The sequence below is a fragment of the Pseudomonas sp. NY5710 genome (assembly GCF_013305665.1).
In the GTDB taxonomy this organism is placed as follows: domain Bacteria; phylum Pseudomonadota; class Gammaproteobacteria; order Pseudomonadales; family Pseudomonadaceae; genus Aquipseudomonas; species Aquipseudomonas juntendi.
This window is the reverse complement of sequence record NZ_CP045554.1, coordinates 5,460,085-5,514,859: the sequence shown is the minus strand read 5'-3', so window position 1 is coordinate 5,514,859 and position 54,775 is coordinate 5,460,085. Positions and strand designations below refer to the sequence as shown.

57 protein-coding genes and 7 pseudogenes (2 of these 64 running past the window's edge) are annotated in these 54,775 nt (G+C 59.1%); 29 read left to right on the top strand and 35 right to left on the bottom strand.

What is annotated here, in order from left to right; all coding sequences use genetic code 11:
- Positions 1-398: the 5' portion of a sulfite oxidase-like oxidoreductase gene (locus GEV39_RS25405; protein ID WP_002118288.1), read on the bottom strand. 250 nt of this gene lie to the left of the window's left edge; the window shows 398 of its 648 coding nt (coding positions 1-398); its start codon is at positions 396-398; its stop codon lies beyond the left edge, outside the window.
- Between the two features lie 422 nt (positions 399-820).
- Here GEV39_RS25405 and GEV39_RS25400 point away from each other — a divergent pair, with 422 nt between their 5' ends.
- Complete coding sequence (locus GEV39_RS25400) at positions 821-1,291, top strand: TlpA family protein disulfide reductase (RefSeq protein ID WP_003464979.1); 471 nt, start codon at positions 821-823, stop codon at positions 1,289-1,291.
- 325 nt (positions 1,292-1,616) lie between these two features.
- On the opposite strand, the gene GEV39_RS25395 is transcribed toward GEV39_RS25400, so the two are convergent.
- The 3 genes from GEV39_RS25395 to GEV39_RS25385 all read right to left on the bottom strand — a co-directional run bounded on the left by GEV39_RS25395 (position 1,617) and on the right by GEV39_RS25385 (position 3,486).
- Entirely contained in the window at positions 1,617-1,910 is a 294-nt protein-coding gene (locus GEV39_RS25395; protein WP_010591688.1) for a DUF1330 domain-containing protein, read from the bottom strand.
- Between the two features lie 58 nt (positions 1,911-1,968).
- Positions 1,969-2,400: a GlcG/HbpS family heme-binding protein gene (locus tag GEV39_RS25390; RefSeq protein ID WP_173891623.1), complete on the bottom strand. Its 432-nt coding sequence runs from the start codon at positions 2,398-2,400 to the stop codon at positions 1,969-1,971.
- Between the two features lie 72 nt (positions 2,401-2,472).
- On the bottom strand, positions 2,473-3,486 hold the full coding sequence (locus tag GEV39_RS25385; RefSeq protein ID WP_002118279.1) for a zinc-binding alcohol dehydrogenase family protein: 1,014 nt from the start codon (positions 3,484-3,486) through the stop codon (positions 2,473-2,475).
- 75 nt (positions 3,487-3,561) lie between these two features.
- On the opposite strand from GEV39_RS25385, the gene GEV39_RS25380 reads away from it, so the two are divergent.
- A complete protein-coding gene (locus GEV39_RS25380) occupies positions 3,562-3,729 on the top strand; it encodes a hypothetical protein (RefSeq protein WP_016487060.1) in 168 nt (55 codons plus the stop codon).
- A gap of 204 nt (positions 3,730-3,933) precedes the next feature.
- Here the strand turns inward: GEV39_RS25380 and GEV39_RS25375 are convergent, their stop codons facing one another.
- The 7 genes from GEV39_RS25375 to istA form a co-directional block, all read right to left on the bottom strand.
- The gene (locus tag GEV39_RS25375; protein ID WP_003464971.1) at positions 3,934-4,902 is read right to left on the bottom strand and encodes a magnesium and cobalt transport protein CorA; all 969 of its coding nucleotides are present in this window, start codon (positions 4,900-4,902) and stop codon (positions 3,934-3,936) included.
- The gene (locus GEV39_RS25370; protein ID WP_003464969.1) at positions 4,899-5,603 is read right to left on the bottom strand and encodes a glutathione S-transferase N-terminal domain-containing protein; all 705 of its coding nucleotides are present in this window, start codon (positions 5,601-5,603) and stop codon (positions 4,899-4,901) included. The genes GEV39_RS25375 and GEV39_RS25370 overlap by 4 nt, the downstream gene beginning before the upstream one ends.
- Positions 5,604-5,743: 140 nt before the next feature.
- Complete coding sequence (gene msrA / locus GEV39_RS25365; protein WP_003464967.1) at positions 5,744-6,283, bottom strand: peptide-methionine (S)-S-oxide reductase MsrA; 540 nt, start codon at positions 6,281-6,283, stop codon at positions 5,744-5,746.
- 1 nt (position 6,284) lies between these two features.
- Positions 6,285-6,728, bottom strand: a complete 444-nt coding sequence (gene msrB / locus GEV39_RS25360) for a peptide-methionine (R)-S-oxide reductase MsrB (protein WP_003464965.1) — start codon at positions 6,726-6,728, stop codon at positions 6,285-6,287.
- A 282-nt stretch (positions 6,729-7,010) separates the two neighbouring features.
- Positions 7,011-8,132, bottom strand: coding sequence for an ISAs1-like element ISPa60 family transposase (locus GEV39_RS25355; RefSeq protein ID WP_076611919.1), 1,122 nt, complete (start codon positions 8,130-8,132; stop codon positions 7,011-7,013).
- A gap of 354 nt (positions 8,133-8,486) precedes the next feature.
- Positions 8,487-9,290 carry an IS21-like element ISPst3 family helper ATPase IstB gene (gene istB / locus GEV39_RS25350; protein WP_071890699.1) on the bottom strand — a complete coding sequence of 268 codons (804 nt, stop codon included), beginning with the start codon at positions 9,288-9,290 and terminating at the stop codon, positions 8,487-8,489.
- On the bottom strand, positions 9,283-10,782 hold the full coding sequence (gene istA / locus GEV39_RS25345; protein WP_110992713.1) for an IS21-like element ISPst3 family transposase: 1,500 nt from the start codon (positions 10,780-10,782) through the stop codon (positions 9,283-9,285). Before istA ends, istB begins: the two co-directional genes overlap by 8 nt.
- Positions 10,783-10,899: 117 nt before the next feature.
- Here istA and GEV39_RS25340 point away from each other — a divergent pair.
- Positions 10,900-11,796, top strand: a pseudogene (locus GEV39_RS25340) (DEAD/DEAH box helicase); the annotation flags it as partial.
- A 363-nt stretch (positions 11,797-12,159) separates the two neighbouring features.
- On the opposite strand, the gene GEV39_RS25335 reads toward GEV39_RS25340, so the two are convergent.
- Both GEV39_RS25335 and GEV39_RS25330 read right to left on the bottom strand, forming a co-directional pair.
- On the bottom strand, positions 12,160-13,089 hold the full coding sequence (locus GEV39_RS25335) for a carbon-nitrogen hydrolase family protein (protein WP_003464945.1): 930 nt from the start codon (positions 13,087-13,089) through the stop codon (positions 12,160-12,162).
- Positions 13,090-13,115: 26 nt separating this feature from the next.
- Positions 13,116-14,438, bottom strand: a complete 1,323-nt coding sequence (locus GEV39_RS25330) for an MFS transporter (protein ID WP_049273832.1) — start codon at positions 14,436-14,438, stop codon at positions 13,116-13,118.
- A gap of 80 nt (positions 14,439-14,518) precedes the next feature.
- Here GEV39_RS25330 and GEV39_RS25325 point away from each other — a divergent pair, with 80 nt between their 5' ends.
- Together GEV39_RS25325 and GEV39_RS25320 are read left to right on the top strand one after the other, a co-directional pair.
- Positions 14,519-15,445, top strand: coding sequence for a LysR family transcriptional regulator (locus tag GEV39_RS25325; RefSeq protein ID WP_003464940.1), 927 nt, complete (start codon positions 14,519-14,521; stop codon positions 15,443-15,445).
- A gap of 290 nt (positions 15,446-15,735) precedes the next feature.
- A complete protein-coding gene (locus GEV39_RS25320; protein ID WP_003464938.1) occupies positions 15,736-16,938 on the top strand; it encodes an ISL3 family transposase in 1,203 nt (400 codons plus the stop codon).
- Positions 16,939-16,940: 2 nt separating this feature from the next.
- Here GEV39_RS25320 and GEV39_RS25315 read toward each other — a convergent pair whose 3' ends face one another.
- The 8 genes and pseudogenes from GEV39_RS25315 to GEV39_RS25280 all read right to left on the bottom strand — a co-directional run bounded on the left by GEV39_RS25315 (position 16,941) and on the right by GEV39_RS25280 (position 22,204).
- Entirely contained in the window at positions 16,941-17,414 is a 474-nt protein-coding gene (locus GEV39_RS25315) for an extracellular solute-binding protein (RefSeq protein ID WP_049273834.1), read from the bottom strand.
- 280 nt (positions 17,415-17,694) lie between these two features.
- Positions 17,695-17,919, bottom strand: coding sequence for a DUF2798 domain-containing protein (locus tag GEV39_RS25310; protein WP_003465037.1), 225 nt, complete (start codon positions 17,917-17,919; stop codon positions 17,695-17,697).
- Positions 17,920-17,973: 54 nt separating this feature from the next.
- Positions 17,974-18,675: a cysteine hydrolase family protein gene (locus GEV39_RS25305; RefSeq protein ID WP_003465039.1), complete on the bottom strand. Its 702-nt coding sequence runs from the start codon at positions 18,673-18,675 to the stop codon at positions 17,974-17,976.
- A 90-nt stretch (positions 18,676-18,765) separates the two neighbouring features.
- Positions 18,766-19,356 (bottom strand): TetR/AcrR family transcriptional regulator, encoded by a 591-nt coding sequence (locus tag GEV39_RS25300; protein WP_003465041.1) that lies wholly within the window; start codon positions 19,354-19,356, stop codon positions 18,766-18,768.
- A gap of 81 nt (positions 19,357-19,437) precedes the next feature.
- Entirely contained in the window at positions 19,438-20,115 is a 678-nt protein-coding gene (locus GEV39_RS25295; RefSeq protein ID WP_016487046.1) for a GntR family transcriptional regulator, read from the bottom strand.
- A 69-nt stretch (positions 20,116-20,184) separates the two neighbouring features.
- Positions 20,185-20,382: pseudogene (locus GEV39_RS25290) on the bottom strand (SDR family oxidoreductase); the annotation flags it as partial.
- A 91-nt stretch (positions 20,383-20,473) separates the two neighbouring features.
- Positions 20,474-20,632 (bottom strand): annotated as a pseudogene (locus GEV39_RS25285) (MerR family transcriptional regulator); the annotation flags it as partial.
- 369 nt (positions 20,633-21,001) lie between these two features.
- Positions 21,002-22,204 (bottom strand): ISL3 family transposase, encoded by a 1,203-nt coding sequence (locus GEV39_RS25280; protein ID WP_003464938.1) that lies wholly within the window; start codon positions 22,202-22,204, stop codon positions 21,002-21,004.
- 99 nt (positions 22,205-22,303) lie between these two features.
- On the opposite strand from GEV39_RS25280, the pseudogene GEV39_RS25275 reads away from it, so the two are divergent.
- The 4 genes and pseudogenes from GEV39_RS25275 to GEV39_RS25260 all read left to right on the top strand — a co-directional run.
- Positions 22,304-22,540, top strand: a pseudogene (locus GEV39_RS25275) (IS3 family transposase); the annotation flags it as partial.
- Positions 22,541-22,694: 154 nt separating this feature from the next.
- Positions 22,695-23,171 carry a DM13 domain-containing protein gene (locus GEV39_RS25270; RefSeq protein WP_011711661.1) on the top strand — a complete coding sequence of 159 codons (477 nt, stop codon included), beginning with the start codon at positions 22,695-22,697 and terminating at the stop codon, positions 23,169-23,171.
- A gap of 400 nt (positions 23,172-23,571) precedes the next feature.
- Complete coding sequence (locus GEV39_RS25265; protein WP_052959448.1) at positions 23,572-23,943, top strand: hypothetical protein; 372 nt, start codon at positions 23,572-23,574, stop codon at positions 23,941-23,943.
- A gap of 41 nt (positions 23,944-23,984) precedes the next feature.
- On the top strand, positions 23,985-24,245 hold the full coding sequence (locus GEV39_RS25260) for a hypothetical protein (protein ID WP_047296649.1): 261 nt from the start codon (positions 23,985-23,987) through the stop codon (positions 24,243-24,245).
- Here the strand turns inward: GEV39_RS25260 and GEV39_RS25255 are convergent.
- The 4 genes and pseudogenes from GEV39_RS25255 to argC all read right to left on the bottom strand — a co-directional run bounded on the left by GEV39_RS25255 (position 24,234) and on the right by argC (position 27,826).
- Entirely contained in the window at positions 24,234-25,262 is a 1,029-nt protein-coding gene (locus GEV39_RS25255; RefSeq protein ID WP_003465026.1) for an IS30 family transposase, read from the bottom strand. The two genes, GEV39_RS25260 and GEV39_RS25255, sit on opposite strands and share 12 nt — an antisense overlap.
- A 24-nt stretch (positions 25,263-25,286) precedes the next feature.
- Entirely contained in the window at positions 25,287-25,913 is a 627-nt protein-coding gene (locus GEV39_RS25250; RefSeq protein ID WP_003465024.1) for a DNA methyltransferase, read from the bottom strand.
- A gap of 414 nt (positions 25,914-26,327) precedes the next feature.
- Positions 26,328-26,483, bottom strand: a pseudogene (locus GEV39_RS26315) (OmpA family protein); the annotation flags it as partial.
- 413 nt (positions 26,484-26,896) lie between these two features.
- Positions 26,897-27,826, bottom strand: coding sequence for an N-acetyl-gamma-glutamyl-phosphate reductase (gene argC, locus GEV39_RS25245; RefSeq protein WP_049275860.1), 930 nt, complete (start codon positions 27,824-27,826; stop codon positions 26,897-26,899).
- 114 nt (positions 27,827-27,940) lie between these two features.
- On the opposite strand from argC, the gene GEV39_RS25240 reads away from it, so the two are divergent.
- A complete protein-coding gene (locus GEV39_RS25240; RefSeq protein WP_172688356.1) occupies positions 27,941-28,825 on the top strand; it encodes a LysR family transcriptional regulator in 885 nt (294 codons plus the stop codon).
- A 183-nt stretch (positions 28,826-29,008) separates the two neighbouring features.
- On the opposite strand, the gene GEV39_RS25960 is transcribed toward GEV39_RS25240, so the two are convergent.
- The 4 genes and pseudogenes from GEV39_RS25960 to GEV39_RS25225 form a co-directional block, all read right to left on the bottom strand.
- Positions 29,009-29,272, bottom strand: a complete 264-nt coding sequence (locus tag GEV39_RS25960; protein ID WP_003830781.1) for a uracil-DNA glycosylase family protein — start codon at positions 29,270-29,272, stop codon at positions 29,009-29,011.
- Between the two features lie 61 nt (positions 29,273-29,333).
- Positions 29,334-29,609 (bottom strand): annotated as a pseudogene (locus GEV39_RS26695) (uracil-DNA glycosylase family protein); the annotation flags it as partial.
- 73 nt (positions 29,610-29,682) lie between these two features.
- A pseudogene (locus GEV39_RS25230) lies at positions 29,683-30,231 on the bottom strand (cytochrome P460 family protein).
- Positions 30,232-30,258: 27 nt separating this feature from the next.
- Positions 30,259-30,834, bottom strand: coding sequence for a carboxymuconolactone decarboxylase family protein (locus GEV39_RS25225; protein WP_003464997.1), 576 nt, complete (start codon positions 30,832-30,834; stop codon positions 30,259-30,261).
- Positions 30,835-30,909: 75 nt separating this feature from the next.
- Between GEV39_RS25225 and GEV39_RS25220 the strand changes: the two genes are divergently transcribed.
- From GEV39_RS25220 to GEV39_RS25210, 3 genes are all read left to right on the top strand, one after another.
- Entirely contained in the window at positions 30,910-31,752 is an 843-nt protein-coding gene (locus GEV39_RS25220) for a helix-turn-helix transcriptional regulator (RefSeq protein ID WP_049275859.1), read from the top strand.
- A 465-nt stretch (positions 31,753-32,217) separates the two neighbouring features.
- Positions 32,218-32,778, top strand: coding sequence for a recombinase family protein (locus tag GEV39_RS25215; RefSeq protein WP_010921730.1), 561 nt, complete (start codon positions 32,218-32,220; stop codon positions 32,776-32,778).
- 3 nt (positions 32,779-32,781) lie between these two features.
- The gene (locus GEV39_RS25210) at positions 32,782-35,748 is read left to right on the top strand and encodes a Tn3-like element TnAs1 family transposase (protein WP_173891622.1); all 2,967 of its coding nucleotides are present in this window, start codon (positions 32,782-32,784) and stop codon (positions 35,746-35,748) included.
- Positions 35,749-35,873: 125 nt separating this feature from the next.
- Here the strand turns inward: GEV39_RS25210 and GEV39_RS25205 are convergent, their stop codons facing one another.
- Together GEV39_RS25205 and GEV39_RS26305 are read right to left on the bottom strand one after the other, a co-directional pair.
- Complete coding sequence (locus GEV39_RS25205; protein ID WP_047595902.1) at positions 35,874-36,779, bottom strand: cation diffusion facilitator family transporter; 906 nt, start codon at positions 36,777-36,779, stop codon at positions 35,874-35,876.
- A 55-nt stretch (positions 36,780-36,834) separates the two neighbouring features.
- A complete protein-coding gene (locus GEV39_RS26305) occupies positions 36,835-37,035 on the bottom strand; it encodes a zinc ribbon domain-containing protein (protein ID WP_224459391.1) in 201 nt (66 codons plus the stop codon).
- On the opposite strand from GEV39_RS26305, the gene GEV39_RS26300 reads away from it, so the two are divergent.
- Positions 36,973-37,164 (top strand): hypothetical protein, encoded by a 192-nt coding sequence (locus tag GEV39_RS26300; protein ID WP_044047183.1) that lies wholly within the window; start codon positions 36,973-36,975, stop codon positions 37,162-37,164. The two genes, GEV39_RS26305 and GEV39_RS26300, sit on opposite strands and share 63 nt — an antisense overlap.
- Before the next feature lie 507 nt (positions 37,165-37,671).
- Complete coding sequence (locus GEV39_RS25195; protein ID WP_044047182.1) at positions 37,672-39,369, top strand: phosphoethanolamine transferase; 1,698 nt, start codon at positions 37,672-37,674, stop codon at positions 39,367-39,369.
- A 209-nt stretch (positions 39,370-39,578) separates the two neighbouring features.
- Here GEV39_RS25195 and GEV39_RS25190 read toward each other — a convergent pair whose 3' ends face one another.
- Positions 39,579-40,121, bottom strand: coding sequence for a flavin-containing monooxygenase (locus tag GEV39_RS25190; protein WP_013974864.1), 543 nt, complete (start codon positions 40,119-40,121; stop codon positions 39,579-39,581).
- Positions 40,122-40,163: 42 nt separating this feature from the next.
- Complete coding sequence (locus GEV39_RS25185) at positions 40,164-40,502, bottom strand: ArsR/SmtB family transcription factor (protein ID WP_013974863.1); 339 nt, start codon at positions 40,500-40,502, stop codon at positions 40,164-40,166.
- Positions 40,503-40,617: 115 nt separating this feature from the next.
- On the opposite strand from GEV39_RS25185, the gene GEV39_RS25180 reads away from it, so the two are divergent.
- The 8 genes from GEV39_RS25180 to arsJ are packed head-to-tail and all read left to right on the top strand — an operon-like array spanning position 40,618 to position 46,481.
- Positions 40,618-41,031 (top strand): arsenate reductase ArsC, encoded by a 414-nt coding sequence (locus tag GEV39_RS25180; RefSeq protein WP_044047181.1) that lies wholly within the window; start codon positions 40,618-40,620, stop codon positions 41,029-41,031.
- Between the two features lie 8 nt (positions 41,032-41,039).
- Positions 41,040-41,396 carry a metalloregulator ArsR/SmtB family transcription factor gene (locus GEV39_RS25175; RefSeq protein WP_044047180.1) on the top strand — a complete coding sequence of 119 codons (357 nt, stop codon included), beginning with the start codon at positions 41,040-41,042 and terminating at the stop codon, positions 41,394-41,396.
- 19 nt (positions 41,397-41,415) lie between these two features.
- Complete coding sequence (locus GEV39_RS25170) at positions 41,416-41,886, top strand: arsenate reductase ArsC (RefSeq protein WP_044047179.1); 471 nt, start codon at positions 41,416-41,418, stop codon at positions 41,884-41,886.
- An 18-nt stretch (positions 41,887-41,904) separates the two neighbouring features.
- Positions 41,905-42,966 (top strand): ACR3 family arsenite efflux transporter, encoded by a 1,062-nt coding sequence (gene arsB, locus GEV39_RS25165; protein ID WP_054912979.1) that lies wholly within the window; start codon positions 41,905-41,907, stop codon positions 42,964-42,966.
- A 3-nt stretch (positions 42,967-42,969) separates the two neighbouring features.
- Positions 42,970-43,686 (top strand): arsenical resistance protein ArsH, encoded by a 717-nt coding sequence (arsH, locus tag GEV39_RS25160; RefSeq protein WP_013974858.1) that lies wholly within the window; start codon positions 42,970-42,972, stop codon positions 43,684-43,686.
- Between the two features lie 12 nt (positions 43,687-43,698).
- Complete coding sequence (locus GEV39_RS25155) at positions 43,699-44,202, top strand: cyclin-dependent kinase inhibitor 3 family protein (protein ID WP_013974857.1); 504 nt, start codon at positions 43,699-43,701, stop codon at positions 44,200-44,202.
- A 32-nt stretch (positions 44,203-44,234) separates the two neighbouring features.
- A complete protein-coding gene (locus GEV39_RS25150; protein WP_013974856.1) occupies positions 44,235-45,239 on the top strand; it encodes an ArsJ-associated glyceraldehyde-3-phosphate dehydrogenase in 1,005 nt (334 codons plus the stop codon).
- A 9-nt stretch (positions 45,240-45,248) separates the two neighbouring features.
- Positions 45,249-46,481: an organoarsenical effux MFS transporter ArsJ gene (gene arsJ, locus GEV39_RS25145; protein ID WP_044047293.1), complete on the top strand. Its 1,233-nt coding sequence runs from the start codon at positions 45,249-45,251 to the stop codon at positions 46,479-46,481.
- Between the two features lie 575 nt (positions 46,482-47,056).
- On the opposite strand, the gene GEV39_RS25140 is transcribed toward arsJ, so the two are convergent.
- Together GEV39_RS25140 and GEV39_RS25135 are read right to left on the bottom strand one after the other, a co-directional pair.
- Positions 47,057-48,226, bottom strand: coding sequence for an MFS transporter (locus GEV39_RS25140; RefSeq protein ID WP_173891621.1), 1,170 nt, complete (start codon positions 48,224-48,226; stop codon positions 47,057-47,059).
- Entirely contained in the window at positions 48,219-49,031 is an 813-nt protein-coding gene (locus GEV39_RS25135; protein WP_173891620.1) for an alpha/beta fold hydrolase, read from the bottom strand. The genes GEV39_RS25140 and GEV39_RS25135 overlap by 8 nt, the downstream gene beginning before the upstream one ends.
- 125 nt (positions 49,032-49,156) lie before the next feature.
- On the opposite strand from GEV39_RS25135, the gene GEV39_RS25130 reads away from it, so the two are divergent.
- The 6 genes from GEV39_RS25130 to GEV39_RS25105 all read left to right on the top strand — a co-directional run.
- Entirely contained in the window at positions 49,157-49,663 is a 507-nt protein-coding gene (locus tag GEV39_RS25130) for a MarR family winged helix-turn-helix transcriptional regulator (protein ID WP_173891619.1), read from the top strand.
- A 25-nt stretch (positions 49,664-49,688) separates the two neighbouring features.
- Complete coding sequence (locus tag GEV39_RS25125) at positions 49,689-50,627, top strand: LysR family transcriptional regulator (protein ID WP_173891618.1); 939 nt, start codon at positions 49,689-49,691, stop codon at positions 50,625-50,627.
- 130 nt (positions 50,628-50,757) lie between these two features.
- Complete coding sequence (locus tag GEV39_RS25120) at positions 50,758-51,690, top strand: TauD/TfdA family dioxygenase (protein ID WP_173891617.1); 933 nt, start codon at positions 50,758-50,760, stop codon at positions 51,688-51,690.
- On the top strand, positions 51,687-53,168 hold the full coding sequence (locus tag GEV39_RS25115) for an AMP-binding protein (protein WP_173891616.1): 1,482 nt from the start codon (positions 51,687-51,689) through the stop codon (positions 53,166-53,168). The genes GEV39_RS25120 and GEV39_RS25115 overlap by 4 nt, the downstream gene beginning before the upstream one ends.
- 11 nt (positions 53,169-53,179) lie before the next feature.
- On the top strand, positions 53,180-53,791 hold the full coding sequence (locus tag GEV39_RS25110) for a thermostable hemolysin (RefSeq protein WP_173891615.1): 612 nt from the start codon (positions 53,180-53,182) through the stop codon (positions 53,789-53,791).
- Positions 53,792-53,838: 47 nt separating this feature from the next.
- A protein-coding gene (locus GEV39_RS25105) for a multidrug effflux MFS transporter (RefSeq protein WP_173891614.1) crosses the window boundary here: on the top strand, positions 53,839-54,775 show its 5' portion. Its footprint extends 254 nt past the window's final position; only the first 937 of its 1,191 coding nucleotides appear in the window; its start codon is at positions 53,839-53,841; the stop codon falls past the right edge of the window.

Below are 54,775 nucleotides of genomic sequence, written 5' to 3'. Positions count from 1 at the left end.
GAATAATTATCGTAGCAGTGCGCCAAGACGAAATCGGTAGGCCGATCAAGCTCTGCATCTGCAAGGATGTCTTCAATGAGTACACCCTCCCAAACGGTATCCAGTTTGGACCAAGAGGTGACGCAGTGAATATCCTTTGTCACCTGGGTCTTTGGTAGAGTGTTGAATTCGCCCCAATTCCACGTTTTGACGGGCTTCGGACCAATTTTGACTGTGAATTTCCAGTCGGAGGGCTCTACCCTCGGCGTAGGGCCGGCCGACAGAACAGGGAAATCCTCCACCAGATGCTGACCTGGCGGAATCCGATCGGACTGGTCGCCTGAACCGCGACCGGTGAAACCTCTGGTGACCATAGTGACCCCTCTTGCTCGATACGGCAGACCGAAGCCGGCCTTCATTTCAGTACTCTGCGTAAAGCATTTGCCCGCACATCCGCCGAATAAGCCAATCGACTAAAAATCAGATACAGATGCTCTATCATCGTAAAAAATCGCGTATCGAACATAGCGTCAGGCCAGCATGATTCCCAATACCCAATGGCTATAGGGTAGATAACCCCAAGGCTGCGTACGCTGATCTGCGGTATGCGGAGCGGAAGTTGCAGGTTCGCTCTCAAACGGATGGGCAGCGTGCAAAGCTCAAGGCTCACCAGCGCATGGTTGCCCAGTTCGCGCTCGCCGGCAGCTTGAGTATATTAAGGACGAAATGTCGATCTGATCTATTCTGGCTTCAGGAAATAGGGAAAATAAGGTCGGACGTTCGCGCACCGTCGCGACGCGCGATCATCCACTAAGCTTCTGTATCGGGGTTGGAGGATCAGATGAACGAGATCGAACGACAAGCGCCTGAGCTGCGGGTGCAAAAATGGATTGGCAAAGATGGGGAAAGTATCGCGCCGTTCAAACTGTCAGATATCGGGCCCGGCCCGAAAATCTTGTTTGCCTTCCAGCATTGGTGCCAAGGTTGCCATTTGCATGGGTTTCCGACGCTACAAAAGTTGCATGCAGCGTTGAGCTCAAAAGACGTGGGGTTCGCAGTGATCCAGACCGTCTTCGAAGGAACGCATGAGAATACCTTCGAGAAGTTGCGCGTGAACCAGCTCAAGTATGAGCTTCCTATCGTTTTCGGTCACGACGAGCAACCGACCGGCTCGCCGTTTCCAACCTTCATGGAAGACTACCGCACACGAGGAACTCCGTGGTTTACGGTTATCGACGCTGGCGGTAGCATTGTTTTCTCGGACTTCCATCTCGACGCGGAGCGACTAGTGAAGCAACTTGAGCAAGGTTAATCGTTGGAAGGTGGGCAATCATCCTGATTGCCACCCATCCCCTGATGCCCACTACAGGCGTTGCGCGCTGTAACTCTGTTGATCAGCGTGCGAAAACCCGGATCCGGATAGGAGGAGCGTCAACGATTGAATCAATCCGTTGGGAGAGGGCGGCTCCGCTCCGTCAGCTCGGCAATAGATAACCCATTCTCGCCGAGCAACTCTCTGATCCGATCGACGATATGAGCCCCTAGCGCCGCTGTCTTGGTCCCCCCCACAGATTCCCAAGATGCGAGTTCACACGCCGATACCTCGTGGTCAGCGCCGAAGTGCTTCTGTCGGTATGTCACCGCCGCCCTTCAATGATAAAGGCGCGGTAACGGGAACCGGCAAAGCGTTGAGCAGCGATGGTTTGGTAGGCGGGACTGTCATACCAGTCGCGAGCGGCCTGCATCGTCGGGAAACGCAAGATTACGGCCCCTTCGATGGGCGGCCCCTCCAAATGCTGGATCGCGCCATAAGCGGCGAGAAAGGTAACGTCGTGACCATCGAACGATGGTCCGACGCCTGCAGAATAGGTTGCGAGTGCATGTGGGTCGCTGGTTTCTTCCCGCGTAAAGACGACGAACGCTTCCATCATTAGGCCTCTCAAAGGTTGGATCTGTTGGCCATTACCACCGGTGATGGCCTCACAGTCGTCAGGCTGGCAACTGGAACCCGATTTTCATGAGTGCCTCGACGCACGCATCCTGATCCTGCTGATAGTTGCCTCCGGAGATGCCTATGCCGCCGATCAACTTCCCATCCTCCAGAATCGGATAACCGCCGCCGACAGCGACCATCCGAGGGAGATAGGCTAGCGGCGCCACTTTTGGATCGTTGGTCACATAGTCGTTCCAGACATGGGTCGGGAACCCAAACGAGGCGGAACTCCAGGCCTTGTCGATGGCAACATCGACGGTAAGGAACGGCGCATCGTCGGTGCGCTCGAACGCGCGCAGGTTACCGGTGGCGTCGACGACGGCGACGGCAGCCGGGATGCCGATGGCACGGGCCGCAGCGAGCGCCGCGTCGATGAGGGCGACTGCGGTTTCGCGGTTGATCGAGGCGGTGGCAATAGATTTGGTCATGGGATTCTCATCGCTGGGGCATAACCCGTTCGGCTTTTTGAGGTTGGACAAGATGTTTGGCGATCGCGGTCGTTAGAAGCCTTCGAGGACGATCTTGCCTTTAGCCGCGCCACTTTCGATCAGTGCATGCACCGTCTTCAGATTGGCGGCATTGATCGGCGACAGTCGCCGGGTCAGCGTCGTGCGGATTTTGCCGTCGTCAACCAGCGCTGCCATCGCATCCAGAATCTCGCCCTGCTCATTCATGTCGGGCGTGCCGTAGATCGACCGCGTGAACATCAGCTCGTGGTGGATCGACACCGCCTTGCGCTTGAAAACCATGATATCGAATGCCTTGGGATCGTCGATCAGTCCGAACCGTCCTTGTGGGGCGATCAGTTCGGCGATGTCGGCGACATGTTGCTCGGTATGTGTGGTCGAAAAGACGAAAGCGGGAGCACCGATGCCGAGTTCGGCGATCTGTGGCGCGAGCGGACGAGAATGGTCGATGACGTGGTGAGCTCCAAGCCCTCTTACCCACTCTTGGGTTTCCGGTCGAGAGGCTGTGGCGATGACGGTGAGGTCCGTGCGCTGTCGCGCGATCTGGACGGCGATCGACCCAACCCCGCCCGCGCCACCGATGATGAGGATCGCCTCCGCCGCACCGGGTACGGGCTTCGCCACGTCCAGGCGGTCGAACATCGCCTCCCAGGCCGTCAACGTCGTCAGCGGCAGCGCCGCCGCTTCCGCCCAGGAGAGCGACGCAGGTTTGTGACCGACAATCCGGGCGTCGACGAGATGGAACTCCGCATTGGTACCGGGCCGTGTGATCGATCCGGCATAATAGACCTCGTCGCCTAACTCGAACTGCGTGACGTCGGGGCCGACCTCGCGCACAATCCCGGCGGCATCCCATCCCAGCACCTTCCAATCGCCATCTGCCGGCGGCGTGCTGTTGCGGACCTTGTAGTCGACCGGGTTGACCGAGACGGCCTTCACCTCAACCAGGATATCGTATCCTGCAGCGACAGGCCGAGGCAGATTGATGTCGACCAGCGCGGCATCCGCGGCGATGGGTCCCGGAACCTTGTAACCAATGGCTTTCATAAATGTCTCCAGCTTGCTTGATCGGATGACGCGAATGCTCGTTAGTCAACTTCTTCTACATTGAGGTCCCGACTCTTGAACTGGGTCGCGGTAGCAGATTTCATCGAACACGTCGATCAACAGGCCCTTATGCTCGGTCGCCGGATCGGTGATCGCGTAGAGGGTGGAGGCGTTATCGCCATCATCACCGCTTCCGAGGCGAAACGCCGCGTCGACGCAGATGCCGCACGGACCGATGGTTGATCCTGGCTCGAGATCGACGAGATTGCTGTCCTTGACGCGCTATTCGCGGTCTTAGCCCTTGGCGATGAAGGACTGAACTGCTTGTAGAGCGTCGGTCAGCTGCTATGTCATGGACGCACCTTCATCTTGAGTTGGATTGGACAAGCTTCCGTATAAGGCCCGCTGTAACCGTCAGATGACGGCGAAGAAAACGATGGGCAGTATTCACAGCCACTTAGCCTTCTTGAAGCGCACAAATAGGAAAACGCACGATATCGCTATCACTCCGAGCACGACAAAGTATCCGTAGGCCGTGTCCAGCTCCGGCATGTGCTTAAAGTTCATGCCGTATATTCCAGCGATCGCCGTCGGGACTGCCAGTATTGCCGCCCAAGCCGCCAGCTGGCGGGTGATCACCCCCGTCCTTTGCGCTTCAAGAAGGCTGCTGGCCTCAAAGACCGTGGACAGGACAAGCAGGAGGCCGTCGACCATGGACTGCACGCGGTGGACATGGTCCGCGACGTCGTGGAAATATGGTGTCATTTCGGCGCTGATGCAGGGAAAGTGGCCGCGAACGAGCTTTCGCACCAGCTCGGCCATAGCCCCGAGCGTGCGCTGGAACCGCGTGAGTTCGGACCTTAGTTCGAAGATTCGCGCCACCTCTTCTGGCCCGAGGAAATCGTGCAGCGACCGTCGCTCCATCGCCAGGACGTCGTCCTCGATCATTTCGAAGATGGGCAGATACTGGTCGACCACGCGATGCAAGATCGCGTGCAGCACATAGTCGACACCCTTGCCGAACTGCGTCGGCGATGCCTCGAGTTGCTCCCGAAGTTTGCCCAGCGCTCCGGCATTGCCGTGCCGCACGGTGATAAGGTGATTGTGACCGGTGAAGATCGCCATCTTGCCGTAGCTGATCCGGTCGCCGACCAGCTCGGCGGTCTGCGCGACGACGTACAACTCATCGTTGTAGACCTCGAGCTTGGGCGGGCACAGCGGGTGCATCGCGTTGTCGATCGCCAACGGATGAAGATTATATGTCCTTTGGATCGCGAGTAGTTCCTCGGGGGTGGGTTCGCTAAGCGCGATCCAGCAGAAGCCCGAGCGACTCTCGCCCAACTTGACGTGCTCATCGAGCGCGATTTCGCGAACTCGCTTGCCTTCGTTGTAATAATAGGCGGCGATGATGCTCATGCTGGCCTCGCGGGAATGTGGAGGCCACGCTGGACGGCCGGTCGAGCCAGCCCGCGTCCAAGCCATGCGCGGACGTTCGAAAAGCTGCTGAGGCCAAGGATGTCACCCGCAGCGTAGAATTCCACCAGCGCATTCACCCAGCCGAGCGTCGCGATGTCCGCGATCGAATAGTCGTCGACGATCCAGTCGCGGCCTTCCAGCCGGCGATCCAGAATCCCCAGCAGACGCGTGGATTCGTCGATAAAGCGCTGTTGCGGCCGCTTGTCCTCATAGTCCTTGCCGCCAAATCGCAGGAAGAAGCCGAGCTGACCGAACATCGGCCCGATGGCCGACATCTGAAAGAACACCCACGCTAGGGTCTCGTAACGCTGGCCTGGTTCGGTGGAGATGAACTGACCCGTCTTGTCGGCCAGATAGAGGAGGATCGCACCGGATTCCCATAAGGCGATGGGTCTACCGTCAGGGCCAGCCGGATCGATGATCGCCGGTATGCGTCCGTTCGGGTTCAGCGACACGAACGCCGGATCCTTCGACTCGTTGTTCGAGATGTCGATCAGGTGGGGCTCGTACGCCAGGCCAGTCTCCTCAAGCATGATCGAGACCTTGACGCCATTGGGCGTAGGGGCTGCGTAGAGTTGCAGGCGATCGGGATGAGATGCCGGCCAGCGCTGCGTGATCGGAAAGGACGAGAGGTCTGGCATAAATCTGCGATCCTGGTGTTGCGATGGCGACTGACTGGAACGAGCCGTCACTCTGAAGTAGGGTTCGATGACCGCGTCGCTGAACGACGCGGTCACGAAGATTGCGGACCGGATCGGCGCAGTGGCAACGGCAGTGAAGCCTATTCCGCCGCGGTCCCGGCCGCTGGCTGTACGTCGTCAACCTTTTGGCGCTTCGGAAGCACCCAGCCGGGACGGACGAAGTGGCAGGTGTAGCCGCCCGGGCGCTTCTCCAGATAATCCTGGTGATCGGGCTCGGCCTCCCAGAACTCGCCGACCGGCTGGACCTCGGTCACCACTTTGCCATCCCACAGCCCCGAGGCATCCACATCGGCGATCGTATCCTCGGCGACGCGCTTCTGCTCCTCGTCGACATAATAGATGCCCGACCGGTAGGAGAGCCCACGATCATTGCCCTGGCGGTTCAGCGTCGTCGGATCGTGGATCTGGAAGAAGAATTCCAGGATGTTCCGGTAGCTCGTCACTGTCGGGTCGAAGACAATCTCGATCCCCTCGGCATGCGTGCCGTGATTACGATACGTGGCGTTCGGAATATCGCCGCCCGTGTAACCCACACGGGTCGAGATGATGCCGGGCCGCTTGCGGATCAGATCCTGCATGCCCCAGAAACATCCTCCTGCGAGAACAGCGCGCTGATGCATGTTAAGCCTCCTCTACTTGATCGAGATATTCACCGTATCCCTCGGACTCCATCTCGTCGCGCGGGATGAAGCGAAGGGACGCTGAGTTGATGCAGTACCGCAGACCGCCGCGGTCGGAAGGACCATCGGGGAACACATGGCCGAGATGACTGTCTGCGTGTACTGACCTGACCTCCGTCCGGACCATGCCGTGTGCGCTGTCCCGCACCTCGTTCACGTTTGCCGAAACGATCGGCTTGGTGAAGCTGGGCCAGCCAGTACCCGAATCGAACTTGTCCGTCGAAGCGAACAGTGGCTCTCCCGACACTATGTCGACGTAGATGCCAGGCTCCTTGTTGTCGTTGTACTCGCCCGTGAAGGGCCTTTCGGTGCCCGCCTCCTGGGTAATTCGGTGTTGCTCGGGAGTCAGGTGGTCGATTGCTGTCTGTGACTTTTCAAACTTCATTACAGTCTCCAATACTTATCTAGAGGGCCAGGCACGCTACCGCTAATTTTTTATGTCTCCTGATTTGCTCCTACAATGGTAGTGGGATGGCAAACGAGGTTTTACTAAGTGTTGGAAAATTAGAGATTTAAATTTCGCGTCTATTAGTTCTAGCGCAACTGAGTGGTTAAGCAAGTACGTAATCAGTAAATATTAAAAAAATAACACAAAAGCACGATTATATAATACAGTGTCAGTGTTTTATGATAATCAACAACGCCTGTCAAGGCAATCGCATGAAGCTCACCTGAGACCTAATAGTTCAGCCCGATAATCATCAGAGGTTGCAGCAATCAGCCTTCGTGCCTTGATGCCACCCTTGCGCTTGACCGGATCCAACCGGATCAAATTCAATGTAAGTTGCTTGAGAACGGCCATGTTGTGGGCAGCATGCCCGGTTCGGATCCGCATCTGATCGTCACCAAAAATGACATCCATGCACCAGTGGACGCGGTTCTCCACGCCCCAGTGCGCCCTGATGGCATGTGCGATGCGCTCTGCATCCGGAGCAAGACTGCTGATGTAGTAACGGCGCTCCAGGCTGGTCTGGTTGCCCACAGTCCGCTCGGACTCCAGCATCACGAAAGTGCGCAGTCCTGGCCAGCGTTCTGGCTGTGGCAGGCACTGGAGTTGGTCGAAAACATGGCTGCGACGAACCTCCAGCCGGCCATGGTCCTTCTCGACATGCTCGAAGTGCGCATGGGGTACCCGGGCAGGATCGCCGTCCAAAAAGGTGTCAGCGAAGTCATCGATCGCTTCGGCCAGCTTCGGCTGGTTTCCCTTGATGGCCAGCAGATAGTGCGCCCCGCGATCGAGAATGGCCTGTGCAATGTCCGGCTGGGTACCCATGGCATCGATCGTCACGGTGCAGCCCTCAAGCGCCAGTGTGGCCAGCAGCTCAGGAATGGCGGTCTTCTCGTTGGACTTCTGGGAGGTCGCCCTCTGCCCGAGAATCAGCCCTGAATCAGCCGCAAAAGCGCTGACCAGGTGCAACGGGGCCGTGTTTTTCTTGCCGGAGCGGCGACTGGTCTTGCCGTCTAGGGCAACCACTTGCGGAGAAAGGGCCGGTAGGATCGCCGCAACCCAACAGCGGAAGGCCTGCTCGAACTCCTCTGGATCGATCAGGCTGAATAGCCGTCCAAAGGTGTCGTGTGAGGGAATGCCGTGGGGTAGTTTCAGAATACGGCGGAACCAGTCCAGCCGCTGCTCAGCCCAGAGTTCGATTTCGATGAAGGTGTCAGCGCCGGCAAGCACGCCGCAGATAGCCACGACCAGTGTTTCGACCAGGTCGTGACGAATCTTGCCCTGCTGACGGGGATCATTGATGGCGACCAGAACATCGGAGATTGGTATGTGATGCGACATTGCAGGGCATCCTGAGTAGAGAGGCGCTCAGGATGCCCGCTGGGAAAGGACTCATTCAAATCGGCAGGCGTTCATGCGATTGCCCTGCAACGCCTGTTTAGATGCTGGTAGATGCGAATTTTTTGGCGTACAGTCAAAATTTTCTGATGGTTGCTTAGTGTGTTGGCGCTGATGGAAAATTGACCCACCCTGCCGATTGAAATTTGACCCAGGGCGGATTGCTGATTTTGTTACCAGCAACTGTGGATAAGTCTACCAGCGCAGCTGCTGTTGCCCCCACTCCTTCGCTAGCCCAGTTCAGTTGTTTAAGACCTGCCACACGCAGCCATGTAGCAGGCCGTCGTCGCCATGAAATCAGAACGGCTCATCGTCCTCCGGTTCCTGGCCGCCCTTACGCTTTCGCTCCCGTGATTTGATCTTGGCCTGGGCCGCCAAGCTACTGTGTTGCAGGCGATAGGACTCGTTACCGGTTTCGACGATGTGGCAGTGGTGGGTCAGCCGATCCAGCAGGGCGGTGGTCATCTTGGCGTCGCCGAACACGCTCGACCATTCGGCGAAGCTCAGGTTGGTGGTGATCACCACGCTGGTGTGTTCGTACAGCTTGGATAGCAGGTGAAACAGCAACGCACCGCCGGCCTGGCTGAAGGGCAGATAACCCAGTTCGTCGAGGATGACCAGATCCATGCGCAGCAGAGCTTGGGCGATCCGCCCGGCTTTGCCGTCGTGCTTTTCGCGCTCCAGCAGATTGACCAGATCGACCGTGGAGTAGAAGCGCACGCGCTTGCCGTGCCGGGTGATGCCGGACACGGCCAGCGCAGTGGCCAGGTGGGTTTTACCGGTGCCAGGCCCACCGATCAGCACCACGTTCTGCGCGGTGTCGGTAAAGGCCAGACTGGCCAGTTCGCTGATCAAACGAGCGTCTGCGCTGGAGGCGCTGAAGTCGAAGCCGGCCAGATCGCGGTGCATCGGCAGCTTGGCCATGTTCATCTGGTGGCTCACCGAGCGCATGGCGCGATCTGTGTGCTCTTGTTCCAGCAGGTGTTCGAGCAGCCACTTGGACGAGGCTGTGTTCGACTCACCCTGTGCAGTTAACTCCGCCAAGGCCGTGGCCATGCCGTGCAGGCGCAGCTCCTTGAGTTCCGCCATCAAATCACGCATGACCGACCTCCTCGGCCTGGCCACGCAGGCGGTCGTAGCGCGCCGTGTTAGCGACGGGGGCTTCCTTGAGCGACAAGTGGGTTTCGACGCTGGGTGGTGGTTCGGATGCTGTCAGCCGTGCCACGACATTGAGGATGTGTTCGGCGCTCAGGCTGCCGCTCTCCAGTACCAGCTCAACGGCTACCAGCACGGCATCGAGTCCGGCGACCGGTACGGCAGCCAGGACTTGCGCCATGATCCGGTCACCGCCGGCATGACGCCCCAGACCGTGCTTAAGCTGACGCAGCGGCGCCGGCAGATCAGCAAAGGGCGCGCCGTTGCGCAGCGCACCGGGCTTGCGTTCGATCAGCGGGAGGTAGTGCTGCCAGTCATAGCTGACCTGGTCGCGATCCAGCAAGCGGACATGGCTGGCGATCAGCGCGTCGTCAGCCACCACCTCGATTCGCGTCGGATACAAACGGCTGCTGACCCACTTACCCGCGTACTCACACGGCACCGAGTAGCGGTTGCGCCCGACGCTGACCAGGCAGGTGCTGGAGACCCGCGCAGGCCGCTCGACGTAACCGTCGAATGGCGCTGGCACAGGCATCAGTTCAGCGCGCTCCAACTCCAGCACTTCGGCCACACTCAGCCCGCTGTATTGAGGGTGCGTCAGCTCGTTCCAAAGCGCGCGGCAGCGCTGGCCCAGCCAGGCATTGAGTTCCTCGAAGGAGTGAAACTGGCAGTCCTGGGCGTCTAGCCAGATACGCCTGCGGCTGTCTTGCACGTTCTTTTCAACGATGCCCTTTTCCCAACCAGCGGCGACGTTGCAGAAGTCCGGATCGAACAGGTAATGCGCGCACATCACCGCAAAGCGTGCATTCACCGCCCGGCCTTTGCCCTTATTGACCTTGTCGACGGCCGTCTTCATGTTGTCGTAGATGCCCCGGCGCGGCACGCCGCCCAAGGCGCCGAACGAGCGTGTATGGGCGTCAAATAACATCTCATGGCCCTGGCTCGGATACGCCACAAGCCAGAACGCACGGCTGGCACACAGCTTCAGATGTGCCACCTGCATACGCCGGTAAATGCCGCCGACCAGCAAGCCTTCCTCGCTCCAGTCAAACTGAAACGCCTCGCCAAGAGCAAAGGTCAGCGGCACAAAGGCCTGCGACGCCTTGCCCTGTCCCCCTCGCCAGGCACGGATAAACGCGGTGAGCTGGCTGTAGCCACCGTCATAACCTTCGGCTTTGATTTGCGCCAACAGCGCCTTGGCACTGCGCCGCTGTTGCTTGGGGCGCAGCGAATCGGCTTTTAGCGCCTGCTCTAGCGTGGCGTGAAAAGGGCTGAGTTTGTTAAAGATCGCGCGGCGTTGGTACACCGGCTGCTTGGCCTCAGGTGCTCTGACCCACTTGCGAATCGTGTTGCGCGCCAGCCCGGTGCGCTTGGCTATCTCATGCAGCGACAGCTTGTCGCGGAAATACATCCGCCGAATTTTGCCCATCATTTCCATACTGATCACCCTGTGTTCTCCTGCTCAAAAATTGAGCAGAAGCAGTTGAACACCTGGGTCAGTTTTCAGTCGGCAGAACAGCCTCTACTGGGTCAGTTTTCGGTCAGCGGCAACACCCTGGCCCGCTACTCGTCCCCCGAGGGACACCTGATCTGCGACTACCGCTATGGCCTGAGGGAGGCCATTGCCGACGGGGTGTGCCGCGCGCCCCGCATCGTCCTTCTCGATAACCAGAAGGTGAAGCTAACTGAAGAACTGGAGACCGAGAGCACCGTCAGGCTGTTCCCCAGCATCGCCAAGCTGCTTGGTGAATCCCCCGTCACCTTCGAAGAGCTGTTGCGCCATGACGAGGTGATCGACCAACTGCTCGGCCTGGGATGCGCCAAGCTGGATGAGCTTCGCCAGATCAAGCCGGATGCAGCCGGCCTGGTGGTCGCCACCGATATTGAGCACGCCCAGCAGATTGTCCAGGCTCTGGAAGCCAGCGGGGAAGGTTGCCGCGTAGTGACCAACCGGACTCCGAATGCCCAACAGGTGATCAATGCGTTCAGGCACAGTGATTGCCGCTGGATCGTCGCTGTTGGGATGATCAGCGAGGGTACGGATATCCCCCGCCTGCAGGTGTGCTGCTACCTCAGCCGCATCCGTACTGAGCTGCACTACCGGCAAGTCCTGGGGCGCGTGCTGCGGCGGATGGGCGAGTCCGATGATCAGGCTTGGCTGTTCATGCTGGCGGAGCCAACATTGCGGCGCTTTGCGGAGCGCATTGCGGATGATCTGCCGGATGACCTGGCAGTGCTGAGCCGGGTGAAGATGCCCGCTGCCTCTTCTGGTTCGATGGCTGGTGGGATGGGGGCTACCTGCGATATCGATGGCTGCGGTGGAGGCGAGGCCGGGCAAAGTCTTGGTGCAGGTTTGGCGGGTGCCTACTCGCTGGGGGATTTTGCTGCTGAGCCGAGCTATCAGGTCAGTTTTTCTCAGCACTATCGGCAGTTGTTGTTGGCTTGCCTCTGATGGTCGGTAAGCAGTTAGCCCCAACTAGGGTGAGGCTGCCCGAAGTCTGACCGAGCCAACACAGGCCAGTCACCAGCCTTTCACCAATTCCGCGCCGAGCGGCCCAATGCGCTCTCGGGGCGTTCAGCTATTCGCGAAAGGCATCTCTTGGCCGATAGCTGGTCCGCTTTGTGCCACAAGCGGACGTTAAGTCGGTGAGTTATCTGTCTTGGCAAATCGGTTTGGGCCTAAGCCCTCGCTACACAGGAAATGGCGGCAACAACCTGGCCAGCAATAAAAAGCCGCCTTGCGGCGGCTCTATCCCTAAAGCAGTCATGCCCAAACTGGACGGTCAAAGGGAGGATTTCACTAAACAGGCTCTACTTATCGCTCCAGGGTTACCGGGGCCTGCGGGGCAATGTTCACCTTGAGTTCAAAGATGTCCGGCCGGGCATAATGGCCGACGACATCAAAGTCCAAGTTGGCTTGGCTAAGCAGATCCATATTGAGGTCTGCATAGATTTCTGTCTCGCAGTCGAACACCGGCCCTGCCAGTACTTCTCCGAGCGGACTTACAACCATGCTGCCCCCTCGCATCACGTAATCGTCCTCGTTGAACTCCAGGCCGAATGCATCGCGGTGCTGTTGTGGGTATTCACCAAGACGGATTGCCTGGCAGGCTGACAACACATAAACACGCCCTTCAAGAGCAATGTGCACCATGGAGCTGGCCCAGGACGGACGGTCATCTGCTGTCGGGGCGCAGTAGATCTGAACACCCTGGGCATACATGGCCTGGCGTAGTGCTGGCATGTAGTTCTCCCAGCAAATCACGCTCCCCAGGACGCCAAAATCAGTTTCTACAGGCTCGATTGTCGAGCCATCACCGAAGCCCCAAATTAGTCGTTCCTGGCCGGTGGGCATCAGCTTGCGGTGGTAACCGGCAATACCCCGGCCTGGGGCGATGGTGACCGCGGTGCAGTAAAGGGTGCGACCGAAGCGCTCGATTACACCAATCACAGTGGTAACCCCTGTGTGCTCGACACTTTCAGCAAGCAATGCCAGTTCCGGCCCATCCAGCGTCACAGCCCCATCGACATAGCGTTGGTACAGCTCACGCCCGCTGATGCTGCGATTACCCACTACGCTACCGAAAGCTATCCCCTTGGGATATCCGCCAATGAACGCTTCAGGGAATACGGCCAGCCTTGCACCTTGATCTGCTACGCGCCGCAGAATTGTGGAAGCCTTTTCAACGCTGGCTGCAGGATCATAAGGAACAGAGGCGGCCTGGATGACTGCAATTTTGGTCATGAAAAACTCCTGAGGGCAGTAAGAACCTAGAAACGTGTGATGTCGTTGTCGCGGGTTTCCGGCAAGGTCTTCCACAGCACGATGAGGCATGCCAGCGAGACGGCTGCTAGATAGGCGGCAGGGATGTTCGCGTCGCCAGCCTGGCTAATCAGGGCGGCGGCAATGAAGGGGCCTGGGCCTGCGAGTGTCGCCAGGGCCAGGTTGTGACCGAGCGCTGCTCCCGTGGAGCGGATGGACGCTGGAAAGACTTCAACCAGCAGCACCACATCCATCACCGCAGTTACAGCCACAAGTAGTCCCAGAACGATCAATCCTGCGAGGATTGCCACTGGGTTGCCGGTGTTGAGCAGCAGGAAGATTGGATAGGCCAGTACAGAGAGTGCGGCAGCAGCACTGAGCAGCAGCTTGCGTCGCCCGATGCTGTCGCTGAGCCGGCCGATCAGTGGATTGGCAATGACATAGACAACCAGCGCGATGCTGCACAGCCATAGTGCATTGCTTCGTGGTAGCCCAACGGTAGTGACCAGGTGGTTATTGGCGTAGGTGATGAAGTAGTAGAGCGAGACGCCGAACAGCGCTGAGAAGGCGAAAGTAGTGATGAAGGCGCGACGGTGTACAGACTTGCTCGGTGCTTCGAACTGTTGTGAATCGCGTTGACGTACCAGCTCTTCATACACGGGGGTATCACCCAGCTTCCGGCGGATGAAGATGGCGATACCGGTCATCACGATGGAGGCAACGAATGGGATCCGCCAGCCCCAGGACGCCAGTTGCTGGTCATCGAGTGTTGAGGTGAGGCTCGCGGCGGTGAACGTACCAAACAAGAAGGCCAAGCCAGCCGTTCCAGTGATAACGCTGGCTGCCGTCGCGCGGCGGTTGGACGGAGCACTCTCTACGATGTAGATACCTGCGCTAGACCATTCGCCCCCTACCATCATGCCTTGCACGAAACGCATGACGATCAGCAAGACAGGTGCAGCGATACCGATTGCCTCATAGGTGGGCAAAAGTCCGATGATCGTGGTGCACACACCCATACCGAAGACAGTGATGATAAGCACCGCGCGGCGACCGAGGCGGTCACCGATGGGCCCCAGAATCAATGCTCCAAATGGTCGCGATACGAAGCCTACGGCGAACACTGCCAGCGACGACAGCAGCGATACACCTGGGGCGCTAGAGGGGAAGAACAACATACCGATCACGGCAGCGAAGTAGCCGTAGATGGCGAAGTCGAACCACTCCATGAAGTTGCCGATACCCACCGCGATTGCACGCTTGCGAATGTCTGACTGCTCACCCTTGGTATGGATACTGCTTGGATTTACTTTTTTATTAATTGCGTCCACGGTGCTCCCCAGCTTTTCTTAGGTGTGTATGGGCAGCAGACTATGAATCCTCTCGGCCGCAGAGCAAACGATTAGAAAATATGAGCCGGATTAGTGTACGTAATATCTCGAGAATTGATCTGAACCTGCTGCTGACGTTCCACTGCCTGATGACCGAGCGCAGTGCCACCCGAGCCTCGGCCATGCTGCATGTGACCCAGGGGGCAGTTAGCTCGGCGTTGCGTCGTTTGCGTGAGCATTTCGGAGATGAGCTCTTTATCCGCACCGCTTCCGGAATGCAGCCAACCCGTAGGGCGATGGAGCTGGCGCCGAAGATCGCCGAGGCCCTTACGTCTATCTCAGGCGTGCTTGGGGCAGAGCCGGATTTCTCCGCACACGACTCGAGCTACATTTTCAACATCGGTCTGTCCGATGATATTGAGGCCTATCTCGCTCCGCGGATCGTTAACGCCGCAGCGGATCAGGGGCTGGGAGTGAGCTTTTCGTTCCATCAGAGCAACAGCTCACTGTGGAAACAGTCGCTACAAGATCCGGACATGGATCTAGTGATTTGCAGCGAGCCGAAAGACTTCAGCAGCGGGTATTCATCCAAGGTGCTGTTTTCCTCGTCATACTCCTGCTTGTACCTGCCTGGCGCAGACAACGCAGGCACACCTATCGGCCTGGAGGAGTACTTCGAGGCAAGCCATGTGCGAGTTTCCTATGACGGCCGCCGCGGCTTTATCGACGACATGTTCGAAGCGGCGGGCTATTCGAGGCGTGTTATAGCCTCATTCACCCACTTCAGTGGCGCGCTCACCACGTTGATCAGCAGCGGCGCGATAGCCACAATTCCCACGTTCGCCGCCGAGAGCTATTCGGCCATGACTCGGCTAAGTATTTGTCCGGCGCCGATTCCGGTTCCATCATTTCGATGCTTCATGGTTTGGGACATTGCCAAGAACAGTAAGCCTCAGCACGAATGGCTGCGGCTATTCATCGGGCAGCTGACACAGAAGCTTGCTTAGACTTGGTCGCAGGTAGCCAGGAGTTACGGGAAAAAGGGGGCGGATTTATTGGAATCATCGACCGCTTCTGACCGATTTGTGCCGGTCGTCAAGGACCGCTTCGGATCACTCTCAACCGGATCGCGGGCCAGCTGATTTGCTAAAAACCCGCGCCAAACTCAACGAAGGATTTCGCATGATCCGTTTTTTTTGGTTCTTCGCGGAGTCTGGGGGAAGAGCGAGTTGACAGTCAGGGAAGCAGGTAAATTGGCAGTCGCCAAACACACCCTTCACCTGTCCCTGCTGTCGCCGTGCATCCTATTGATCTTGCCGCTTTCTGGCCAGGCTACGACGCCGTTACCTGTCGCCCATCTACCGATAACACCCTCCTCATTGAGCTTGAACCTCAAGCCGGCTCTCTTCCTAAGTGCGGGCGTTGTGGCCAGTTCAGCCCGTTGATTCACGATCGCCGGATTCGTCTGGTGCGTGATCGTGATCTGTTCGATCAGCGCGTCCTGCTTCAACTACCAGTGCGCCGAGTCGATTGCCTGAGTTGTGGGCGGGTGACCGAGCGGATCGACTGGTTGGAGCCAGCATCTCGGCTGACCCAGCGGTTACGGATATGGCTCGAAAGCTTGCTGCGGCTGCTGCCGATCAGCCACGTCAGCCAGCTCACCGGCCTGCATTGGCACACCCTCAAAACGCTCGATAAACGACGCCTTCAAGCCGAGGTAGGCAACTTCGATTCAACCGGTGTCCGCCGCCTGGTGATGGACGAGTTCGCCCTGCACAAAGGGCATCGCTATGCCACGGTCATCATGGATGCCGAGCGAACGCGGGTATTGTGGGTCGGCCACGGCAACAGCCGCGAGGCGGTCCGCCCGTTCTTTGAATTGCTCGGCAAGCACTGCCAGCAGATAGAGGCGGTGGCCATGGACATGAACACGGCTTTTGATTTGGAGGTGAAGAAGCATTGCCCGCAAGCCGAAGTGGTGTACGACCTGTTTCACGTCGTCGCGCGCTACGGTCGGGATGTGATCGACCGTATCCGGGTTGACCAGGCCAACCTCCTGCGCGAAGACAAGCCGGCACGAAAGGCGGTCAAGCAAAGCCGCTGGCTGCTGCTGCGCAATCGCAACAACCTGAAGGACGGACAAGCCGTGCAGCTTCAAGAACTACTCGCGGCCAACCAGCCGCTGGCTACGGTCTATGTCCTCAAGGATGCGCTGAAGGATGTCTGGTTCGCCCCCAGCGTACGAGAGGGCTGGCGCCGCTGGCGAACCTGGTTGCGGCACGCCCGGGACAGCGGCCTCGCGCCGCTACAGCGCTTCGCTCGCAACCTGCGCAAATACGCCCGAGGCATCCTCGCCAGTGCCAACTTCCATATGCATACCAGCGTCCTTGAGGGCGTCAACAACCGCATCAAGGTGATCAAGCGTATGGCCTATGGTTTTCGGGACTCGGAATACTTTTTCCTGAAAATCAAGGCTGCCTTCCCCGGGAAAGCGCGATGAACCTATTTTTTGGTGTCCCAGAAGTCGGCCCAGGTCTTGGGTACGTCCGCGCCTTTGAACGCGTCCGTGCGATACGCCAGCACCGTGGAGTAGCTGATGTAGCCGACGCTGTATTCGTCCTTGAGGCTGTCGGGTATTTGCGCGGCATTGGGAATCAGCGCAAGGTCGAGCTTCTCGAACAGCCCTTCGGCTTCGCCACGGATGCAGTCGCCAGTGGGCAGGTCCACCACGTCCCAGGTGACCTTGCCGCTCTCGACCTGGGTCTTGATGATCGGGTAGGCCTTGGGCGAGCTGTCCTGTTTGAGCGTCAGACCGAGCTTTTTCGCCGCAGGCTCCAGGATCGCCTTGCTCTGGGCTTCCTGATAAGCACCGCCCTGGGATACGAACGTGATGTCCTCGGCCATGGCCTGGGTGGCGCTACCGATGAACAGGGCCAGACTCGCGAGTTGGAAAGCTGTAGTGCGCAATGTGCTCATGGAAAGACTCCGAATGGTTGGCAGATTTTCTTGGGCGAGCTGTAGGTTTTGTTGTCGGTCGCTCTGCGGGACCATGGAGGTCTAATGTACCGGCTTGTCCGTGAACGAAGCGGCTACAAATGCGCGGATGAAAAGTGGTTTATTGCGAAAATGCGAACGGGCACAGTATTTCGTGCGTCGGGTGCGGGCTTGCGCGCCTGTCGCGAGCAGCCCCGAAGCCCCCGGTAGGAGCGAGCATGCTCGCGATGGCGGTGTGTTGGGTGAGTCATAGCCAAGTCATTCAGCCCACCGTCATCCGCCTCACCACGCGCCGAATCATCGGCGCCGCCAGCACCACCACCGGCAACATCGATACCCACGACAGCGCCCACGCGTTCAACCAGCGGCCGGCAAAGGCCAGGTCGAGCGCATGGGGTGTGGTGGCGATGGCGGCCGCGACCGCGCAGGTCAGGCCGGATTGAACGACGCCGAAAACGAAATGCTCATAACGGGCGGGGATTTTCATCGGGGGTTCTCGAGAAAGAGCGGGGGGGCGCGATGCCCGGCCGCTCGGGCACGATCAAGCCGGTTGCAGTTGCGCGATAGTCTCTTCGGTGGTCCACAGCCCGTGGGCGAGGAAGCGGTAATTGATGATGGCCGCCAGGTAGCCGTCGCCATCCGGCAGGCGCGGGCCGGCGGTGGCGTCGCGTACCACGACTATTTCAAAGCCCTGTTCGAGCAGTTCGCGCAGGTGTGATTCCACGCAAAGGTTGGCCGCCATGCCGGCGAGGATGATCTGCGACACGCCTTTCTTGCGCAATTGCAGCGCCAGGTCGTTGGTTTCCGGGCCGTAGACCTTGTGCGGCGAGGCGATGATGGTCTCGCCGTCGAGAATGTACGGCTTGTAGATCTCGAGGAAATCGGCGCCGGAGCCTTCGAAGTTTTCCAGGGTGTTCGGTCCCTTGCGATCGAACATGCAGATGCTGTGCATGACCTTTTCCAGCGGACCGCCAAAATGCCAGTCGTGGTCGTGCGGGTAGTAATAGTGTGGCGACACGGCCACGGGCAGGTCGTGAGCCTTGAAGGCCTTGAACAGTTTTTCCAGGTTTTCGACGGTGTTGTTCTCGACGATGCTCTCACCGAACACCGCCCAACTGGCGCCGGCAGGGCTGAGGAAGTCGTTCTGTGGGTCGATGACCACCAGGGCGGCTTTGCTCAGGTCGAGCTTGAAACCAGTGGCAGGCAGTGCGGGTTCGGCGGGGTCGGCGTACAGATGGCTCATGACGATTTACCTCTTGGGTGCTTGCGTGGATGAGACGTGAATGTTGCTTTATATAAATGACCAGTCGTCTTATTAATGAGGAAAAAAAACTCACTCCAATAGCCGAGGCAAGACCATCGATACGAAACGCTGCAGAGGTGCACCGTCGCGCAGGACCTTGCCGCGCATGACCGCACCTTCCCAGCCTTCGACGATGACACTGGCCAGCGCTTCGGCGTCGTGAGTTTCAGAGAGTTCGCGGCGCTGCTGCGCTTCACGCAGGCAGCTCGCGAGCAAACCTTCCCAGCGCGCCAGCACATCGGCCAGACGCTTGCGGGTTTGTTCGCTGCCATTGGACATTTCCAGGGACAGGTTGCCAATCAGGCAACCCAGGCTGTATTCATGCTCGCCGTGCTCGAGCACCAGGGCCTGGAAGAACTGGCCGATGCGCTCCAGCGGCTTGACCCGGGCGTCGTAGAAGATCGGCCCGTGGCGGGTTTCGATCGAGGTCCAGTATTCCTCGAGGATCTCTGCCGCGAAGTCTTCCTTGCTGGCGAAGTAGTTGTAGAAAGAGCCCTTGGGAATCTCGGCAGCGGCGGTGATGTCCTGGACGCCGCAGCCGTTGAAGCCACGGTTGTGAACCACCTGGCGGCCAATCGACAGCAAACGGGATCTGACTTCGAGGTTGACCGGGCGAGCCATGACAGAGACATCCAGTGATGAGAAAGTTTTAATAAACTAACTGGTCATCTATGTTTCGTCAACAGTCGAATTGACTGCCAATCAGTCCGCCTGCGCCATCTCGATGTACTCGAGCATCTTCTCGTTGCCATCGAGAATGTCACGGCAGATGGCCGCCCGTGCCGCCGCGCCATCGCGGCGCTTGAGTGCGTCGAGCACTTCCCAGTGATGGTCGATGGCCATGCGCTCGTTGAAGTTGCCATAGGCACGGGCGATCAGTGGGCCGGTGCGCATCCACAGGCTATCGAGCAAACCCGCCAGCACCGGCATGCGCGCGATGGTGGTCAGCGCGTAGTGAAATTGCTGATTGCACTTGAGAGCGGCTTGCAAGTCCTGGGCGTTGATCGCGGCGATGTTGTTTTCGATGCAGGCTTGCAGGTCTGCGAGTTCGCTGTCGGTCACCAGCGCGGCGGCCGTCTCCGCAGCCAGGCCTTCAAGCGCCAGGCGGATGCTGCGGATCTCGCCGTATTGCGCGGCGGTGAGGATGGGTACGCGGATGTCACGCGGGGTCTTGAGGATCAGCGCCTGTTCCTTGGCCAGTTGCAGGATCGCGTCGCGCACCGGTGTGACGCTGGTGCCCAGTTGTTCGGCCAGGTCGCGGATGCGCAGGCGGTCATCGGGCTGGAAACGCCCGGTGATCAGTGCCTCGCGCAGCAACTCGTAGATGCCACTGCCCAGGTAAGAGTGATTGAGGGTTTGAATAGGGTAGGGGTTGCTCATTGATCGCTCATCTGCGGCGGATGCCCGGCCCGAATGATGGAAGTTTCCGGCCGGGATTTCCAGATTATTTCAGACGTGCTGACCACCGTTGACATGAATCTCCGAACCGTTGATGTACGACGCGCCTCGGGTGCAGAGGAAATGCACCAGGGATGCGACTTCTTCCGGCTTGCCCAAGCGGTGCATGGGGATCTGCTGATCGACGATCAGTTCGGTCCCGGCAGACAGGATCGACGTCTCGATCTCACCCGGTGCAATCGCATTGACGGGGTTTGGGGAGCAATGGAACCAAAAACCAACGTAAGCTCTGAATCCCACCGTAAAGGGGCTTTCCGATCTCCAGCTCACCCGCCAGGCATTACTCTCTGATCAGTGCCTCGATGATCGGGCAGATCGTTCCGCCGTCTCCCGCATCACATTGCTGCACCAGTTCGCCTAACAGTTGCTGCATGACGACCAAGTCGGCCATCTTCTGCTCGATCAACGCGAGCTTGCGTGCAGCCCGTGCTCGCGTTTCTGTGGGAGGAAAATAAAGTGTCATCCTAACTACAGGACCCTGCAACGTAGCAATTCCTGCAAAAATCCATTTAAAACAATGACTTATTTCAATTCTGCCATCTGCAAGCGTTTTGTGGGGATGGAGGCCGGAATCATTAAAGTATCATCCTAATTTTCGCTCAACCTTGGAAAATGCTGAGAATCGTAAAAATAAAGTTTCATCCTTTCCGCTACTAGTTCAAGGCTTTCCCGCCGCTTTCTTCCGGCCGCCGGCAACAACGCTGCTTGGCTGAGGCGATCCACTTGCGCTACCGCTCACTGATCAGATCGCACTTGAACTCGACGAGCAGCCAACCATCAGGCCGAGCGTGATCGCCAAAAAAAAGGTTCATCGCGCTTTCCCGGGGAAGGCAGCCTTGATTTTCAGGAAAAAGTATTCCGAGTCCCGAAAACCATAGGCCATACGCTTGATCACCTTGATGCGGTTGTTGACGCCCTCAAGGACGCTGGTATGCATATGGAAGTTGGCACTGGCGAGGATGCCTCGGGCGTATTTGCGCAGGTTGCGAGCGAAGCGCTGTAGCGGCGCGAGGCCGCTGTCCCGGGCGTGCCGCAACCAGGTTCGCCAGCGGCGCCAGCCCTCTCGTACGCTGGGGGCGAACCAGACATCCTTCAGCGCATCCTTGAGGACATAGACCGTAGCCAGCGGCTGGTTGGCCGCGAGTAGTTCTTGAAGCTGCACGGCTTGTCCGTCCTTCAGGTTGTTGCGATTGCGCAGCAGCAGCCAGCGGCTTTGCTTGACCGCCTTTCGTGCCGGCTTGTCTTCGCGCAGGAGGTTGGCCTGGTCAACCCGGATACGGTCGATCACATCCCGACCGTAGCGCGCGACGACGTGAAACAGGTCGTACACCACTTCGGCTTGCGGGCAATGCTTCTTCACCTCCAAATCAAAAGCCGTGTTCATGTCCATGGCCACCGCCTCTATCTGCTGGCAGTGCTTGCCGAGCAATTCAAAGAACGGGCGGACCGCCTCGCGGCTGTTGCCGTGGCCGACCCACAATACCCGCGTTCGCTCGGCATCCATGATGACCGTGGCATAGCGATGCCCTTTGTGCAGGGCGAACTCGTCCATCACCAGGCGGCGGACACCGGTTGAATCGAAGTTGCCTACCTCGGCTTGAAGGCGTCGTTTATCGAGCGTTTTGAGGGTGTGCCAATGCAGGCCGGTGAGCTGGCTGACGTGGCTGATCGGCAGCAGCCGCAGCAAGCTTTCGAGCCATATCCGTAACCGCTGGGTCAGCCGAGATGCTGGCTCCAACCAGTCGATCCGCTCGGTCACCCGCCCACAACTCAGGCAATCGACTCGGCGCACTGGTAGTTGAAGCAGGACGCGCTGATCGAACAGATCACGATCACGCACCAGACGAATCCGGCGATCGTGAATCAACGGGCTGAACTGGCCACAACGCCCGCACTTAGGAAGAGAGCCGGCTTGAGGTTCAAGCTCAATGAGGAGGGTGTTATCGGTAGATGGGCGACAGGTAACGGCGTCGTAGCCTGGCCAGAAAGCGGCAAGATCAATAGGATGCACGGCGACAGCAGGGACAGGTGAAGGGTGTGTTTGGCGACTGCCAATTTACCTGCTTCCCTGACTGTCAACTCGCTCTTCCCCCAGACTCCGCGAAGAACCAATTTTATGCGGTGGTACAACAACGAGCACCGACATAGCCGCATCCGGTTCGTCACACCGGCTGAGCGGCATCGAGGGCTGGACCATCAGGTCTTGGCCCGGCGACATGAGTTGTACGAACGAGCCAAGGAAAACAAACCGGAGCGGTGGTCAGGCCGGACGCGTAACTGGGAACCGATCGGCACCGTGTTGTTGAACCAGGATCGAGAGCAACAGAACGAGAAAATGGCGGCATAGTTAGACGGTTGACGCGACAACTACCTTGAAAAATGCCGTCATGGTAGCTAAGCTAGCACCCCACTAACAATATCGCTATCAGCACATACCGCACCCTGTTCGAACTAATGGATTGTGATGGACACACCAAATAACTCACTGTATGAGGCAACCCATGAAAAAGCAATTAAAAATAATTCTGCTCGCGTCCCACCTGGCTCTGTTTGGCGCGGGAGTTGGGCTAGGGATCTATATACTTCCGATTTTGACAGCACAAGAAAACGCCACCATCGCCGAAATTGAAGAAGTGCAAAAGGTGGCAAAGTATAGCGGAGAGTTCAAGAAAGATCAGAAAGGCAGCGACGCCCTTCACTGGGCGAATGGACAACTTTTTGTTACGGATAACGAAATTGTATTTAAAGGTGATGTAGCACCTGGTCCAGACTACAAAATTTACCTGACAAAGAAACAAGCCACCGACAAAGAATCGTTTTTGGACATAAAGAAAGAAGCAATTCTGATTGGCGAATTGAAAAACTTCGGGAATTTCAAGAAAACCATTCCTGCAAGCGTCAACGTCAACGAGTTTACAACGGTCCAAATATGGTGCGAGCATTTCTCTAAGTTCATCGGCTCCGCAAAATATCAGTAAACAAGCTTAAACTTGGATCTTGCCTGTTCACGAATAACATGCGCCTCATGCCAATGGAAATTAAAGTCTTGCCGGGCATGAGGCCTCCCCTCCACGTCTAGATTCTTGAAGTCAAAATTGACCTCAACCGACCCTCAGACACTGACTACGATGCCTGCATACCCTGAAGCGGTTCACCAGATGGGCTTGCGACAGAGATAAGTACGCGCCAACCTCAGATGCCGCTAAGGCTCTATACGCCGCCTTATCGGAATGGGTGGAATTTTGCGCGCGAGCGTCTAATGTTATCCAAGAGCGAGGGCTCTGATTAGTCCCGTCTCCCATGAAGATTCGCAGACTAAGACCCCTATTAAATCTGTAACATTTCGCTAGTTAAACGTTCATAGTGGAGATAAATAAAATGATTTCTTTACTGTGGGGTGAAATTAACCATATCGACAATGTTAGACCCATAGACGATGAGGACCTGCCATGTCTAAATGAAATATTTGAAATATTGAAAAAGCACAACTGCATAGACAGATTTGGCGTGGCACTACTGCACAAACACTTTGATCTACAAGAAGATGAGGTGCTTCTGGAAACAACCGATGTGGATGGGCGCGAACAGTGGATCAGGCCGATTAAAGAAAGTTACTTAAAAGAAAACCGCATTGAAGCGCAAACAACCCTCGTATGTTACTCCGATGCAGGCCTGTCTCGGATGTGTGTTTGCGCGCGAGGGCCTGATGGTCATATAGGAAGACATGCCAGTACTCCAAGCATGGACTAAGTGTCAAAAATAGCTGGCGTGATAAGCGCAATGGAGGGAGCGTGGAGTGGATAAATATTGCCTCGGATGCCGTGAAAATTGGTATGGGAGCGTTGATCGCTGGAATGTTTGGCTATCTCGTCGCGCTGACCAATACTTCGGCAGAGACCAAAAAACTTCATATCACTAAAAAACAACTGCAGCTGGATAAGGTTATAGAAATACTCAATTCATTCCATAAAAATTATGCACACTATAGAGCCAATGTAAGAAATTACACAGGGCGGTTACAGGAGCTGAGTGCAACACGGTTATTGAATTGAAGCTGGAGCATCATGCCGCATAGCCATAGCTTCCTGCATCACCTCGTCCATAACCTCGATCGGACACTTGAAGTCGAAGCGCTTACGGGGGCGCATGTTCAGTTGCAGTGCGATGGCATCCAGTTCCTCCTGGCTATGCACCGACAAGTCCGTGCCCTTGGGCAGGTACTGGCGGATCAGGCCATTGATGTTTTCGTTACTGCCGCGCTGCCAAGGGCTGTGCGGGTCGCAGAAGTAAATCGCCACCCCGGTCTGCTGGGTGATTTCAGCATGCCGCGCCATTTCTCGGCCCTGGTCGTAGGTCATGCTCTTGCGCATCGCCAGCGGCATGCCATTGAGCGCTGCACTGAAGCCTTCCATCGCCGAGGTCGCCGTCGCGTCGTTCATCTTCACCAGCATCAGGTAGCCACTGGTGCGCTCCACCAGCGTACCTACAGACGAGGCGTTGGCCTTGCCCTTGATCAGGTCGCCTTCCCAATGCCCTGGCATCAGTCGGTCTTCGATCTCCGGCGGACGTACATGAATACTGACCCTCTCAGGGATCTGACCGCGCCGATCCACGCCGCCAGAGCGCGGCCTGCGCATCGTCTTGCTTTGGCGCAGGCAGATGATCAGCTCTTTACGCAGCTCGCCGACTGGCAAGGCATAGATCGCGTTATAGATCGTCTCGCGACAGACGTAGGCATCTCTGAGGCTGGGAATATTCATGCTGCGCAGCTTGCCGGCAATCTGCTCGGGAGACAAACGCTCACGCAGCATATGCGCCACCAATTCGAAGCGCTCGCTACCCGGCAACAGCTTTTGCTTCGGTCGACACACCTGACGGCGGGCCTGCATCTGCTGCTGGGCCACGCGGGCCGAGTAGCCGCCACAGGCATCTCGATTGCGGCGCAGCTCCCGGCTGATGGTCGAAGGGGATCGGTTGATCAAGCAGGCAATCCCGCGCAGGCTGAAACCTTGGGCATGACCGATTTGAATGGTGGCGCGCTCTTCAACGCTGAGTTCGGAATAAGACATAGGGACAGCACCGTACCGGAAAGGTCAGGTGTTGCACTCAGTTTTCGCCGCCGCCCCCTTATTATCACTGCGAGGTGAATAGCTTTTCTGCCAATTGATTATGCCAATGCGATTCTCTTCGCCGAAGATTTCGTCCATGAGCATGCCAAGTCTAAATAGTTCCCTATGATCAATACAGATAGCCATAACCCCGCCTGGGGTTAGCATCTCACGCATCATCCAGATTCTGGGTGTCATGAAGCGCAACCATTTGCTGTGCTTGGACCCATCATCTTTAGGAACTACATCGCCGAGATCTGGATCGTTTGGATCCTTGTCCCACTTGTCGTTATAGCGGAAGTCCTCGCCGGTGTTGTACGGCGGGTCTGTTACTACAAGATCAACTTGACCACGATATTTATAGAGCGTGACCATCGCAGAAAGGTTTTCACCGTCCCAGATCTCATTCTCTGACTGGGCGGTTTCCTCTCCAAAGGATACTTTCTTGATAATACGATGCAGCTTCGGCTTGACCTGGCGGATGATCTGCCAGGGAGCAGCCCGCCCGGTGTAACTCATAACGATGCCATTCTTGCCAGCATCGGCAAGCGCCGCATCATGCTCCTGCAGCATACGGACCAAGGCGGCCCTCGGCAGTTGTTCGTAATCCATGCTTGCCCCTTGAATTCGTGCGGCGGCACCGAAAAGCTGAAAATTCTAGTACCGCTCGTGGATGCTTCACCATCCCTAGGGTGGCGAGTGTACTTGTGAACGTATTGATTTGGCTGTTAAACCGTTGAAAAAGACGGATCAACTGAGTTCCAAACGGGCTGCGTACTGGCTGGCAGATGCGAATCCGGCGCACGCCGCTCCCTTCTGGGCTCAAGCCCGCGAAGCGGGCATAAAGAACCCGGCCGAGGCCGGGATCCTTATGGGCTTATGGGCCGGCGTATTGGTCTGCCCAGTCCAAAGCCGGTGCCACGGGAGCTTGCACCTCCTGAGGCCAGGTTTTGGAGCCCACTGCAAATCGCCCGTAACCCATTAAAAGATAGCTGGGCATCCGACGAAAAGAGCACCAAGGCACCATTACCCTTGAGCTACAGCGCCGCTACGGGGCACCAGTTTGATTTCAACGCGGCGATTTTGGGCGCGACCCTCGGCGGTGTCGTTGGGGGCAATGGGCGAGCTGGAGCCTGCACCAAAGGTTTGCAGGCGCGAAGGATCGACGCCATTGCTGCGCAAAGAGAAAAAGGGGACTGATTTATGTGCGCCAGGCAAAGCTTGGTCGCCTGGGAATGACGGCGCAAGCCGTCACGAAATGGCGTAAGAAACCCAGCGGGTATGACCCCCGCCCGGTAAAGGTTAGCCACCGACCGGAAGCGAGTCTTGCGTGGTGACCGGGTAACCGGCGCTGCGAAGCGTAGACAGCAGAAAAGGGGATTTATTTTCCCTACTCTAAAACGGCCGCTGTTGGCCGATTGCTGCCTGTCGTGGACGACCGTTTAACTTCAAAGCCTGACTGGATTGCAAACTGCTGACACGCGTAGATTCTGTTTTCGACTCGTTTAATGCCGTCGATGCCAGGCCATAAACAGAGAGGAAACAACCGCTCGAAAATTCGAGCCATAGACTCTAGAGCCAGTGGGTAGTCGGAGTCATGTTCCTGCAACCATCAAATCCAGATTCTGCACCGCCGCTCCAGCGGCTCCCTTCCCAAGATTGTCAAACACCGCAGCCAACAAAACCTGCCCCGTCTCATCATTTTCACACACCACCAATCGCAAACTATCAGTCCCGTTAAGCGCCTGAGGATCAAGGCACGTCAACCCTTTGGCCTCCTGCATCGACATCACCTGTACATGGTCCGCATCGACGTAGTGCTGCATAAGACACGCATGCAACCGCACCGCATCCACGCCCGGCGCCAACAAGCGAAGTTGCAACGGTATGGTCAGCACGATCCCCTGCCGAAAAGCCCCATAAGCCGGCACAAACATCGGCCGCTCCATCAGACCGCTTTGCTGCTGAATCTCCGGAATATGTTTGTGTGCCAGCCCCAGACCATAAACCTGAAACGCGGGCGCCTGTGATGCGCCCTCTCCCTCATGCTCTTGCACGCCAACGCGCCCTTTTCCGGAATAGCCCGACACAGCATGAATGTTCGTCGGATAGTCCCTGGGCAGCAACCCGGCCTCCAGCAATGGGCGCAGCAGCCCTATCGCCCCCGTGGGATAGCAACCGGGATTGCTGACCCGCCGTGCCGTGGCGATGCGTTGGGCCTGCTGCGAGTTCATCTCCGCGAAACCATAGGTCCAGTCTAGATGGGTGCGGTGCGCCGAACTCGCATCGATCACCCGAACGGCGGGGTTTTCGATGCTCGCTACAGCGTCGCGTGCGGCTTGGTCGGGCAAGCAGAGAATCGCGATGTCGCAGGCGTTGATGATTTCGGCGCGACGTTGCGGATCCTTGCGATGTTCGGGGCTGAGCGTGATAAGCCGCAGATCGGTCCGGTCGCGTAGACGTTGATGGATTTGCAACCCGGTGGTGCCTTGGTCGCCGTCGATGAATATAAGAGGACTTGCCATGGAATGCTCTCGGACATAGGAAATCAGGAGTTCCAATCTTCAGTGAGGGGCTAAGATAGGAAAAGTTGAATTTCTAAACGATGAAATTCAGCTTTTCTGAACAAGGAGTGACTCATGCGCGAAATCAGCCTGGACCGTCTGCGCACGTTGGTGGCCATTGCCGACCTGGGTTCGTTTGCCGAGGCGGCCCGTGTGCTGCACCTCGCGCCACCCACGGTCAGTTTGCATATTGCCGACCTGGAGTCGCGGGTTGGCGGAAAGCTGTTGTCGCGCACACGTGGGCGCATTCAGCCTTCGGCGATTGGAGAAACGCTGGTGGAGCGCGCGCGGCGCCTGTTGGCGGATGCGGAGCAGGCGCTTGAGGACGTGGAGCGTCAGGTGCAGGGCTTGGCCGGGCGTGTGCGGCTGGGTGCCTCCACAGGGGCCATCGCACAGTTGATGCCGCAAGCTTTGGAGACGTTGGGCCAACGCCACCCCGCTATCGATGTGCAGGTCGCGGTGCTCACGTCGCAGGAAACTTTGAAGAAGCTTGCCGAGGGCTCTTTGGAGATCGGTCTGGTCGCGCTGCCACAGACCCCGGTGAAGGAATTGCGGATCGAGCCATGGCGGCGGGACCCGGTCATGGCCTTCTTGCCGGCTCGCTGGGAATGCCCGGATGTTGTGACCCCCGGTTGGCTGGCCGCCCAGCCATTAATTCTGAATGACAAAACTACTCGGCTTTCGCGCTTGACCTCGGAGTGGTTCGCCAGTGATGGACGGCAGCCCACGCCGCGTATTCAACTGAACTACAACGATGCGATCAAAAGCCTAGTGGCGGCCGGTTATGGTGCGACGTTGTTGCCGCATGAAGCCTCCACGCAATTGCCCGATACCAGGATCGTCATGCGGCCATTACAGCCCTTATTGTGGCGTCAACTTGGTATTGCCCACCGTGGTGGGGACGTCGAGCGGCCTACGCAACATGTGCTGGATGTGTTGTGGGGGTTGAGTGCGGGCTAGGGCGATGTTGTCAGAGAAAGGACCGCTTTCGACCCGGTCATACGGTGATTGAGGTCCCAGGCGTCAGCTACCGCACCTGAAGCCGTCGTTCATCGCTCCAAAGCCGGTGCCTGTCTCCGTTCGCCCAGGCCAGGGTGTCGTAGTACTTGTGCAGCAGCTCGGTAATGGCGGCGGTGTCGTCGGTCATGGGGTTTCCTTGGGGTTGGCGGTGAGGACTGCCTGGACGCGTGCTTGCAGCGCGGGCAGCACGTCTTGTTGGAACCAGGGGTTGCGCACCAGCCAGCGATTGTTGCGCGGGCTAGGGTGAGGCAGGGGGAACGCTTGCGGCCAGTGCTCGCGCCAGGCTTCGACCACCCGGGTGAGCGGCGTCTTGCCAGTACCGAGGTGGTAGTCCATGGCGTAGCTGCCCAACACGATGACCAGCGACAGGCGCTCGAAACGCTGCATGAAGGCTTCGCGCCAGGCGGGGGGCGCACTCCGGGCGTAGCGGCAGGTCACCGCTTTTGCCGGTGCCCGGATAACAGAAGCCCATGGGCAGAATGGCGATGCGGGTAGGGTCGTAGAAGGTGTCGCGGTCCACGCCCAGCCAGGCGCGCAGACGCGCGCCGCTGGCGTCGTCGAAGGGCACGCCTGAGGCATGGACCCGGGCCCCCGGTGCTTGGCCGGCGATGAGGATGGGCGCACTCGGGTGAAACTGGAAGACCGGCTGCACGCCGTGTGGCAGATGCGGTGCGCAGCGCGTGCAGGCGCGGACGTCGGTCAGAAAGGCGTCGAGTGTCGGCATGGCGCGCTTCCGGAAAGGGTGGCTCGCGCAGGACGGAGGTGCCATCCTGCGCGAAGCGTAACCCGGCAGCAAGTCAGTGCTGGGTCAGTGTCGGATAGCCCTGGATGAATACGCGGTCGGTCTTGGCCGCCGGCACATGGCAGCCCATGCAGTCGGCTTCGTAGCTGACGGCGACATTCTTGGCGGGGGCGTCGGCCTTGAACAGCGCCCAGCCCCAGCCGTCGCCCCACAAGGGGTTGCTGGCGAAACGGCCTTTGGCGTCCTAGACCATCACGAACCACACGGCCGCATCGGAACCCCAGACCACAGGGTTGCCAGTGGTCATGGCGCTGGTTTCGAGCTTGCGGATCTCTTTCACCAGCGTGGCGCCGTCCAAGAACTTGCCGGTCTTGCGGTAGTGCTCGGCCGAGGCCTTTTCGGTGTACACATCGTGCAAGCCGCGAGAGGCGGATTTTTCGTCCAACACCGCATATGAGCCCAGGTGGACGAAGTTTGTGCGGAAGTCTGTGGGGCGGCTGATGCCGCCCTGGCTGTCCACATAGGGCGAAAAGTCGCCGGCCGTGACGGCCAGTGGCAGGACGAGGGCGCTGGCGAGCAGAGCGCCGGTGAGTGCGATTTTCATCGTGTTCTCCTTATATGCCTATGGAGATCAGACGGCGACCACGGGGAAATCCACCGTGGTGTCGGCGATGTGGTTGGTGTAGTTGGTGAGCGTGTTCAGCGCGACGTTGGCGATCACTTCCAGTATCAGGCCGTCGTCGAGCCCCGCGCGGCGGTAGTTGGCCATGGCGTCGGCCGACACCACGCCGCGTTGCTCGACCAGCGCGCGGGCAAAGCCGGCGATTGCATCGTCAAGTGCGTTGGCCGCCTGGCCGGTGCGGGCCGCGGCGATGGCCTCTGCCGACAGTCCGGCACCTTTGCCGATCAGGGTGTGTGCGCTCAGGCAATACTGGCAGCGATTGGCTTGACCGGCAGCGAGCGCAACGATCTCGCGCTGGGAGGCATTCAGGCGGCCGGTGCCCAGCGTTTCGGACAAGCCGAGGTAGCCATTGAGCGCCGCCGGCGCGTGGGCCAGCGTGGCGAACAGGTTCGGCACCATGCCAAGCTTGGCTTTGACGGCCTTGAGTGTGGCAGCGGTAGCGGCGTCAGCGGTGTCGATGGTCAGGGGGGCGATTTGGGTCATGTCTATCTCCGTAGTGGGTGAGGTGCAAGAGCACGTGGGCATGATCGCCCTTTGTTTGGTACGATATGGCACGTAAAGTATCAAATACGTAACCTATCGTCTTATATGGAGAGTGGAATGGCGGATCGACTGGCCGGCTTGCTCCGGCACTACTCGCTTTCGGCGCGCGTTTTTCACAGCGGCGCCTTCTGTGGGCAGCATCATTACGCGGCGCCGCATGGCTATATCCATCTGGTGCGGCGCGGCCCGATTACGGTGCGTTCGCCCGTGCATGAAGATCTGCTGGTTACCGAGCCGAGCCTGCTGTTTTATCCGCGCGTGGCGTCGCATCGTTTTGTCGCCGCCCCCGGCGATACCGCTGAGCGGTTGTGTGCGGAGGTCGACCTGGGCGCTTCGACGGGCAATCCGTTGGCCATGGCCTTGCCGTCGATGCTGCTGATTCCGTTGGCGGACTTGCCCGGCCTCGGGCCGACGCTAGAGTTGCTGTTTGCCGAAGCCGAGCGCGACCAGTGCGGTCGGCAGGCCGCCATCGACCGCTTGTGCGAGTTGCTACTGATCCAGTTGCTGCGTTATCTGATGGATGGGCGGCTTGGCGCCACCGGACTGCTGGCGGGCCTGGCCGACCCGAAACTCGCGCGCGCCATAACCGCCATGCACGATGCGCCGCAGACCGCGTGGTCGCTCGAGGCGCTGGCGGCGAAGGCGGGCATGTCACGCGCGCGCTTCGCCGCCGCGTTCAAGGACGCGGTGGGCGTCACGCCGGGCGACTATCTGGCCGACTGGCGGATGAACGTCAGTTGCACCCTGCTCAAGCAGGGGCGGCCGGTGGCGGTGGTGGCCGACCGCGTCGGCTACGGCAGCCCGAACGCTCTGGCGCGCGCCTTCCGCGTGCGCATGGGCTGCGCCCCGCGCGACTGGCTGGCGCAGCAGCGCGGTGACGCGGCGCTCAGCGGTTCGTGAGTTTGAGTTCGATTCGCCGGTTCTTGGCGTAGGCGGCGCCGGTGTTGCGCTCGTCGAGCGGGTGAAATTCGCATCACGCCGGAACAACTGGCGGAACTCCAGGTGGCGATCCGTCAACGGCTGGTCAGTCTGTTCGTGCGGCGCGGCCGGCTGGACAAGGCTGAGTCAGTGGCGCAGGTAGCTGGATGACGCTGTCCCGCCCTGAGCCGACGCTCACAGGCGGGGATTTCCAGTGTCGTCATTGTCGGCTATTGGCCGGCAGCAGCCCGTCGTTGCCTGATGGATCCAACCCCTCCGCTGCTATAGTGCAGTCGGCTTCTGACGTTCAGTGCAGCCGTCTTCTGAAAACGACAGCATTTTTGACACATGCCTGCGAAGGTCATAGATTTCAGCCTGACAGAAACGGGGTTTGAGGCACAACGGAACAGAAGGAGCACTTAAGCCGCCTTCAACCAAGGAGACATCGTGCAGGGGCACCGCATCGGCTACGTCCGGGTCAGCAGCTTCGACCAGAACCCGGAACGCCAGCTGGAACAGACACAGGTGAGCAAGGTGTTCACCGACAAGGCATCGGGCAAGGACACCCAGCGCCCCCAGCTCGAAGCGCTGCTGAGCTTCGTCCGCGAAGGCGATACAGTGGTGGTGCACAGCATGGACCGGCTGGCCCGCAACCTCGATGACCTGCGTCGCTTGGTACAGAAGCTGACTCAACGCGGCGTGCGCATCGAGTTCCTGAAGGAGGGCCTGGTGTTCACTGGCGAGGACTCGCCGATGGCCAACCTGATGCTGTCGGTGATGGGGGCCTTCGCTGAGTTCGAGCGCGCCCTGATCCGCGAGCGGCAGCGTGAGGGCATCACCTTGGCCAAGCAGCGTGGCGCGTACCGGGGCCGCAAGAAAGCCCTGTCCGATGAGCAGGCTGCTACCCTGCGGCAGCGAGCGACGGCCGGCGAGCCCAAGGCGCAGCTTGCCCGCGAGTTCAACATCAGCCGGGAAACCCTCTACCAGTACCTCCGCACGGACGACTGACACATGCCGCGTCGCTTGATCCTCTCGGCCACGGAGCGGGGCACCCTGCTCGCGTTGCCAGAAAGCCAGGATGACCTGATCCGCTACTACACCTTCAACGACTCCGACCTGTCGCTGATCCGTCAGCGGCGCGGCGACGCCAACCGCCTCGGCTTCGCCGTGCAACTCTGCCTGCTGCGCTACCCCGGCTATGCGTTGGGCACTGACAGCGAGCTGCCCGAACCGGTCATCCTGTGGGTGGCCAAGCAAGTCCAGACCGATCCGGCGAGTTGGACGAAGTACGGCGAGCGCGATGTGACCCGTCGCGAGCACGCCCAGGAACTGCGCACCTACCTTCAACTGGCCCCGTTCGGCCTGTCCGACTTCCGCGCCCTGGTGCGCGAGCTGACCGAACTGGCCCAGCAGACCGACAAGGGCTTGCTGCTGGCCGGCCAGGCGCTGGAGAGCCTGCGGCAGAAGCGACGCATCCTGCCGGCGTTGAGCGTGATCGACCGGGCTTGCTCGGAGGCCATTGCACGGGCCAATCGGCGGGTCTACCGCGCCCTGGTTGAACCGCTCACGGACTCGCATCGGGCCAAGCTGGACGAGCTGTTGAAGCTCAAGGCCGGCAGCAGCATCACCTGGTTGACCTGGCTGCGCCAGGCACCGCTGAAACCCAACTCTCGGCACATGCTTGAGCACATCGAGCGGCTGAAGACATTTCAGCTGGTGGACTTGCCCGAAGTCCTGGGCCGGCACATCCACCAGAACCGCCTGCTCAAGCTGGCCCGCGAGGGTGGGCAGATGACGCCCAAAGACCTCGGCAAGTTCGAGCCGCAGCGGCGCTATGCGACCCTGGCCGCCGTGGTGCTGGAGAGCACTGCAACCGTGATTGATGAGCTGGTGGATCTGCACGACCGCATCCTAGTCAAGCTGTTCAGCGGCGCGAAGCACAAGCATCAGCAGCAGTTCCAGAAGCAGGGCAAGGCGATCAACGACAAGGTGCGCCTGTACTCCAAGATCGGCCAGGCGCTGCTGGAGGCCAAGGAAGCCGGCAGCGACCCCTATGCCGCCATCGAGGCGGTGATCCCCTGGGACGAGTTCACCGAGAGCGTCAGCGAAGCCGAGCTGCTGGCCCGGCCGGAGGGCTTCGACCACCTGCACCTGGTCGGCGAGAACTTCGCCACCCTGCGCCGCTACACGCCGGCTCTGCTGGAGGTATTGGAGCTGCGCGCCGCCCCGGCCGCGCAGGGCGTGCTGGCAGCCGTGCAGACGCTGCGCGAGATGAACGCCGACAACCTGCGCAAGGTGCCGGCCGATGCTCCCACCGCCTTCATCAAGCCGCGCTGGAAGCCACTGGTGATCACCCCGGAAGGCCTCGACCGGCGCTTCTACGAAATCTGCGCCCTGTCCGAGCTGAAGAACGCCCTGCGCTCCGGCGACATCTGGGTCAAGGGCTCGCGGCAGTTCCGCGACTTCGACGACTACCTGTTGCCGGCCGAGAAGTTCGCCGCGCTCAAGCGGGAACAGGCCCTGCCGCTGGCGATCAACCCGAACAGCGACCAGTATCTGGAAGAGCGCTTGCAGCTGCTGGACGAGCAGTTGGTCACTGTCGCCCGCCTGGCCAAGGACAACGAGCTGCCCGATGCCATCCTCACCGAGTCCGGGTTGAAGATCACCCCGCTGGATGCGGCGGTGCCGGATCGGGCGCAGGCGCTGATCGACCAGACCAGTCAGTTACTGCCGCGCATCAAGATCACCGAACTGCTGATGGACGTGGACGACTGGACGGGCTTCAGCCGCCACTTCACCCACCTGAAGGACGGGGCCGAGGCCAAAGACCGGACGTTGCTGCTGTCCGCGATCCTCGGTGATGCGATCAACCTCGGGCTGACCAAGATGGCCGAGTCGAGCCCCGGTCTGACCTACGCCAAGCTGTCCTGGCTGCAAGCCTGGCACATCCGCGACGAGACCTATTCGGCGGCCCTGGCCGAGCTGGTCAACCACCAGTACCAGCATGCCTTCGCCGCCCACTGGGGCGACGGCACCACCTCATCCTCCGATGGCCAGCGTTTCCGGGCTGGCGGCCGGGGCGAGAGCACCGGACACGTCAACCCGAAGTACGGCAGTGAGCCGGGACGGCTGTTCTACACCCATATCTCCGACCAGTACGCGCCGTTCAGCACCCGCGTGGTGAATGTCGGCGTGCGCGATTCCACCTATGTGCTCGACGGCCTGCTGTACCACGAGTCCGACCTGCGGATCGAGGAGCACTACACCGACACGGCCGGCTTCACCGATCACGTCTTCGCCCTGATGCACCTGCTGGGCTTCCGTTTCGCGCCGCGCATCCGCGACCTCGGCGAAACCAAGCTGTACGTGCCGCAGGGCGTGCAGACCTACCCGACGCTGCGGCCGCTGATCGGCGGCACCCTGAACATCAAGCACGTCCGCGCCCATTGGGACGACATCCTGCGCCTGGCCAGCTCGATCAAACAGGGCACCGTCACTGCCTCGCTGATGCTGCGCAAGCTCGGCAGCTATCCGCGCCAGAACGGCCTGGCCGTGGCCCTGCGCGAGCTGGGCCGGATCGAACGCACGCTGTTCATCCTAGACTGGCTGCAAAGTGTTGAGCTGCGCCGCCGCGTGCATGCCGGCCTGAACAAAGGTGAGGCGCGCAACTCGCTGGCCAGGGCGGTGTTCTTCAACCGCCTTGGGGAAATCAGGGATCGGAGCTTCGAGCAGCAGCGCTACCGGGCCAGCGGCCTCAACCTGGTGACGGCGGCTATCGTGCTGTGGAACACGGTGTACCTGGAGCGCGCCACCCAGGGGTTGGTCGAGGCCGGCAAGCCGGTGGACGGCGAGCTGCTGCAATTCCTGTCGCCGCTGGGCTGGGAGCACATCAACCTCACCGGCGATTACGTCTGGCGGCAGAGCCGCAGACTGGAAGACGGGAAGTTTCGGCCCCTACGGATGCCCGGAAAACCTTAGCGTACGATTTTTTCCGAATTCTGCGAGCCCCCCTGCTTCTGCTGTCGCCTATCCATCCTTACCTTTCCTCGACAACACCCCCCCGACGTTGGCGGCGGTGTGTTGATCAGGTGTCTACCGGCCGATCAATGCGACGGCGACGGAACGTTCTCGTGGAAAGCTGCGCGCTCGATCTGAATGGTGCAGTGATGGATTTCGAACGCGTCGCTGACTGCATCCACGACGGCCGCTAGCACAGCATCTCCATCTGCTGCGTCTCGGACGACCACGTGCGACGTCATCACGTTGCTTCCGCTGCTGACGGCCCAAACGTGCAAGTCATGGACATCCGTGACGCCGTCGACCTTGAGGATCGTGGCCTCGATTGCCGCCACGTTGAGCCCCCGGGGTACACCTTCCATAAGAATCCCCAGGCTCTCTCGAAGCAATTGCCAAGTCCGCGGCAATACCCAAAGGCCGATCGCTACGGCGACAACCGTGTCGACCCAGGTCCAGCCGGTAAAGCGGATAATGAGGGCTGCGATGATCACGCCCAACGATCCGAGCATGTCGCTCCAGACTTCGAGGTAGGCGCCTTTGACGTTGAGGCTCTCGTTGCTGGCAGATGCCAGCAGTCGCATTGAAATCAGGTTGATGATCAGGCCGACAATTGCGATCCACATCATCGCCCCGGTGGCGATCTCCGCCGGCATGAAGAAGCGCTGGTAGGCCTCGTACAAGATGTACATCGCCACCAGGAAGAGCAGCACGGCGTTGAACGTGGAGGCTAGGATCTCCAACCGCGCATAGCCAAAGGTTCTTTTCTGATCCGCCGGCCGCTTTGCGATCTGAAGCGCAATCAACGAAATTGCCAAAGCGGCGGTGTCGGTGAACATGTGAGACGCATCCGACAGCAACGCCAGGCTGCCGGTAATCCATGCGCCGATCACTTCAGCGATCATGAAGCTACCGGTCAGGACCAATGCCATGACTAGTTTCTTCTGATGCCCCTCACGAAGCGCGGCACTGCCATGATCATGATTCGATCCCACGTATTTCTCCTTGCACAGGGTAGTGGTCGCGTTGGATTTCCAGTGTGGCCATGCGCTAATGGGTGGCTTGGCCGCACTGGCTGCAGAATTTTGCTCCTGCTGTCAGGGATGAGCCGCAGGCCGTGCAACCACTCGATAGTGGTGTTCCGCAGTTTAGACAAAAGCGTGCGGACGGGGCGTTTGCGGTCCGGCAGTGCCTGCAAGTCTGCAGATCTTTGATTGGGGCTTGAGCTATTACGCGACCATCCTCAATCACCCGGTCATTACTGTCGCAGGATTGCTGCTGCTCGAAGCGACCATGCCGGTCATGTCGATCACTCCCGTGCCCACTACCGTGATGCTTGCCACCGCCGTGGTTGCCACGGCCGTGGTGGCCGCCCAATAAATTTTTGAGAAAACTCATGGTATTCGTCCCTCATCGATAGGTGACATCAGCACGAGCAAAAGGTGAAAGAAGTGTTCTGCTCGTTAGAATGACTTTTAAGTTAAAGTAAAAGTTCAAAATTAGCGTACGACAAAACGAAGCTGGTTTGTTTATGAAATTTAATTTAATTCGCCAGATGGCATTGACTACTCAAAGAGTCGGACCTGTCCGATTTTTTATCATAGCCTGAGCATTTACAATCGAAAAAGTCATTATCGCGATTCTGTCAGCATTGTAATCGCGAAGTCATCATGACGTTATCGTGTGGCGGAAATAATGCGCCTAGCGAGAGCTAATTTCTCATTTAATCCTATGCCTCACACATCCTAAGCGTCCTCAGGCTAAGGGGATCAAGGTCTCTGGCGCTCTGTACGGCCTGATTCGCTCAGTGTCTGTCGATGGCTTGCCGTTTAGCTCCCGACTATTCATAACCAGCGCCATGGATGAGCAGCTCCCTAGAGTTTGATAATGACACCTTCTAAATCCATTGTTCACATCCTGTTAAGTAAATGGATCCATGCTATTCGCAAAGTTAGACAGGAAGGCATCAGCACCAATTTACTCATCGCGCTAGTAACTTTTTGGTTGTTGTTGTTCGTGAACGCTGAGCTTTGGCGTGTGCTCTGGCGCCTGGCATTCAACACTGATGAAGTTAACTGGTTGCTCGCCGCCAGCCTGCCAGTCGTAGTGTTCGTTTGGGTGTTCACCGTACTTAGCTTGCTGTCATGGTCAAGACTCGCAAAACCTCTGCTGTGCCTGGTGCTGATCAGCGCGTCGTTCGCCAGCTACTTCATGAGTGCTTACGGCATCGTCATTGATTACACGATGTTCACCAACGTCGTGGAGACCGACGTCGGTGAGGTGTCCGAGCTACTGAACTGGAAACTTGGCCTCTGGGTGGCAATGGTAGGGGTATTGCCCGTCTACCTGATCTGTCTGGTGCCCCTGCGACGCAAGCCCTGGACCAAAGCGTTGGGTAGCAGACTCATCGTCCTGTCGCTCGCACTGGTAACCCTTGCTGGTATCGTGCTGAGCCAGTACCAGTCTTATGCCTCCCTCCTACGCAACAATCGGGAGATCCGGCTCATTCTGGTTCCCACCAATTTGTTTGCTGCCGGTCATGGTTACCTGAAACGCAAGCTGGCCACACCGAAAGCGCTGACCTCCATTGGTACCGACGCCGTGGTGACCAGGCAGGGAGCGGCTCGCAAACCCAAGCTGCTGGTACTGGCAGTGGGGGAAACCGCACGTTCCGCCAACTTCTCCCTTAATGGCTACTCCCGCGATACGAATCCAGAGCTGGAAAAGCGCAATGTCATCAGCTTCTCGAATGTGAGCTCGTGCGGCACTGCCACTGCGGTTTCCCTGCCATGCATGTTCTTGGACGTCGGGAGGGATGAGTACAAGGACGGCTTGGCCAAGAGCCGAGAAGGGCTGCTCGATGTGCTTCAGCGGGCAGGCATCAGTGTCATGTGGACTGATAACAATTCGGGCTGCAAAGGGGTCTGTGATCGGGTGCCAAACCACAAGGCTACCCAACACGCAGATGCTCAACTGTGTACCAGCGACGAGTGCAAGGACGGGGTGCTGCTTTCGGAGATGGAGGACTTCATCAAGCGTCAGGAAGGCGATGCAGTCCTGGTGCTCCACTACAAAGGTAGTCACGGCCCGGCCTACTACAAGCGCTACCCCCCGCAGTTCAAGAAATTCGGGCCGGTCTGCGAGACCAATGAGCTCGACAAATGTAAGCAGCAGGAGGTGATCAATGCCTACGACAATTCGATCCTCTACACCGACTACGTGACGGCCGGGCTGATCGACATCCTGGCTGCGAATACCAAATTCGACACTGCGCTCATGTACGTCTCAGATCACGGAGAGTCACTGGGAGAGGGTGGTCTTTACCTGCATGGGCTGCCCTATGCGATGGCCCCAGATGAGCAAACCAAGGTGCCATTGGTGCTCTGGATGTCTGATTCTCTCGCGAAAAGCGAACGCCTCAATGTGGGCTGCTTGAAAGCACAGACGAGCTCGCCACTGAGCCACGACAACCTGTTCCACACCGTACTCGGGATGATGAACGTCCAGACATCCTCGTATCGCTCAGCTCTTGATTTTACTGCCCCTTGCAAGACTTTGACCGGAAGCACCTACTCAGGCCTCTAATGCTGCAACGGGCTGAACACGTGAGGTCGATAGCGATTCCACATCGAGCTGCTTTGACAGCAGCCAGAAGCTCGACTAACTACATAGCAGTACTCAACAACCCAAGCGGAAAAGGAAATTTGCATGAGCATCAAGCCAGGCCCTAAACGCACCAACGAAGATGGCACTCCGGACAAGAGGCAGCGGGTCACGCCTGAGAAGCAGAAGGATCACCCAGACCTGAAACCCCACAAGCATAAAAAGGGGGAGTAGGGCAGAAAAGCAGCTTTTCGGAGCTGCTTTTTTATCTGCAGACAGTGTCCTGAAAAGCTCTCTAGCCCAGGAATGTCAGGCATGAAAGGACGGCTGAAGCCACCTGATGCCACTACCACAGCACGCGTAGTGAAATTCGCTCCGTTGGCGGTGCGAACCTCAAATGCCTTGCCCTTCTGTACGACCGCCACCACTCGGGTACCGCCCTGAAAAGGGAGCTGAAACTCGGCGGCGTATGCCTCCAGGTACTGCACCACTTCATTTCGCACCGGGTAGTCCTTGGGATCGCCAAGAAACGCTCGCCCCGGCAGCGCTGAGTACTCCGATGGTGAGAACAACTGCAAGCTTTCGTAGTAGTTACGCCAGTTACCGCCCGGGGATGTCTGCTCATCCAAGATGAGGTAATCCAAGCCGTGCTGCTGTAAATGCCAGCCAGTCGCCAAACCTGCTTGCCCACCACCGATAACGACCACATCCAGAACGCGATCCAACTCATTCATATATGCGCACTCATGCATATCTAAAGGCAAAAAAAGGCCGGACTACGGACAGCAGATCGATACTAGACCTTTGGTTCGCTGGAGCAGGCCCTCCAGTCGCTCGACGATCGACCCACCATTTACTTCATAGAACACCTGCCGACCCACCTTGGTGGCCTTCACGATCTTGGCGTCATGCAATACCTGCAGGTGCCTGGAGATCACCGAGCGCTCCTGTGGCAGCTCTTTGGCGATTTCGCCGACATCCGCCCGGCCGAGCAAAAGTACGCGCTTGAAAACCGCGACTCTGGAAGGCTCGCAAAGCGCTTTGAAGAAGGTCTCGTCTAGCGACTCGATGGCGGCTTCGATGGCTTGAGCACGGAGATTTTGGTTGGTCGTCATGCAGCCAATATATGTGCATGAACGCGCACATGTAAAGCCACCCATCATCGAGGGGTTGCGACACATTCGAAAAAGCGTATATTCGAAAAACCATATACACTCAGGGTACCAAGTGATGACTGGCAAGACCCGCGTTCTGTTTGTTTGCACCGCAAACGCCGCTCGCTCCCAGCTCGCCGAAGCTTTGCTCCGGCACACAGACCCTGTGCATTTCGAAGTTTTTAGCGCAGGTACCCAGCCTGGCCAAGTCGATCCGCGCACCTATGACGCCCTCGAATATCTCGATATCGATACCAAGGCTCTACGCAGCAAGTCCATCGACGAGTTTGCAGGGGAACGGTTCGACTACTTGATTACGCTCTGCGACAAGGCAGCCCATGAGTGCCTTACTTTGCCTGCCCTCGGCGAGGTTCTGGCGTGGAACTTCGAAGACCCTGTTACCAGTGACCAACACGATGCCTTCCGACGCACGCTTCATGAGATTCATGAGCGCATCAAAATGTTCGTCCTCGTGAAAACTAAACACTGAGAATTGCTATGACTGACTCGCTGACACCTACCAAGGTTTTCAAATGCCTCGCCGACGAGAACCGCATTCGGATGATGCTGCTGATCTCTCGCGAGGAAGAACTCTGCGTCTGTGAACTGACCTGCGCGCTGGAAGAAAGCCAGCCCAAGGTTTCCCGCCACCTGGCGCAACTGCGCACGTGTGACCTGCTGGAAGACCGGCGTCAGGGCCAGTGGGTTTATTACCGCCTGCATCCATCGCTTCCCGGCTGGGTACGTGAGGTCCTGGCGACGACGCTGGAGGCCAACCGCGAATGGCTGAGTGCTAGCACTAAACGACTGGACACAATGGGTGACCGCCCTCAACGCGTCGCCTCCTGCTGCTGATCATTGCCGAGAAAAACCGATGAAAGTTCTGTTCCTCTGCACCGCCAATAGCTGCCGCAGCATCCTCTCCGAGGCTGTTTTCAATCATCTGGCCCCGGCCGGCATGAAGGCCTACAGCGCCGGCAGCCAGCCAAAGGGTGATGTGCACCCGCTGTCCATCACCGCGCTGCAGCGTGCTGGTATCTCCACCGAGGGCCTCAGCAGCAAGTCAAGTGACGCGCATGCCGAGCTGGCACCGGACTTTGTCATCACCGTCTGCGACAAGGCCGCTGGCGAAGCCTGCCCCGTGTTCTTCGGACCAGCAGTGAAAGCCCACTGGGGGCTTTCTGACCCTTCTGACCAGCAGGGCAACACCGCCGAACTGGACGCAGCGTTCGACGTCACGCTTGAGCAGATCAAACGACGCCTCAATGCATTCCTCGCGCTGCCTTTCGAACAATTGGATGCCGCCCAGCTTAAGGCCGAGCTGGCCCGTATCGGAACGCTCTGACGTTTAGGGAGATCCACCATGAGCAAAAGCCGACTTTCCTTTCTAGACCGCTACCTGACGGTGTGGATCTTTCTGGCCATGGGCCTGGGCATTGGTCTGGGCAGCCTGTTCCAGGGATTGCCTGCGTGGCTGAATAGCCTGTCGGTAGGCTCGACAAACATCCCCATCGCCATTGGCCTCATCGTAATGATGTACCCACCTCTGGCGAAGGTGAAATACGAGGAGTTGCCACAGGTATTCAAGGACAAGCGCATCCTTGCCCTGTCGCTGATCCAGAACTGGGTGATCGGCCCGGTCCTGATGTTCGGGCTGGCCGTTGTCTTCCTTTCCGACAAGCCTGAGTACATGACCGGCCTGATCCTCATCGGCTTGGCACGCTGCATCGCCATGGTGCTGGTGTGGAACCAGATCGCCGGTGGCAACAACCAGTACGTGGCGGGTCTGGTCGCCTTCAACAGCATTTTCCAGATCCTGTTCTTTAGCGTGTACGCCTGGATCTTCCTGGGGCTGTTGCCGCCGCTGTTTGGCCTTGAAGGTAGCGTCATTGAGACCAGCTTCCTCGATATCGCCCAATCGGTGCTGATCTACCTGGGCATCCCGTTCCTGGCTGGTTTCCTGACCCGCAAGATCCTGATCAGCAGCAAGGGCGAGACCTGGTACCAGGAGCGATTCATCCCGAAGATCAGCCCGCTGACCCTTGTGGCGTTGCTGCTGACCATCGTCGCCATGTTCAGCCTGAAAGGCGACATGGTGCTGCAACTGCCGCTGGATGTGCTGCGCATCGCTATCCCGCTGACCATCTACTTCGTGGTGATGTTCTTCATCAGCTTCTGGATGGGCAAGCTGTTGGAAGCTGACTACCCACGTACCACGGCGCTGGCGTTCACTGCAGCGAGCAACAATTTCGAACTGGCCATTGCCGTGGCCATCGCCACCTTCGGCCTTGCCTCGCCGGTCGCGTTTGCCACCGTCATCGGGCCCTTGGTGGAAGTGCCGGTACTGATCTCCCTGGTGGGCGTGGCCTTGTGGCTCAAGCGCCGCTGGTTCGATCAGCCATCTGGCGCCTTGACTCAGGAGTAAATCATGACCGAACACCATATCCCGAATATCGACAACGATCTGGTCGACCTGCCGACAGCAGACAAACTGGCAGTCGAGCAAAAGTCCACCCATAACCCTCGCATCCTGCTGCTGTACGGATCGACCCGCGAACGCTCGTTCAGCCGCCTGCTGACGGAAGAAGCGGCACGCCTGCTGGAGCACTTCGGTGCCGAGACGCGGATCTTCAATCCGACCGGGCTGCCACTGGCGGATGACGTGCCCGATGACCACCCCATAGTCAAGGAGCTGCGCGACCTGGTGCTGTGGTCGGAAGGCATGGTCTGGTGCTCGCCAGAGCGCCACGGCGCGATGACTGGCGTGTTCAAGTCGCAGATCGACTGGATTCCACTGAGCATGGGCGCCGTGCGCCCCACTCAAGGCAAAACCCTCGCGGTGATGCAGGTCTGCGGCGGCTCGCAGTCTTTCAACGTGGTCAACCAGCTGCGCGTCCTCGGCCGCTGGATGCGCATGTTCACCATCCCTAACCAGTCGTCCGTGCCGAAGGCCTATCTGGAATTCGACGAGGCGGGTCGCATGAAACCCTCTTCGTACTACGACCGTGTTGTCGACGTAATGGAGGAGCTGGTGAAGTTCACCCTGCTGCTTCGTGATCGCTCCGACTACCTGGTCGATCGCTACTCCGAACGTAAAGAGTCGGCTGAAGAACTATCCAAGCGTGTCAATCAACGATCCATTTGAGGCTTTGTGAGCATGCAATTGCACCCGTATTCAGTGTTGGCTAATTCCGAACTGGTCGGCCAGCTGATCTTCACTCCGTGCCCAGGTACCAAGGAGACATCGGTATCTCAGGCTCTGGCAACGTTGCACGATGCCGGCGCAAGCGCGCTGGTAACCCTGATGCCGAGTGAAGAACTGCTGCAGAACGAGATCGATCTGCTTCCCGAGGAGTGCCAACTGCTGGGCCTCGAATGGTTCCACCTGCCGGTCGAGGATGACGAAGCGCCCGGTGAGCCGTTTGCGGCCGCCTGGAAGGCTCACCGGGAACGCCTGAAAGAGCTGGTGATGACCGGTAAGACGATCGCCATTCACTGCAAGGGCGGCTCTGGCCGCACCGGCCTGTTTGCCGCCCGCCTGATGATCGAGTGCGGCATCCCTGTGCAGGAAGCTGTTTCCCAGGTCCAGGCCCTGCGTCCACGTGCGATCCAGAACCCTGCGCACGTTGGGTATATCAACCAGTTCAGCGACACCCTCTGACCTTTCGCTAATCGCGATTCGAGAAAAAGAACATGGCTATCAAAGTAGGTATCAATGGGTTTGGCCGTATTGGTCGCTTGGCGCTTCGCGCCTCCTGGGACTGGCCGGAATTCGAGTTTGTGCAGATCAATGACCCGGCCGGTGACGCCGAGACCCATGCCCATCTGATCAACTTCGATTCGATCCACGGACGCTGGCACCGTGAAGCCCGCGCAGAGGGCGACGCGGTAGTGATCGAGGGCAAGCGCATCAAGGTCACCGCCAACAAGACCATCGCGGACACCGACTGGTCGGGCTGTGACTTGGTCATCGAGGCCAGCGGCAAGATGAAGTCGGTAGCCGTACTCCAGGCCTACCTGGATCAAGGCGTCAAACGTGTGGTCGTCTGCGCTCCAGTGAAGGAGAAAGGCGCACTGAACGTGGTGATGGGCGTCAACCAGCACCTATTCGACCCGGCGCAGCATCGTATCGTCACCGCCGCTTCCTGCACCACTAACTGCCTGGCCCCGGTGGTCAAGGTGATTCACGAGAACCTGGGCATACGCCACGGCTCGATCACCACCATTCACGACCTCACCAATACCCAGAGCATTCTGGATACACCGCACAAGGACCTGCGTCGCGCCCGAGCCTCGGGCATGAGCCTGATCCCGACCACCACGGGATCTGCCACCGCAATCGCCGAGATCTTCCCCGAGCTACGCGGCAAGCTGAATGGTCACGCCGTACGTGTACCACTGGCCAACGCCTCGCTGACCGACTGCGTGTTCGAAGTGGAACGTGAGACAACGGCTGAAGAGGTCAACGCGCTGCTGAAAGCCGCAACCGAAGGACCGCTGAAGGACATCCTGGGCTACGAAGAACGCCCCTTGGTGTCCATCGACTACCGCACCGATCCGCGGTCCTCGATCATCGATGCGCTGTCCACCCTCGTAGTCAACGGTACCCAAGTGAAGATCTACGCCTGGTACGACAACGAGTGGGGCTACGCCAACCGTGCGGTTGAACTAGCACGCCTGGTCGGCGCAGCGGAGTAAATGGCGATCATGAAGGCGTTGTCAGCCCTGTCTGCGGAAGTGCGTCAGTACCTGCTGGTTACCGGCAATTACTGGGCCTTCACCCTTACCGACGGCGCTTTGCGCATGCTGGTGGTACTGCACTTCCATTCGCTGGGCTACACGCCGCTGCAGATCGCGGCGCTGTTCCTGTTCTACGAAGTGTTCGGCGTGATCACTAACCTCGTGGGCGGCTACCTCGGCGCCCGCCTGGGGCTCAACCGCACCATGAACATCGGCCTTGGCATGCAGGTCTTCGCCCTGCTGATGCTCACGGTACCAGCAGCCTCGCTGACGGTGCCGTGGGTGATGGCGGCCCAGGCGCTCTCCGGCATCGCCAAGGACCTGAACAAAATGAGCGCCAAGAGCTCCATCAAGCTCCTGGTGCCGGACAGCCAGCAAGGCATCCTCTACAAATGGGTGGCCATCCTGACGGGCTCGAAGAACGCTCTCAAAGGCGTGGGTTTTTTCCTCGGGGGAGCATTGCTCGCGTTGCTCGGTTTCACCCAGGCGGTGCTGGCCATGGCGGCGGTGCTGGCCCTGATCTGGATCGGTAGTCTGATGCTGCTGAAAAAGGACTTGGGCAAGGCCAAGGCCAAACCGAAGTTCCGCGACATGCTGTCCAAGAGCCGGGCCATCAACATCCTCTCGGCCGCACGGCTGGTTTTGTTCGGTGCGCGGGATATCTGGTTCGTCGTGGCACTACCGGTGTACCTGAGCTCTGCGTTTGGCTGGGACTTCTGGCTGGTCGGCGGTTTCTTGGCCGTCTGGGTAATCGGCTATGGCATCGTCCAGTCGTTTGCCCCCCATATCACCGGCAAGAGGCGTGGTCATGTACCCGATGGCCGAGCAGCCTTCATCTGGGCAATCGCTCTGGCCGGACTGCCTGCGCTCATTGCCGTGGGCCTGTCGGCAGGCTGGTCGGCAAAGGTAGTCTTGCTCGGTGGGTTGATGCTGTTCGGTGTGCTGTTCGCCGTGAACTCATCGCTGCACAGCTACCTGATCGTCAGTTATGCCAAGGAAGATGGCGTCTCCCTGGATGTAGGCTTCTACTACATGTCCAACGCCCTCGGTCGTTTGGTCGGCACACTGCTGTCAGGTTGGGTGTTTCAGGCCTATGGGTTGGAGGCTTGCTTGTGGGTTTCCAGCGTCTTCGTATTGGTCGCTGCACTCATCTCGATTGCTCTGCCCAGGCACACTGAAATGGCACAGCAGACGCACTGATCTGAGAGGAAATGCGGAAGCCATCAGGCCTTCGCTTTCATCACAAAGTGCTCCATTTCTGCTGCGGTATTTCGGGCCGTGCGGGACACCCCGTTCACAGAACGTGTTGCTTACGCGCCTCCGCCACAGGCGGGACCATCATGACATCGCCCAACCCACCGACTGGCTGGTCAATGACGCGCCCGGGGAGTTTTTCTCTAGCGCAACCGTCCTGGCACAGTTCAATTCTCTAACTCCACTGTCTCCGTTCCAAGCACAAAAGATACCATCATAATTTTTTCGGGTTTTTTCCGAGGCGTACCCCTGCGATTTTTCTCCGGCTGAACCTTTGCTGTGACAACCGTTATTGTTGTGACAACCTTTATTAAACGAAAACCCCCGAGATTTTTTGAAAAGCGATGCTTTGTGACAACCTTTAATTTCGCTTCCACAGGATCAACCTCCCCGCTAGGCCGCGAATTTCCAGAGGTTTTGTGACAGAGTTTATTAATAAGCAACAGGCTGCTGGTTTCCGGCAGTAAAAGTGGTACCGCGACATTAAAAGCTGTTATGCCTGATCACCGCCCCCTGATGATCTAGGCACCGCTCGCTTGCGCCGCTGGCTCTGCCGGTGGGCGCAACCGTGTGGCCAGGCCCAGCAGGCACAGGGTGCCGATGACCATGATGCCCCAGGCCCAGTGCAACGAGCTGAGCTGATCGCGCACGATACCGGCGATCAGCGGCAAGCTGGCCGCGATCAGATAGCCGCCGCCTTGTACGAAGGCCAGCAGCGCACCGGCTTGGGCCGGGGAGTCAGCGTGGTCGAGCGTGACGATGAGCGACAGCGGGAACAACGCGCCGATGCCAAGGCCCAGGCAAAGGGTGGCGAAGATCGCCAGGTGCAGGGGTGCGCTCAGCAAGCAGATCAGACCGGCCAGCAACAGCAGAATGACCACCGTCAGTGGCTGGCGACGGTCGGGATAGCGATGGATCAGTGCCGACACCAACAGCCCGGCGGCGACCTCGGTGAGGGTCAGGGCTCCCAACAAGTAACCGGCCTCTGCAGCGCTCCAGCCAAGCTCTACATAGAACGGTGGCAACCACGCCAGCACCAAGGTGTAGGCACCGGTGCCGATGCCAAAGAACGCCAGCAGCAACCAAGCCCGCGCGCTGTCGTACGGCAACCTCGCATCGGTGGTACGCGCCGGGTCGCTACCGGCTGCCAGCACCCAGGCGATCAAGCCGACCAGCGCAGGCAAGGCCGCCCAGCCGAGCGTAAGCTGCCAGCCGAAGGTTGCTGCGCCGGGCGCCGCGAAAGCAGCCGCCAGCGCCGCACCGGCCATGATGCCGGTGGTGAACAGCCCCATGAGCATGCCGGCGTTTTGTGGGTGGCTGCGTTTGAGAAACGCAGGCATCAGCGCCTGGATCACTGCGATGCCTACGCCGCCTAACATGGCTGTGGCGATCAACGCTGCGCCTGAAGTGACATAGGCGCGCGCCGCGCAACTGATGGCGATAAAGGTGATGCCCAACGCTACCCCTTTGATCTCGCCAATCAGGCGTAACAACAAGGGGCCGCAGAGGGCGAACAAGCCCATCATCATCACCGGCAAAGTAGTCAGCAGCCCGGCCTGCGCATTGCTCAGGCCAAGGTCCTGCTGCAAGGTGCCGAGTAGCGGGCCGACGGCCGCCATGATCGGGCGCAGATTAAGGCCAATCAATACGGCCAACAGGCCGACGCAGGCTTTACTCGGTACGTTACGCATGTTCAGGGTGCTCCTGCAGAAAACTGCCCATTGCCTGATTGAACGCTGGGGCGAGCGGAATGTTGAAGACGTGGCCGTCGCCTGCCAAGGTCAGTAGCTGGGCATGGCCGATGCGCTCGCTCAGAAGCTCGGCTTCCGCACGCGGGCTGAGCTGGTCGCCGGTGGCCGCCAGCACCAGGGTCGCGGCCTGGATCGCCGGCAGCTGTTCCCTAAGGTCGTACTGCTGCATGCCCTGGCACCAGTGCTCCTGGTTGGCGGTTGCCAGCTGCGCGGCCTGGGCATGCCAGGCCTGATACAACCGTTGACCCCGAGTGGATGCGGCATACTCGGCTCCGACCAATGCCGGCCAGGTCGACTTGAAGCGCTTCAGACAGCCATCGGCTTGCCGCAGGCCGTCGGCCCAGTCGCTGAGCATGGCTTGGCGGTGACGATCGTTCATGTGGGCGAAGGTGCCGGCAACGATCAGCTTCTGCACGGCATGCGGTGCATGACAGGCCATTTCCAGCGCCACCATGCCGCCGAGCGACAGACCGATGACATGCGTGGATTCCAACCCCAGGTGATCGAGCAGTGCAAGCATTTGAAGTGCCTGGGCGTGGGCTGTGATACCTTCCGGCGCTTGGCTGGAGGCGCCATGGCCCAACAGGTCAGGTACGATGACGCGGTGACCCATGCCCAACAGCGCGCTGACCTGGGGCATCCAGGCGCGCCCGCTGTTGCCCAGGCCATGCAGCAACAGCACCGGGCTGCCGGCACCGGCATCGTAGTAATAGTGGCGGTGCGGTCCCTGTATGAAAAATGCCATGTGTCTCTCCTGATCCTTCAGTCGCATGCTCGCCAAGATAGCTTAACGTTAAGATACTTTAAAGGCGCTAGGGTTCAGGTTTGTGTGCGGGTTAACAGTGATGAAGGGCACGGTCGAGGGAAACGATGGACGATCATGTGGATTTCGTGGTGGCGCAGTGGGCGCAGGCGATGCCCGAAGTGGACGTTTCGTCCATGGCGATATTCGGGCGCATGGTGCGCATTCATAAGCATCTTGAACGCCTGCGCGCCGAGGCGTTGGCCCAGTATGGCTTCAAGGAAGGCGAGTTCGACGTGCTGGCCACGTTGCGCCGCGCCGGGGCGCCGTATCGGCTCACCCCCACCGAGCTCTATCGCTCGCTGCTGGTCACCTCCGGCGCCATGACCAATCGGCTGGCACGGCTGGAAAGTGCCGGCATGGTCGAGCGGATTGCCGACAGCCAAGACAAGCGCAGCTCGCAAGTTGCGCTGACCGTCGTGGGTAAGGAATTGATCGACCAGGCCGTCCTTACCCATACCGAAATACAAGAGTTGGTATTGGCTCCCTTGAGTGACCAACAACGCGCGGACTTTGCCCAAGTGTTGAAGCACGTGCTCGTGCATTTGCCCGGCGAGGGCGCGCCAACGCCATGAACTGGAATATTCAGGAGGAATTTCCATGCTCCACAGCAACTACCTCAAACAGTTGGATCTGCAGGACATCGTGGTGTTTCTCAACTTGCTGGAGTTGCGCAGTGCCAAACGCACCGCCGAGCTGATGAGCGTGAGCCAGCCGACGGTCAGTTATTGTTTGAAGCGCCTGCGCGGCTGCTTTGACGACACGTTGTTCTCTTCATCCCAAGGGGTGCTGCAACCGACCAGCAAGGCCGAGAAGATCGCGCCTTATTTGCGCGTGGTGGTCGAGTCGGTCAACCGCTGCGCTGAAGATGAAAACCAAGCATCTGCGCAAGCAGTGCGTAAGATCTGGCGGCTCTGCGCGCCGGAGTATTTCGAGTTGTCGTTCCTGCCGCAAACCCTGGCGATGCTGTCGCACACGCATGCCAATACTTCGCTGCACCTCGACCGCCTGAGCCGCGACCTGCCTGTGGATCAGCTGATGTCAGGGGAAATTGACATCGCGATCGGCTTCGGTCCGGGCTATCACCAAATGCACCCGGAGTTGCAATGGCAAGCGGTGGTCAACGACGACTTTGTCTGCCTGACCAGTCAAAACGGTTTGGCCAACGACGCGGCCATGAGCCTGGATGAATTCTGCGCCTCGCCCCACGTATTCCCAACACCGTGGATTTCAGAAAAGAACATGGTCGACAGCTGGCTGGACAAAGTCGGTCGTTCGCGCAATGTGCTGGTGCGCGCCAATGGTTACCAAGCCTGCGTGAACATCGTCGCCGCAGTACCGGCCACGCTCGCACTGCCGGCGCGCCTGTTGCCGCACTTGCGCATTCCGTCATCAGCGAAAGTCTGCCAGCCGCCGCTGGGTTTCCCAACGTTCACCTTGGACATGATCTGGGCGCGCGACCGCAGCGATAGCAAAGATATAGCCAGCCTGCGCAGGTTGATCGAACAGGTGGCCGAGGCGTTGTTGACGGAACGATGAAACAGGCTTTTAAATTTTCACCACGCTTTTAGATTTCTTAAAACCAGCCAGCCGCTCGTTTCTCTTATCGTGTGGTCATCGGGTAGCGCAAGACCTACCTGAGCCCCACACTTTCACGGAGGAATGAGTCATGCTGGCGCACGCCCAACCTGTGGTATTTCCCTACTTCCGACAACCGACGCCGTGCTATGGCTTCGAGTGTGTCATTGCGGTCGATCGCGACATGCGTGTCAGCGATTCGATCAGCGGCGCTTCGTTGTATGAAGACCTTGCCCATAGCGGTGCGGTGATTTACCGCGACTTCGCCGACAGCCTGTCTGACTTCAACGAGTTCGTCAGCGCGCATTCGTCGCGGGTGACTTTCGACCCAGCGCGCAAGGCGGCTACGGCCAATACTGCCGAGATTGAAGCCGGTATTCACGAAATGGGCCTGCACCGCGAAAACGGCAACTTGCCGTTCAACCCCGACTTGCAATGGTTCTATTGCCTGGAAGCGGCCGAAGTCGGTTCGCAAACCACACTGTGCGATGGCGAGCGGGTACTGTTCGATCTGTCAGCGAAAACCCGCAAGTTGTTCGAACAACGCCAGATTCGCTATAGCCGGCGCATCCCTTGGCAGAACGTAAAACGCTTCCTGAGCATTGAACTGCAACTGCCGCTCGAGGCGATCACCGACGAACACCTGCAACAGGTTAATGATCAAGTGGCAGGGCAAACCTACCGGCGCATCGACCAGAACCTGATTGCCTCGCAGTTGATCATATCGGCGGTGGAAACCAGCTGCTTCAGCGGCCGCAAGGCGTTCTGCAATTCGATGCTCGGCCCCAGCGTCAACTACGAACCGCCGCGTATCACCTGGAGCGACGGCGAAGATATCGCTCTGGAAATCTGGGATGAAATCAAGGAAGTGACCGAGCGCAATACCTACAGCCACTTCTGGCAGAAAGGCGATGTCATCGTCATCGACAACACCCGCGTCATGCACGGCCGTCGCCGTCTGGACGACCCTTCGCGCCGCATTTTCGGTGCGCAAAGCTACCGCCTGGGAGGTAACGGCCAATGATCAGCCAAAAGATGCAGGACTATCTGGCAAGCACACCTGACCGCGTCGTCATCCGTGAAATGGATGGCCGTGAATACACCTTGCACGAACTACGCCGCGACGTACTGCGCCTGGCCAGCGCCCTGGAAGGGCGCGTGGGGCGCTGCGAACGCAAGGTGTTCGGGATTGCCATGCGTTCGTGCTACGAGTGGGTCTATACCCTGCTGGCCATTCAAAAGGTCGGTGCGGTGCTGCTGCCGGTGCCGATCGAGTTCTCCGACGACCAGATCGCCAGTTTGCTGGGCAAGGCCACGGCAGTGTTGGTGCGCGACGAGAAAACCGCCAAGCGGCTGCATGACATCCTGCCCGACAAGCCCTGCTTCATTCCCGGCCAGTTGATGAACCAGGCCATCGGTGAAGAATGGCGCAACGAGGACGAGCTGATTCCGGATGGCATCGTCTCGATCATCCATACCTCTGGCACCACCTCCAAGCCCAAGGGTGTGATGATTCGCGACGAGGCGGTCAGTCTGTTGGTGGACAACGTCATGAAGCGCTTGCCCCAGCAACCCCTGCACTATTTCTCGATCGTGCCAATGAGCTTGCTGATCGAGCAGGTGCTGGGCGTGTTCATTCCGATCCTGTCTGGCGGCACCCTCACGCTGATGCCCGAAGGTGTGCCCGAGTACGGCGCGGCAAGCGGTAACGCCAGGCATTATCTTGAGCTGATCGCCCCCAACGAGCCGAATTTTCTCTACCTGCCGCCCAAGCTGCTGGAGGAAGCCAACATGCTGCTGCAGGACTGTTCGGTGCAGCAGCTGTTCGGTGCCCAGTGCCCACACATCATCACCGGCGGCGCGAAGATCCCGGTCAGCGTGCTGGAGGCGCTGGAGGCCCATGGCGTGCAGGTATTCGAGGCCTATGGCCTGAGCGAAAACTCATCGATCATCTCGCTGAACTCGCCAGCCGAACGGCGTATCGGTTCGGCCGGCAAGCTGCTCGACGGCATCGAGCCCAAGCTGGTCGACGGCGAGTTGCTGGTGCGCACGCCTACGTTATGCGCCGGCTACTACAACGCCGACGACACGGCTTGCGATCTGTCCGATGGCTACCTGCACACCGGGGATATCGCCGAACTGCGCGACGGATACCTGTACATCACCGGGCGCAAGAAGCACGTGATCATCCTCTCGACGGCGCGCAACATCTCGCCCGAATGGGTCGAGAACGTCTACAAGGAAAGCCCGTTGGTAGACGACATGATCGTCATGGGCGAAGGCAAGGACGAGCCCTGCGCCATCGTGCTGAGCGGTGCCGGCAGCGACCAGGTGCGCCGCGAAATGGAACGCTTGGAACACCGCCTGGCTGATTTCGCCCGGGTCCGGCAGATTCGCGTAATCGAGGACATCGCGCAGTTCCGCGAGCAGTTCTACACCGTGACCGGGCGACCGCGACGGGCCGAGATTGAAGCGCGTTTCATCGACCAGATGTACGCCTGAGGAAGAGCCCCATGTACATCGTGCGCAATTTCTACAAAGGCCGGCCCGGCTACCGTTGTCTGCAGGAGGCGGTGCGTGCCCACTACCTCAAGCACTACGATGCCACCCCCGAGCCGCAGCCGGACCTTTTCGTTTGCCTGACCGGTTCCAATGGCGGTGCGCCAGGTCACGCCTGCGCCGGCATCAGCTACGGCGATTCGGGCAAGCTGTTCAGCGAGTATTACCTGGACCAGAGCCTGGACCAGCGTTACGGCCTGGACCGGGCGCGGATCGCCGAAGTGGGCGCCTTCGCTTCGTTTCGCAGCGGCAGCGGCGCCGGCAAGTACCTGCTAAACAACGTGATTCAGACCCTGGCCCTGCGCAACTTCGGCCTGGTGGTGCTGACCGCGACCGAACAGGTGCGCCAACTGCTGACCCCGATCGTCGATACCCTCGACGATCTGGGCGGCGCCGATCAAGCCCGGGTCAAGGATCCCCAAGTCAATTGGGGTTCCTACTACCAACAAGGCCCACGCGTGGTGGCCGCGCGATTGGCGCCACCGAGCATCTGGATGAGCGCACCGGCATCTGCCGCGGGCCTGGGCCAGGCCGTCCCTACTTTCAATCGCCAGGCCTCGGCCTGACCACGACGCGCGCCGGGCATCCGCTGCCCGGCGCGCCGGAGGTAAACATGAACGTGACCAAGCGTTACGAGAATTTCATTGTCTTTCTGGCGCCGCTGATCAACAGCGTGGGCGGTATCGCCATCGACCTGTACGCGCCGAGTATCCCCTCCATTGGCCGTGAACTGTCAGCCAGCCCGGCGCTGATGCAGAACACCATCACCATCACCCTGCTGTTCTACGCACTGGGGCAGCTGTTCTTCGGCATCATGGCCGATGCCCGTGGGCGGCGGCCGGCGGTGCAATTGGGGCTATTGGTGTTCCTCGCGGGCAGCGTGTTGGCAACCGTGGCCACGTCCATCGAGATGCTCCTGCTCGCCCGCGCCCTGCAAGGCTTCGCCATCGGCGCCTGTCAGGTAGTTGCCCGTGCGCTGCTGGTGGACATCGTCAAAGGGCCGCGTTTCTACGTAGCGATCATCTACCTCAGCCTGGCCTTCGGCCTGGGGCCGGTGATCGCGCCGTACATTGGCGGGGTGATCGAAGTGCACCTTGGCTGGCGCTATAACTTCGTCCTGTACGCCGTATACGCCGTCATCGTGTTGGCCTTCGTGCTGGCAGGGCTCAAAGAGTCGTTGCCCGCAACGAACAGACGCAGCGCCTTGCAAACCTGTGCCGGCTACCGCCCAATCCTGGCGGACAGCCGTTTTCGGGCCTCGGTGGTCGTGCTCGGCTCGAGCTTCTCGGCGTTTCTGCTATGGAACGTGTTCGGCCCACACATCGTCCAGGAACGCCTGGGGCATAGCGCGCAGTACTTTGGTACCACCGCGCTGGCTGTGGGTAGCTGCTACCTGGTCGGCACTCTGGTCAACCGTGCGCTGATCCGGCAGGTCAAGCCGCGGCTGCTGATGTGGGCAGGAATGGCGGTGTTTCTGCTCGGCGTGGTGACCATCGCCACGCAGGCAGAGGAGCTTCACCTGGTCTCGATCTTGGGCGGCATCATGCTGG

Bases quoted from the DNA above. Each gene is read 5' to 3' on its own strand.
- GEV39_RS25400 (WP_003464979.1), top strand. From the start codon at position 821: ATGAACGAGATCGAACGACAAGCGCCTGAGCTGCGGGTGCAAAAATGG.
- GEV39_RS25395 (WP_010591688.1), bottom strand. From the start codon at position 1,910: ATGATGGAAGCGTTCGTCGTCTTTACGCGGGAAGAAACCAGCGACCCA.
- GEV39_RS25390 (WP_173891623.1), bottom strand. From the start codon at position 2,400: ATGACCAAATCTATTGCCACCGCCTCGATCAACCGCGAAACCGCAGTC.
- GEV39_RS25385 (WP_002118279.1), bottom strand. From the start codon at position 3,486: ATGAAAGCCATTGGTTACAAGGTTCCGGGACCCATCGCCGCGGATGCC.
- GEV39_RS25375 (WP_003464971.1), bottom strand. From the start codon at position 4,902: ATGAGCATCATCGCCGCCTATTATTACAACGAAGGCAAGCGAGTTCGC.
- GEV39_RS25370 (WP_003464969.1), bottom strand. From the start codon at position 5,603: ATGCCAGACCTCTCGTCCTTTCCGATCACGCAGCGCTGGCCGGCATCT.
- msrA (WP_003464967.1), bottom strand. From the start codon at position 6,283: ATGCATCAGCGCGCTGTTCTCGCAGGAGGATGTTTCTGGGGCATGCAG.
- msrB (WP_003464965.1), bottom strand. From the start codon at position 6,728: ATGAAGTTTGAAAAGTCACAGACAGCAATCGACCACCTGACTCCCGAG.
- GEV39_RS25355 (WP_076611919.1), bottom strand. From the start codon at position 8,132: ATGTCGCATCACATACCAATCTCCGATGTTCTGGTCGCCATCAATGAT.
- istB (WP_071890699.1), bottom strand. From the start codon at position 9,290: ATGCGTGATTTGATGGCGGAACTCAAGGAGCTGCGCCTGCACGGCATG.
- istA (WP_110992713.1), bottom strand. From the start codon at position 10,782: ATGGAAATGATGGGCAAAATTCGGCGGATGTATTTCCGCGACAAGCTG.
- GEV39_RS25335 (WP_003464945.1), bottom strand. From the start codon at position 13,089: ATGACCAAAATTGCAGTCATCCAGGCCGCCTCTGTTCCTTATGATCCT.
- GEV39_RS25325 (WP_003464940.1), top strand. From the start codon at position 14,519: ATGAGCCGGATTAGTGTACGTAATATCTCGAGAATTGATCTGAACCTG.
- GEV39_RS25315 (WP_049273834.1), bottom strand. From the start codon at position 17,414: ATGAGCACATTGCGCACTACAGCTTTCCAACTCGCGAGTCTGGCCCTG.
- GEV39_RS25310 (WP_003465037.1), bottom strand. From the start codon at position 17,919: ATGAAAATCCCCGCCCGTTATGAGCATTTCGTTTTCGGCGTCGTTCAA.
- GEV39_RS25305 (WP_003465039.1), bottom strand. From the start codon at position 18,675: ATGAGCCATCTGTACGCCGACCCCGCCGAACCCGCACTGCCTGCCACT.
- GEV39_RS25300 (WP_003465041.1), bottom strand. From the start codon at position 19,356: ATGGCTCGCCCGGTCAACCTCGAAGTCAGATCCCGTTTGCTGTCGATT.
- GEV39_RS25295 (WP_016487046.1), bottom strand. From the start codon at position 20,115: ATGAGCAACCCCTACCCTATTCAAACCCTCAATCACTCTTACCTGGGC.
- GEV39_RS25270 (WP_011711661.1), top strand. From the start codon at position 22,695: ATGAAAAAGCAATTAAAAATAATTCTGCTCGCGTCCCACCTGGCTCTG.
- GEV39_RS25265 (WP_052959448.1), top strand. From the start codon at position 23,572: ATGATTTCTTTACTGTGGGGTGAAATTAACCATATCGACAATGTTAGA.
- GEV39_RS25255 (WP_003465026.1), bottom strand. From the start codon at position 25,262: ATGTCTTATTCCGAACTCAGCGTTGAAGAGCGCGCCACCATTCAAATC.
- GEV39_RS25250 (WP_003465024.1), bottom strand. From the start codon at position 25,913: ATGGATTACGAACAACTGCCGAGGGCCGCCTTGGTCCGTATGCTGCAG.
- argC (WP_049275860.1), bottom strand. From the start codon at position 27,826: ATGGCAAGTCCTCTTATATTCATCGACGGCGACCAAGGCACCACCGGG.
- GEV39_RS25240 (WP_172688356.1), top strand. From the start codon at position 27,941: ATGCGCGAAATCAGCCTGGACCGTCTGCGCACGTTGGTGGCCATTGCC.
- GEV39_RS25960 (WP_003830781.1), bottom strand. From the start codon at position 29,272: ATGCAGCGTTTCGAGCGCCTGTCGCTGGTCATCGTGTTGGGCAGCTAC.
- GEV39_RS25225 (WP_003464997.1), bottom strand. From the start codon at position 30,834: ATGCCCACGTGCTCTTGCACCTCACCCACTACGGAGATAGACATGACC.
- GEV39_RS25220 (WP_049275859.1), top strand. From the start codon at position 30,910: ATGGCGGATCGACTGGCCGGCTTGCTCCGGCACTACTCGCTTTCGGCG.
- GEV39_RS25210 (WP_173891622.1), top strand. From the start codon at position 32,782: ATGCCGCGTCGCTTGATCCTCTCGGCCACGGAGCGGGGCACCCTGCTC.
- GEV39_RS25195 (WP_044047182.1), top strand. From the start codon at position 37,672: ATGACACCTTCTAAATCCATTGTTCACATCCTGTTAAGTAAATGGATC.
- GEV39_RS25190 (WP_013974864.1), bottom strand. From the start codon at position 40,121: ATGAATGAGTTGGATCGCGTTCTGGATGTGGTCGTTATCGGTGGTGGG.
- GEV39_RS25185 (WP_013974863.1), bottom strand. From the start codon at position 40,502: ATGACGACCAACCAAAATCTCCGTGCTCAAGCCATCGAAGCCGCCATC.
- GEV39_RS25180 (WP_044047181.1), top strand. From the start codon at position 40,618: ATGACTGGCAAGACCCGCGTTCTGTTTGTTTGCACCGCAAACGCCGCT.
- GEV39_RS25175 (WP_044047180.1), top strand. From the start codon at position 41,040: ATGACTGACTCGCTGACACCTACCAAGGTTTTCAAATGCCTCGCCGAC.
- GEV39_RS25170 (WP_044047179.1), top strand. From the start codon at position 41,416: ATGAAAGTTCTGTTCCTCTGCACCGCCAATAGCTGCCGCAGCATCCTC.
- arsB (WP_054912979.1), top strand. From the start codon at position 41,905: ATGAGCAAAAGCCGACTTTCCTTTCTAGACCGCTACCTGACGGTGTGG.
- arsH (WP_013974858.1), top strand. From the start codon at position 42,970: ATGACCGAACACCATATCCCGAATATCGACAACGATCTGGTCGACCTG.
- GEV39_RS25155 (WP_013974857.1), top strand. From the start codon at position 43,699: ATGCAATTGCACCCGTATTCAGTGTTGGCTAATTCCGAACTGGTCGGC.
- GEV39_RS25150 (WP_013974856.1), top strand. From the start codon at position 44,235: ATGGCTATCAAAGTAGGTATCAATGGGTTTGGCCGTATTGGTCGCTTG.
- arsJ (WP_044047293.1), top strand. From the start codon at position 45,249: ATGAAGGCGTTGTCAGCCCTGTCTGCGGAAGTGCGTCAGTACCTGCTG.
- GEV39_RS25140 (WP_173891621.1), bottom strand. From the start codon at position 48,226: ATGCGTAACGTACCGAGTAAAGCCTGCGTCGGCCTGTTGGCCGTATTG.
- GEV39_RS25135 (WP_173891620.1), bottom strand. From the start codon at position 49,031: ATGGCATTTTTCATACAGGGACCGCACCGCCACTATTACTACGATGCC.
- GEV39_RS25130 (WP_173891619.1), top strand. From the start codon at position 49,157: ATGGACGATCATGTGGATTTCGTGGTGGCGCAGTGGGCGCAGGCGATG.
- GEV39_RS25125 (WP_173891618.1), top strand. From the start codon at position 49,689: ATGCTCCACAGCAACTACCTCAAACAGTTGGATCTGCAGGACATCGTG.
- GEV39_RS25120 (WP_173891617.1), top strand. From the start codon at position 50,758: ATGCTGGCGCACGCCCAACCTGTGGTATTTCCCTACTTCCGACAACCG.
- GEV39_RS25115 (WP_173891616.1), top strand. From the start codon at position 51,687: ATGATCAGCCAAAAGATGCAGGACTATCTGGCAAGCACACCTGACCGC.
- GEV39_RS25110 (WP_173891615.1), top strand. From the start codon at position 53,180: ATGTACATCGTGCGCAATTTCTACAAAGGCCGGCCCGGCTACCGTTGT.